56 protein-coding genes, 2 pseudogenes and 1 riboswitch (2 of these 59 only partly in view) are annotated in these 56,566 nt (G+C 53.1%); of the genes and pseudogenes, 27 read left to right on the top strand and 31 right to left on the bottom strand.

Annotated features, from left to right (window positions below):
• Together ACLW56_RS03410 and ACLW56_RS03415 are read left to right on the top strand one after the other, a co-directional pair.
• Window positions 1-589, top strand: the 3' portion of a protein-coding gene (locus ACLW56_RS03410) for an ADP-ribosylglycohydrolase family protein (RefSeq protein ID WP_330982420.1). Its footprint begins 419 nt before the window's first position; only the last 589 of its 1,008 coding nucleotides appear in the window; its start codon lies beyond the left edge, outside the window; its stop codon occupies window positions 587-589.
• Entirely contained in the window at window positions 583-1,521 is a 939-nt protein-coding gene (locus tag ACLW56_RS03415; protein WP_330982421.1) for a PfkB family carbohydrate kinase, read from the top strand. The genes ACLW56_RS03410 and ACLW56_RS03415 overlap by 7 nt, the downstream gene beginning before the upstream one ends.
• Here ACLW56_RS03415 and ACLW56_RS03420 read toward each other — a convergent pair.
• The 5 genes from ACLW56_RS03420 to ACLW56_RS03440 all read right to left on the bottom strand — a co-directional run bounded on the left by ACLW56_RS03420 (window position 1,495) and on the right by ACLW56_RS03440 (window position 5,771).
• The gene (locus ACLW56_RS03420; protein ID WP_330982422.1) at window positions 1,495-2,241 is read right to left on the bottom strand and encodes a GntR family transcriptional regulator; all 747 of its coding nucleotides are present in this window, start codon (window positions 2,239-2,241) and stop codon (window positions 1,495-1,497) included. The two genes, ACLW56_RS03415 and ACLW56_RS03420, sit on opposite strands and share 27 nt — an antisense overlap.
• A 36-nt stretch (window positions 2,242-2,277) precedes the next feature.
• Entirely contained in the window at window positions 2,278-3,078 is an 801-nt protein-coding gene (gene thiD / locus ACLW56_RS03425) for a bifunctional hydroxymethylpyrimidine kinase/phosphomethylpyrimidine kinase (protein WP_330982423.1), read from the bottom strand.
• A complete protein-coding gene (gene thiM / locus ACLW56_RS03430) occupies window positions 3,075-3,854 on the bottom strand; it encodes a hydroxyethylthiazole kinase (protein WP_330982424.1) in 780 nt (259 codons plus the stop codon). Before thiM ends, thiD begins: the two co-directional genes overlap by 4 nt.
• Window positions 3,855-3,890: 36 nt before the next feature.
• Window positions 3,891-3,987, bottom strand: a riboswitch (TPP riboswitch).
• Between the two features lie 159 nt (window positions 3,988-4,146).
• Window positions 4,147-5,241: a DUF2786 domain-containing protein gene (locus ACLW56_RS03435; protein WP_330982425.1), complete on the bottom strand. Its 1,095-nt coding sequence runs from the start codon at window positions 5,239-5,241 to the stop codon at window positions 4,147-4,149.
• Between the two features lie 83 nt (window positions 5,242-5,324).
• Window positions 5,325-5,771: a hypothetical protein gene (locus tag ACLW56_RS03440; RefSeq protein WP_330982426.1), complete on the bottom strand. Its 447-nt coding sequence runs from the start codon at window positions 5,769-5,771 to the stop codon at window positions 5,325-5,327.
• A 239-nt stretch (window positions 5,772-6,010) separates the two neighbouring features.
• Between ACLW56_RS03440 and ACLW56_RS03445 the strand changes: the two are divergent.
• Window positions 6,011-6,112, top strand: a pseudogene (locus tag ACLW56_RS03445) (transposase); the annotation flags it as partial.
• Between the two features lie 9 nt (window positions 6,113-6,121).
• Here ACLW56_RS03445 and ACLW56_RS03450 read toward each other — a convergent pair.
• Window positions 6,122-6,469, bottom strand: a pseudogene (locus ACLW56_RS03450) (LysR family transcriptional regulator); the annotation flags it as partial.
• Window positions 6,470-6,684: 215 nt separating this feature from the next.
• Here ACLW56_RS03450 and ACLW56_RS03455 point away from each other — a divergent pair.
• The 3 genes from ACLW56_RS03455 to ACLW56_RS03465 all read left to right on the top strand — a co-directional run bounded on the left by ACLW56_RS03455 (window position 6,685) and on the right by ACLW56_RS03465 (window position 8,086).
• Window positions 6,685-7,014 (top strand): RcnB family protein, encoded by a 330-nt coding sequence (locus ACLW56_RS03455; protein WP_330982427.1) that lies wholly within the window; start codon window positions 6,685-6,687, stop codon window positions 7,012-7,014.
• A 57-nt stretch (window positions 7,015-7,071) separates the two neighbouring features.
• Complete coding sequence (locus ACLW56_RS03460) at window positions 7,072-7,497, top strand: GNAT family N-acetyltransferase (RefSeq protein WP_330982428.1); 426 nt, start codon at window positions 7,072-7,074, stop codon at window positions 7,495-7,497.
• Between the two features lie 139 nt (window positions 7,498-7,636).
• Window positions 7,637-8,086 (top strand): hypothetical protein, encoded by a 450-nt coding sequence (locus ACLW56_RS03465; protein ID WP_330982429.1) that lies wholly within the window; start codon window positions 7,637-7,639, stop codon window positions 8,084-8,086.
• 212 nt (window positions 8,087-8,298) lie between these two features.
• On the opposite strand, the gene apbC is transcribed toward ACLW56_RS03465, so the two are convergent.
• Window positions 8,299-9,408, bottom strand: a complete 1,110-nt coding sequence (gene apbC / locus ACLW56_RS03470; protein ID WP_330982430.1) for an iron-sulfur cluster carrier protein ApbC — start codon at window positions 9,406-9,408, stop codon at window positions 8,299-8,301.
• Window positions 9,409-9,571: 163 nt separating this feature from the next.
• On the opposite strand from apbC, the gene metG reads away from it, so the two are divergent.
• A complete protein-coding gene (metG, locus tag ACLW56_RS03475; RefSeq protein ID WP_330982553.1) occupies window positions 9,572-11,608 on the top strand; it encodes a methionine--tRNA ligase in 2,037 nt (678 codons plus the stop codon).
• Between the two features lie 54 nt (window positions 11,609-11,662).
• Here metG and ACLW56_RS03480 read toward each other — a convergent pair whose 3' ends face one another.
• Genes ACLW56_RS03480 through ACLW56_RS03490 form a run of 3 tightly spaced genes read right to left on the bottom strand, consistent with a single transcriptional unit; the run spans window position 11,663 to window position 14,582 of the window.
• A complete protein-coding gene (locus tag ACLW56_RS03480; protein WP_330982431.1) occupies window positions 11,663-12,133 on the bottom strand; it encodes a DUF1456 family protein in 471 nt (156 codons plus the stop codon).
• 47 nt (window positions 12,134-12,180) lie between these two features.
• On the bottom strand, window positions 12,181-12,900 hold the full coding sequence (gene btsR, locus ACLW56_RS03485) for a two-component system response regulator BtsR (protein WP_330982432.1): 720 nt from the start codon (window positions 12,898-12,900) through the stop codon (window positions 12,181-12,183).
• Entirely contained in the window at window positions 12,894-14,582 is a 1,689-nt protein-coding gene (locus tag ACLW56_RS03490; RefSeq protein ID WP_330982433.1) for a sensor histidine kinase, read from the bottom strand. The genes btsR and ACLW56_RS03490 overlap by 7 nt, the downstream gene beginning before the upstream one ends.
• A 211-nt stretch (window positions 14,583-14,793) precedes the next feature.
• Between ACLW56_RS03490 and mlrA the strand changes: the two genes are divergently transcribed.
• Window positions 14,794-15,525 carry an HTH-type transcriptional regulator MlrA gene (gene mlrA, locus ACLW56_RS03495; RefSeq protein WP_330982434.1) on the top strand — a complete coding sequence of 244 codons (732 nt, stop codon included), beginning with the start codon at window positions 14,794-14,796 and terminating at the stop codon, window positions 15,523-15,525.
• Between the two features lie 59 nt (window positions 15,526-15,584).
• Window positions 15,585-15,698 carry a protein YohO gene (locus ACLW56_RS03500; RefSeq protein ID WP_330982435.1) on the top strand — a complete coding sequence of 38 codons (114 nt, stop codon included), beginning with the start codon at window positions 15,585-15,587 and terminating at the stop codon, window positions 15,696-15,698.
• Here ACLW56_RS03500 and ACLW56_RS03505 read toward each other — a convergent pair.
• The 5 genes from ACLW56_RS03505 to bglX all read right to left on the bottom strand — a co-directional run bounded on the left by ACLW56_RS03505 (window position 15,673) and on the right by bglX (window position 21,919).
• On the bottom strand, window positions 15,673-16,410 hold the full coding sequence (locus ACLW56_RS03505; protein ID WP_330982436.1) for an ABC transporter permease: 738 nt from the start codon (window positions 16,408-16,410) through the stop codon (window positions 15,673-15,675). The two genes, ACLW56_RS03500 and ACLW56_RS03505, sit on opposite strands and share 26 nt — an antisense overlap.
• Window positions 16,394-17,341: an ABC transporter ATP-binding protein gene (locus tag ACLW56_RS03510; RefSeq protein WP_330982437.1), complete on the bottom strand. Its 948-nt coding sequence runs from the start codon at window positions 17,339-17,341 to the stop codon at window positions 16,394-16,396. Before ACLW56_RS03510 ends, ACLW56_RS03505 begins: the two co-directional genes overlap by 17 nt.
• The gene (locus ACLW56_RS03515) at window positions 17,334-18,491 is read right to left on the bottom strand and encodes an ABC transporter permease (RefSeq protein WP_330982438.1); all 1,158 of its coding nucleotides are present in this window, start codon (window positions 18,489-18,491) and stop codon (window positions 17,334-17,336) included. Before ACLW56_RS03515 ends, ACLW56_RS03510 begins: the two co-directional genes overlap by 8 nt.
• Window positions 18,492-18,495: 4 nt before the next feature.
• A complete protein-coding gene (locus ACLW56_RS03520; RefSeq protein WP_330982439.1) occupies window positions 18,496-19,404 on the bottom strand; it encodes an ABC transporter substrate-binding protein in 909 nt (302 codons plus the stop codon).
• 217 nt (window positions 19,405-19,621) lie between these two features.
• Window positions 19,622-21,919, bottom strand: a complete 2,298-nt coding sequence (bglX, locus tag ACLW56_RS03525; protein ID WP_330982440.1) for a beta-glucosidase BglX — start codon at window positions 21,917-21,919, stop codon at window positions 19,622-19,624.
• A 198-nt stretch (window positions 21,920-22,117) separates the two neighbouring features.
• Between bglX and dld the strand changes: the two genes are divergently transcribed.
• Together dld and ACLW56_RS03535 are read left to right on the top strand one after the other, a co-directional pair.
• The gene (gene dld, locus ACLW56_RS03530) at window positions 22,118-23,881 is read left to right on the top strand and encodes a D-lactate dehydrogenase (protein ID WP_330982441.1); all 1,764 of its coding nucleotides are present in this window, start codon (window positions 22,118-22,120) and stop codon (window positions 23,879-23,881) included.
• Window positions 23,882-23,977: 96 nt separating this feature from the next.
• Complete coding sequence (locus ACLW56_RS03535; RefSeq protein ID WP_330982442.1) at window positions 23,978-24,532, top strand: N-acetyltransferase family protein; 555 nt, start codon at window positions 23,978-23,980, stop codon at window positions 24,530-24,532.
• Window positions 24,533-24,616: 84 nt separating this feature from the next.
• On the opposite strand, the gene pbpG is transcribed toward ACLW56_RS03535, so the two are convergent.
• The gene (gene pbpG / locus ACLW56_RS03540; RefSeq protein WP_330982443.1) at window positions 24,617-25,561 is read right to left on the bottom strand and encodes a D-alanyl-D-alanine endopeptidase; all 945 of its coding nucleotides are present in this window, start codon (window positions 25,559-25,561) and stop codon (window positions 24,617-24,619) included.
• A 166-nt stretch (window positions 25,562-25,727) separates the two neighbouring features.
• Window positions 25,728-26,315: a Yip1 family protein gene (locus ACLW56_RS03545; RefSeq protein ID WP_330982444.1), complete on the bottom strand. Its 588-nt coding sequence runs from the start codon at window positions 26,313-26,315 to the stop codon at window positions 25,728-25,730.
• A 172-nt stretch (window positions 26,316-26,487) separates the two neighbouring features.
• Between ACLW56_RS03545 and ACLW56_RS03550 the strand changes: the two genes are divergently transcribed.
• Window positions 26,488-27,054: a DedA family protein gene (locus tag ACLW56_RS03550; RefSeq protein ID WP_330982445.1), complete on the top strand. Its 567-nt coding sequence runs from the start codon at window positions 26,488-26,490 to the stop codon at window positions 27,052-27,054.
• A 20-nt stretch (window positions 27,055-27,074) separates the two neighbouring features.
• Here ACLW56_RS03550 and mdtQ read toward each other — a convergent pair whose 3' ends face one another.
• Together mdtQ and dusC are read right to left on the bottom strand one after the other, a co-directional pair.
• Window positions 27,075-28,514: a multidrug resistance outer membrane protein MdtQ gene (mdtQ, locus tag ACLW56_RS03555; protein ID WP_330982446.1), complete on the bottom strand. Its 1,440-nt coding sequence runs from the start codon at window positions 28,512-28,514 to the stop codon at window positions 27,075-27,077.
• A gap of 216 nt (window positions 28,515-28,730) precedes the next feature.
• Window positions 28,731-29,687 (bottom strand): tRNA dihydrouridine(16) synthase DusC, encoded by a 957-nt coding sequence (dusC, locus tag ACLW56_RS03560; RefSeq protein WP_330982447.1) that lies wholly within the window; start codon window positions 29,685-29,687, stop codon window positions 28,731-28,733.
• A gap of 375 nt (window positions 29,688-30,062) precedes the next feature.
• Between dusC and ACLW56_RS03565 the strand changes: the two genes are divergently transcribed.
• The 6 genes from ACLW56_RS03565 (at window position 30,063) to ACLW56_RS03590 (ending at window position 34,942) form a co-directional block, all read left to right on the top strand.
• Entirely contained in the window at window positions 30,063-30,461 is a 399-nt protein-coding gene (locus ACLW56_RS03565) for a CidA/LrgA family protein (protein WP_330982448.1), read from the top strand.
• Window positions 30,458-31,153, top strand: coding sequence for a CidB/LrgB family autolysis modulator (locus ACLW56_RS03570; RefSeq protein WP_330982449.1), 696 nt, complete (start codon window positions 30,458-30,460; stop codon window positions 31,151-31,153). Before ACLW56_RS03565 ends, ACLW56_RS03570 begins: the two co-directional genes overlap by 4 nt.
• Window positions 31,154-31,276: 123 nt before the next feature.
• Window positions 31,277-32,161, top strand: a complete 885-nt coding sequence (cdd, locus tag ACLW56_RS03575; protein WP_330982450.1) for a cytidine deaminase — start codon at window positions 31,277-31,279, stop codon at window positions 32,159-32,161.
• A gap of 122 nt (window positions 32,162-32,283) precedes the next feature.
• Window positions 32,284-32,991, top strand: coding sequence for an outer membrane permeability protein SanA (gene sanA / locus ACLW56_RS03580; RefSeq protein WP_330982451.1), 708 nt, complete (start codon window positions 32,284-32,286; stop codon window positions 32,989-32,991).
• A 140-nt stretch (window positions 32,992-33,131) separates the two neighbouring features.
• A complete protein-coding gene (locus ACLW56_RS03585) occupies window positions 33,132-34,481 on the top strand; it encodes a type II toxin-antitoxin system HipA family toxin (protein ID WP_330982452.1) in 1,350 nt (449 codons plus the stop codon).
• Window positions 34,478-34,942 carry a helix-turn-helix transcriptional regulator gene (locus ACLW56_RS03590; RefSeq protein ID WP_330982453.1) on the top strand — a complete coding sequence of 155 codons (465 nt, stop codon included), beginning with the start codon at window positions 34,478-34,480 and terminating at the stop codon, window positions 34,940-34,942. The genes ACLW56_RS03585 and ACLW56_RS03590 overlap by 4 nt, the downstream gene beginning before the upstream one ends.
• 47 nt (window positions 34,943-34,989) lie before the next feature.
• Here ACLW56_RS03590 and mglC read toward each other — a convergent pair whose 3' ends face one another.
• The 7 genes from mglC to ACLW56_RS03625 form a co-directional block, all read right to left on the bottom strand.
• The gene (gene mglC, locus ACLW56_RS03595; RefSeq protein WP_330982454.1) at window positions 34,990-36,000 is read right to left on the bottom strand and encodes a galactose/methyl galactoside ABC transporter permease MglC; all 1,011 of its coding nucleotides are present in this window, start codon (window positions 35,998-36,000) and stop codon (window positions 34,990-34,992) included.
• 15 nt (window positions 36,001-36,015) lie between these two features.
• The gene (gene mglA, locus ACLW56_RS03600; RefSeq protein ID WP_330982455.1) at window positions 36,016-37,536 is read right to left on the bottom strand and encodes a galactose/methyl galactoside ABC transporter ATP-binding protein MglA; all 1,521 of its coding nucleotides are present in this window, start codon (window positions 37,534-37,536) and stop codon (window positions 36,016-36,018) included.
• 80 nt (window positions 37,537-37,616) lie between these two features.
• The gene (gene mglB / locus ACLW56_RS03605) at window positions 37,617-38,615 is read right to left on the bottom strand and encodes a galactose/glucose ABC transporter substrate-binding protein MglB (RefSeq protein WP_330982456.1); all 999 of its coding nucleotides are present in this window, start codon (window positions 38,613-38,615) and stop codon (window positions 37,617-37,619) included.
• A gap of 287 nt (window positions 38,616-38,902) precedes the next feature.
• The gene (gene galS / locus ACLW56_RS03610) at window positions 38,903-39,925 is read right to left on the bottom strand and encodes an HTH-type transcriptional regulator GalS (protein WP_330982457.1); all 1,023 of its coding nucleotides are present in this window, start codon (window positions 39,923-39,925) and stop codon (window positions 38,903-38,905) included.
• 155 nt (window positions 39,926-40,080) lie between these two features.
• Window positions 40,081-41,238 (bottom strand): DUF418 domain-containing protein YeiB, encoded by a 1,158-nt coding sequence (gene yeiB, locus ACLW56_RS03615; RefSeq protein WP_330982458.1) that lies wholly within the window; start codon window positions 41,236-41,238, stop codon window positions 40,081-40,083.
• Between the two features lie 20 nt (window positions 41,239-41,258).
• The gene (folE, locus tag ACLW56_RS03620; protein WP_330982459.1) at window positions 41,259-41,924 is read right to left on the bottom strand and encodes a GTP cyclohydrolase I FolE; all 666 of its coding nucleotides are present in this window, start codon (window positions 41,922-41,924) and stop codon (window positions 41,259-41,261) included.
• A 103-nt stretch (window positions 41,925-42,027) separates the two neighbouring features.
• Entirely contained in the window at window positions 42,028-42,627 is a 600-nt protein-coding gene (locus ACLW56_RS03625; RefSeq protein WP_330982460.1) for a YbfB/YjiJ family MFS transporter, read from the bottom strand.
• Window positions 42,628-42,765: 138 nt separating this feature from the next.
• On the opposite strand from ACLW56_RS03625, the gene fghA reads away from it, so the two are divergent.
• Window positions 42,766-43,602, top strand: coding sequence for an S-formylglutathione hydrolase (fghA, locus tag ACLW56_RS03630; RefSeq protein WP_330982461.1), 837 nt, complete (start codon window positions 42,766-42,768; stop codon window positions 43,600-43,602).
• A gap of 74 nt (window positions 43,603-43,676) precedes the next feature.
• Here fghA and cirA read toward each other — a convergent pair whose 3' ends face one another.
• Complete coding sequence (cirA, locus tag ACLW56_RS03635; protein WP_330982462.1) at window positions 43,677-45,641, bottom strand: catecholate siderophore receptor CirA; 1,965 nt, start codon at window positions 45,639-45,641, stop codon at window positions 43,677-43,679.
• A 290-nt stretch (window positions 45,642-45,931) separates the two neighbouring features.
• Complete coding sequence (lysP, locus tag ACLW56_RS03640) at window positions 45,932-47,401, bottom strand: lysine-specific permease (RefSeq protein ID WP_330982463.1); 1,470 nt, start codon at window positions 47,399-47,401, stop codon at window positions 45,932-45,934.
• A 199-nt stretch (window positions 47,402-47,600) separates the two neighbouring features.
• Here lysP and ACLW56_RS03645 point away from each other — a divergent pair, with 199 nt between their 5' ends.
• Entirely contained in the window at window positions 47,601-48,071 is a 471-nt protein-coding gene (locus ACLW56_RS03645) for a hypothetical protein (RefSeq protein WP_330982464.1), read from the top strand.
• A complete protein-coding gene (locus ACLW56_RS03650) occupies window positions 48,068-48,559 on the top strand; it encodes a hypothetical protein (protein ID WP_330982465.1) in 492 nt (163 codons plus the stop codon). The genes ACLW56_RS03645 and ACLW56_RS03650 overlap by 4 nt, the downstream gene beginning before the upstream one ends.
• On the opposite strand, the gene yieE is transcribed toward ACLW56_RS03650, so the two are convergent.
• Window positions 48,556-49,428, bottom strand: coding sequence for a DNA-binding transcriptional regulator YeiE (gene yieE, locus ACLW56_RS03655; protein ID WP_330982466.1), 873 nt, complete (start codon window positions 49,426-49,428; stop codon window positions 48,556-48,558). The genes ACLW56_RS03650 and yieE overlap by 4 nt on opposite strands.
• 163 nt (window positions 49,429-49,591) lie before the next feature.
• On the opposite strand from yieE, the gene ACLW56_RS03660 reads away from it, so the two are divergent.
• The 6 genes from ACLW56_RS03660 (at window position 49,592) to nfo (ending at window position 54,035) form a co-directional block, all read left to right on the top strand.
• Window positions 49,592-50,641 (top strand): YeiH family protein, encoded by a 1,050-nt coding sequence (locus tag ACLW56_RS03660; protein ID WP_330982467.1) that lies wholly within the window; start codon window positions 49,592-49,594, stop codon window positions 50,639-50,641.
• 142 nt (window positions 50,642-50,783) lie between these two features.
• Window positions 50,784-51,263 (top strand): Hcp family type VI secretion system effector, encoded by a 480-nt coding sequence (locus tag ACLW56_RS03665; protein WP_330982468.1) that lies wholly within the window; start codon window positions 50,784-50,786, stop codon window positions 51,261-51,263.
• 172 nt (window positions 51,264-51,435) lie between these two features.
• Complete coding sequence (locus tag ACLW56_RS03670) at window positions 51,436-52,161, top strand: hypothetical protein (protein ID WP_330982469.1); 726 nt, start codon at window positions 51,436-51,438, stop codon at window positions 52,159-52,161.
• Window positions 52,162-52,420: 259 nt separating this feature from the next.
• A complete protein-coding gene (locus ACLW56_RS03675) occupies window positions 52,421-52,612 on the top strand; it encodes a hypothetical protein (protein WP_330982470.1) in 192 nt (63 codons plus the stop codon).
• Between the two features lie 286 nt (window positions 52,613-52,898).
• Entirely contained in the window at window positions 52,899-53,102 is a 204-nt protein-coding gene (locus ACLW56_RS03680; protein ID WP_330982471.1) for a hypothetical protein, read from the top strand.
• 75 nt (window positions 53,103-53,177) lie between these two features.
• Window positions 53,178-54,035, top strand: a complete 858-nt coding sequence (gene nfo / locus ACLW56_RS03685; RefSeq protein ID WP_330982472.1) for a deoxyribonuclease IV — start codon at window positions 53,178-53,180, stop codon at window positions 54,033-54,035.
• Window positions 54,036-54,243: 208 nt separating this feature from the next.
• Here the strand turns inward: nfo and fruA are convergent, their stop codons facing one another.
• Both fruA and fruK read right to left on the bottom strand, forming a co-directional pair.
• Window positions 54,244-55,929: a PTS fructose transporter subunit IIBC gene (gene fruA / locus ACLW56_RS03690; protein ID WP_330982473.1), complete on the bottom strand. Its 1,686-nt coding sequence runs from the start codon at window positions 55,927-55,929 to the stop codon at window positions 54,244-54,246.
• A gap of 16 nt (window positions 55,930-55,945) precedes the next feature.
• On the bottom strand, window positions 55,946-56,566 hold the 3' portion of the coding sequence (fruK, locus tag ACLW56_RS03695) for a 1-phosphofructokinase (RefSeq protein WP_330982474.1). It continues 318 nt past the right edge of the window; only the last 621 of its 939 coding nucleotides appear in the window; its start codon lies off the right edge, out of view; the stop codon is at window positions 55,946-55,948.

Below are 56,566 nucleotides of genomic sequence, written 5' to 3' on the forward strand. Positions count from 1 at the left end.
GGGCTGCGTGCTGCCGACAGCCGATCTCGATGCGTTTATCGAAGCCGTTGCGCTGGCCTCCAGCCCAACGCACAAATCCGACCTGGCGATTGCCGGTGCCGTGGTGATTGGCTGGGCGGTCTCCCGGGCGATTGACGGGGATAGCTGGCAGACTATCGCTGCCGCGCTCCCTTCCGTTGCTCGCCATGCTCAGGAAAAACGCATCACCACCTTTAATGCCTCGCTGGCGCTGCGTATTGAACTGGCCCTGAAAACGGTGCGTGAAGCGAACGGTGTGGAATCCGCCAGCGAGCAGCTTTATCAACTGGTGGGCGCGGGAACCAGCACGATTGAATCCGTGGCCTGCGCCGTCGCGATGGTGGAACTGGCACAAACTGATCCTAATCGCTGCGCCATTTTATGCGCCAATCTCGGCGGCGACACCGACACCATCGGCGCGATGGCCACGGCCATCTGTGGCGCGCTGCACGGTATTGAAGGCATTGATCCGGCGCTAAAAGCTGAACTCGACGACGTAAATCAGCTCGACTTTGGCCGCTACGCCAGTGCCCTGCTGCGTTACCGCCAGCAACGGGAGGAAAAATGCTGAACGAGAAACAAAAACGCCCGGTGACGGTGATTGGCTCGGCGGTGATCGACGTTATCGCCGATGCCTATGCTCTGCCCTGGCGCGGCTGCGATATCGAACTGCAACAGCAAAGCGTCAATATTGGCGGCTGCGCGCTGAACGTCGCGGTGGCGCTCAAACGCCTGGGTATCGAAGCCTGTAACGCCCTGCCGCTCGGCCAGGGCGTCTGGGCCGATATTGTGCGCAACAACCTCGCACGCCAGGGCATTGAAAGCATTATCGACACCGACAAAGGAGATAACGGCTGGTGCCTGGCGCTGGTCGAGCCCGATGGCGAGCGCACCTTTATGTCGTTCACCGGGGTAGAAAATGCCTGGAACGACGAGTGGCTGGCTCGTCTGCCGCATCAGCCCAACGGCCTGGCTTATTTATCCGGCTATCAGCTCACCGCGTCGTGCGCAGAACTGCTGGTCAGTTGGCTGGAGGCCTCGCCAGAGGTAACAGCGTTAATAGATTTCGGACCGAGAATTGCCGACATCACGCCTGAACTGTTCGCGCGCATTATGGCCTGCAAGCCAATCATTACACTGAATCGGCAGGAAGCGGAGATCATCGCCGAACGCGAGCAGCTCCCCGCGGAAGTGTCTGCACTGGGCAAAGCCTGGCTGGAACGCTGGAACGCACCGTTAATTGTGCGCCAGGATAAAGACGGCGCGTGGTATTTCAGTGCCGAGGCGTCCGGCCATGCGGCTGCGTTTCCGGCAAAGGTGGTGGATACCATCGGCGCGGGCGATAGCCACGCAGGGGGAGTGCTGGCGGGGTTAGCCGTTGGAAAACCGCTGGCAGAGGCAGTCATTCTGGGGAATGCGGTGGCGAGCTGGGTGGTCAGCCACCGGGGCGGCGACTGCGCCCCGACAGCGGAAGAACTACTCCTCGCACACAAAAACGTATAAATCACTGCGGCAGTAGCTGATGCTGTACTCAATCGGCCGCTGCTGCTGGTCCAGCGCCACCTGCTTAATGACCAACACCGGGATTTTGTCATCCATTTTAATGTGCGACTGAAACTCAGCGTCCGGCATCCGGGCGCTGACGCGTGAGCGAGTACGCTGCGGGAAAATGTGCTGGCTGCGGAAATAGTCATACAACGAAATACCGATGGCGTCCGCGTCCGCAATCAGGTGCGCGGGCACCCAGGACTCCTCAATCGACACCGCCTCTTCATCCACATAACGAATACGTTTCAGCAGAAATACGTCACTTTTCGGCGTGAGCGACAGCTGCTCAGCCACATCCTGAGGACACTCCACCACACGTTTGTTGACCCAAAGCGTGTCGGGCTTTTTGCCGCGTAATACCACCTGCTGGGAAAAACCGCGCGCTTCTTTCAGCGAATACTCAAAGATGTTGTTGATCTGCGTGCCGTAGCCGCGCGCGCGAGTCACCACGCCTTCGTCTTCCAGCGTCTGCATCGCCTTACGCACCGTAATGCGAGACACGCCGGTCAGTTTGCTGAGATCGCGCTCGCCGGGCAAAATATTGCCATGCTCCAGCCAGCCGCTGCGAACCGCATTTTTGACCGTTTCGGCAAATTTCAGGTACAGCGGCGTGTTATCCGTGGCGGCAATGCGCTCGGTCAGTTGAGCAATAAGCCGGGTATGCGCTTGTTCCATCTCGGGTAATCCTTGCTGACAGTGTCAGCCAGTATACTACCACCACGCGTGGAAATGATGCACCGGCCCAATCCCCTTTCCGACTTCCAGTGAATCTGCTTGCGCCAGCGCAGCCGACAACCACCGTTTCGCCTCTGGCACGGTTTCGAGCCAACTGCCACAACGCGGTTTGAGCGCTGCCAACGCCGCCGAAAGCGTACAGCCGGTGCCGTGGGTGTTTTTAGTCTGTACGCGCGGGGCGGTGAAGCGATACTCACCTTCAGCCGTAAACAGCCAGTCCGGGCTTTCTGCCTCTGTCAGATGACCGCCTTTCATCAACACCGCCTCACAACCCAACGCCACTAAAGCGCGACCTTGTTCCAGCATTTCCTGTTCATTACGCGCATGGGGCGCATCGAGCAGCGCCGCCGCTTCAGGCAGATTAGGGGTGATTAAAGAAACCTGTGGCAACAGGCGCTTACGCAACGTATCAACAGCGGAAACGGAGAGCAGCGGATCGCCACTTTTTGCCAGCATTACGGTATCAAGCACGACGTTTTTAATCTGATAGCGAGCCAGACGTTCCGCCACGGCTTCAACAATATCCGTTTCTGCGAGCATGCCGATTTTGGTCGAATCGATGCGCACATCGCTAAACACCGAATCAAGCTGAGCGGCCACAAAGTCAGGCTCAATGCGATAGACCGATTGTACGCCCTGCGTGTTCTGCGCCACCAGCGCGGTGATCACCGAACAACCATACGCCCCAAGCGCCGAGAACGTTTTAAGATCGGCCTGAATCCCGGCGCCGCCGCTTGGATCTGTGCCCGCAATGGTGAGTGCATTAATACGTTTCATACGTTGCCCTCCGCCCACAGCGCATCCAGAAAAGCCGCCACAAAACTGCCTGGGCCTTTACTGTTCTCCGCCGCCACTTTCCCCGCTTGCTTCATCATTCCACAGACCGCCGCGACGTTATCCAGACGATCGCCTGGCAACGCACAACTGGCAGCAACTGCCGCAGAGAGCGCGCATCCGGTTCCGACAACTTTGGTCATGATGATATCGCCGCCCGTGACCATCACGGTTCGGCGTCCGTCGGTCACGTAATCAACTTCCCCGGTCACAACAACCAGAGTGGATATCTGACGCGCCAGCGCCTGTGCAGCAGGCAAAGCGGCACTGGCCGTGTCGGTGGTATCCATACCGCGACCGCCCTGGCTCATACCCGCCAGCGCGTTGATTTCAGAGGCATTCCCGCGAATCACCGCAGGCCGGAGCGGCAGCAGTTGCTGGCAGAATTCCGTGCGTAGCGCGATAGCGCCAACGCCCACCGGGTCCAACACCCAGGGCTTATTCTCCGCATTGGCGCTTTCGACAGCGGCCCGCATCGCGACGGCACGTTCCTGAGTGTGCGTCCCGACGTTAATCAGCAACGCGTCAGCAATGGCAGCAAATTGCGGCGCTTCAGCTTTATCGATAACCATGGCTGGAGAAGCCCCCAGCGCCAGCAATACATTGGCGGAAAAAGTTTGCACCACGTCATTGGTCATGCAGTGAACGAGCGGCGAAAAACGCCGAAATAGAAGAGAAGTGTGCGCGATTTGCGCCGAAGATAGCAGGTCAGGTTGCATAGTGCGCTCCTGCCAGACGGTGAAGAAGCGATACCCTGCGTGGGTCTCTGACTTCCCTACGCTGGCATTATCCAGATCAGGTGGTACGGGTATTTCTCAGCCCATCAGCGATGGGGCACCCCGAGTCATTTGATGAAGAATAAATCATCGTCTCATAGACTAAAGAAAGAAGCTTGTTAACACAAGAACGTCTGATCGTAATGAAATTCCAATTTTCTTCACCTTAACGTACTTGTTTCATATTAAGATGAAAACTCCGGATACTTACTTTACTCTACGATAATAGATAAAATTAGTTGAGCTTCACCACTGGATTACCCCTAAAACTATTTATGACATTATTCATGTTATTATTTGAAGTATATAAAGGCACGCCGCCTATTTTAATGTATTTATTACTATTTTGTTTGGTGTAAACCATGTTACCGCTGTCGGAATCCATAGTTGAATAGATATAAGTTTTAAACTCACCATAACCATTAATATCCACATAAATAAGCTTATCCTGAAATGCATACATTTGTACAAATTCACCATTGGCATAGGTAAGGTAGCTATCCCCTCCTTTTCTGGTTACATTGGCAATGTCGCGGGCATTAGCCTCCTTAAATTCTTCAGCTATCTCGGTCAGATTTGTCGATGCAGAATCATCAGTAAATGTGTCACTGCCATTGAGAATAATATGGTGAGCATTAATCTCTTCGAACCGCAAAGAGTTTCCATTTACATTTTTATAAAGATCATCAGAAACATGCTGCAATTTCCCATAAACACTATCAGTGATTGCTCCATCACTCATCACGATGATATCGCGCTTAACACTTTTCCCGGTGGCATTACTGATCATACCATATTTAAATGAGAATCTCCGGACAACTGTAGGAATTTCAGACTTCATATTTGGGGTGGTATTATTATTATCGGGAATGGGAATTCCCGCATTGGTAGATTCGGTACTGATGGTTGTTGGTGGAGCATAAGTACTGGCAACCACGGAATCACTCTGTCTGTCTTTACCGATGACTACTACCGTCACCATACCAGCAATGAAAGCCGACACGCAATATCCGATAATATTTTTATCTTTCCTTATTGAATTTTTCTCTTGCATCTCAAGAATAATTTTTACGTTTTCCCTATTACTGGTTTCTAAGTGAGAATTTTCTTCACGTAGTTTTTTTGCCGTGAGCAGCTCATTATATTTTAGTACCAATTCTTGTTCTCTCTGTTTGTTATCACTAAGAGAATTACCAAATACTTGTTCGATTTTAACCTTCCCATGCTGCATAAGCGTATATGCTTGCCGGAAAGCGGTCGTTGCTTCTTCTTTATTTCTGTTATTAAAGGCCAGCATCAGTATTTTTCGAATTTTATCAATATTAACCATTGCTATTATCCTTAATACATCATCACATCATTATCGCGTAATCTTCCATTTAATCGTAAATAGTTAAAAATAAAAACTAAAATCTATTTTAATTCTGAAGGTGATATAAAGATACTCGTAATTAATTTTCGATCCAAGCTATAGTAATTATAAACCAAAGAAATATTGTTTTTAATGTAAGTATTAGCATGTGTCGAATTTTTTATTTTCATGACGGCCTCGCTTTTTATTTTTTCTGCATCTGAAAAAGTCGGTGCGACATCATTATAATTAACCGCCACATCATAATTAAAAATAAAGGCATTTTTATCTATATCATAATCACAGCTATTAACACTGGTGACCCCATCAATTTTTGTATCTATTTTTCCACCGCAGTTCTTTTGCATAGCACTTTTTATATTTTCTTTTGCACTGTGCTCCTGATAGCTGGATGTAACATTTTTGGCGTCTACCACCAAAGATTTAACAAAAATGACAACAATTATGCACAATAAAGCAATTGCACCCTTTTTAATTTTTGTTAACATTTTCAGACTCTCTAGAATAAAAATAACACGACCCTACACTATTCATCGCGAGAGTCAATACAGTGAAAAATTCATAATAGATAAAACATTCGGTAAGTAACTAAATCGTTATACTTTTTGCCTGACCACGTTTCCCTCCAGGAAAGGGGCTGACGGCTTCCATAAAATGGTGGATTTTTTTCTGAATCGCCACGGGTTTAACAGATACCTCAGAGCCATTTAAGATGGCTTAAAGAGAGGTGCCCATGAGCGGTAAGCGTTATCCCGAAGAGTTTAAAATTAAAGCGGTAAAACAGGTTGTTGATCGTGACCATTCTATTTCCAGCGTGGCAACACGTCTCGTGTGTTAGTCGCCTGAAATCCTGAAACACGGACAGTAAAAGGTTGCGCCCTAAATCTGAAGGCACCGCAATCTGCAATGTCCCACGCACTTCATCTTCCGGTGCCTGAATTTTTTGCAGACCGGCCTGCAATGTTTCCAGCATTTGCGTGGCGTAAGGGAGCCAGGTTTCACCTTCCGGCGTTAAGCGCAGGCTTCGCGTCGAACGCGCGAATAGCCTGATGTTGAGCTGAGTTTCAAGGCGCTTGATCGCTGCGCTCACCTGAGCTGGCGCAAAACCGGCTTCTCGTGCCGCCACGCTGAAGCTGCCCAGTGCCGCTGCACGCACAAACACTGTCAGACCTTCCAGTCTGAGCATTTTCTTCTCCCGTCGTTAACACCTGATAGTGTAAACCGGATTCATCGGAATCGTCTCAAAAAGCCCCTTCAGCGCCGTAAAGATGAGCGTATTTCGGGGTTTGCTTACACTTTTTTGCTTGCAAGACACTTGCCAGCAGGCCGCTGCATCAGGAATGATACGGGGCGGCGAATTTTAGTCCAGGCTATCGATTGAAAGACTGTGTGGAGAAGGTAATGCGTAAAACAAAAATAATGCTTCTGGGCGTACTGCTGGCGACAGCAGGTGCGGTATCGGCTGCACCCGCAACGGTGTCAACTTCCGGGATTCAGGAATATGAACTGAAAGACTTTATTGCGGATTTCACCCATTTCAACATCGGTGATGCCGTCCCGGAAATGTACCGTACTGAAGAGTACAATATTAAACAGTGGCAGTTACGTAACCTGCCAGCCCCTGACGCGGGCACCCACTGGACATACATGGGCGGCAACTACGTGCTGATCACCGACGCTGACGGCAAAATCGTCAAAGTCTACGATGGCGAGATTTTCTATCATCGCTAATCGTGCTCGCTGTGAGCATCCCCGGTGCTCACAGTCACTTCACGCCGGAGAAAGAGGATGGTCATCCGCCCCGGACAAGAATCTGATCGCCCTTTCCTGCGCACCTTGTTTCTTCGCGTCCGTAAAATCAGCTGGCCCTGGATGAACTCGTCAGAGTGGCAGCTTGAGGATTTCGACGCCGCCACGCTCAACGAACAGGTCTGGGTAGCAGACATTGACGGACATCGTGTCGGGTTTGCTTCCATGTGGGAAAGCGACAACTTTCTGCATAATTTATTCGTCGATCCCGACTGGCAAGGGAAAGGTGTGGGCCATGCATTGCTGGAGCAGGTGCAGTCCACGTTCACCAGTACCGGGGCCTTGAAATGCCTGGTGCAAAATGAACATGCCCTGCAGTTTTATCTGCGTCACGGATGGAAGCAGGAAGCCCAGGGGATTTCGCCTGACGGGGATGACTGGCTGATGCATTACCCCCTGGCCTGATGTCTCTGCCCACTGCATACATTCATTTTCATTCCGTTTTGAGATCCTGGTTGCGCTATTCCTCGTTGCTGTCTCTTCATCATCGCTTACAATACCTGTATATAAAAACAGTATTTACGCCATAATGGAGGCGATCGCAATGGAAGCACCAGCAGTCTGGACCCACCCTCTTATGTACGTTGAAGTGGAACCTGAAAGCGATTTTATCGAGACAGTAAAACACTGCGAAAATCTCGCCGCCACGGCGCTGGATGAAGAGAATATGCTGACGCAACAAGCGCTTTATCAGCGTCTGCACCAGTGTCTGAGCCAGCTTCATCCCACGCTTAACGATCCCATCCCTGAAGCGCTGGTTGAACAGTTCACCGTCAGCGTTCGACCCACAACCTCACCGGCAATGGACACGGAAAGTGACCTGCTGTGTGAATACTGCATCGCACTGAGCGAATTGCTCTCCGGCAGCCCGCGCACCCTTCGCATTGATGAAACGCTGCAAGGGTTGCTGTACGATCTGACCAGTTTTTTATCAGACACCATGCAAGCCCCGCGCTGGCTGAAAACACCGAAAGGGTTGCACCCTTTAGGATAAAAAAAGCCACCTGAGAAGGTGGCTTCAGATTGCTGACAAAGAAGGAAAAAGCGTGGTTTTTCCTTCTTTGTGGTGAGCAGCCGGAAATCAATAAATTGATTTTCCTTGTTTTTTTATTCGGTACCCTATGACAAATCTCATTCGTTAGAGGTTTGTCATCAGTCTCAAGCCACCTGAGAAGGTGGCTTGTTGTGAGGCTTTACGCGACGAAATCAGACAGCACGGAACGCGATATCGCCCGGGATGACTTCCCCTTGCCAGTACAGCTGGGCAACAACACGCCCGGCCAACTGGCGATACAGGCTGGTGAATTCACTGTCAGGGCGAGCCACAACGGTTGGCGTGCCGCGGTCGAGATCTTCACGCAGGCTGATGTGCAGCGGCATTTGCCCCAGCAGTTGGGTGTGATACTGCTGCGCCAGGCGTTCTGCACCGCCAGTACCGAAAATCGGTTCGTGGTGGCCGCAGTTGCTGCAAATGTGCATGCTCATGTTTTCAACAATGCCGAGTACCGGGACTTCGACTTTCTCAAACATCACGATGCCTTTTTTGGCATCGATAAGCGCGATGTCCTGCGGTGTGGTGACCACCAGTGCGCCGGTAACAGGAATGTTTTGCGCCAGCGTCAGCTGAATATCACCGGTGCCCGGTGGCATATCCAGCACCAGATAATCCAGATCCGGCCACAGCGTCTCTTGCAGCATCTGCATCAACGCTTTGCTCGCCATCGGACCCCGCCACACCATGGCGTTGTCGTCAGTCACCAGATAACCAATGGAGTTAGTGGCCAGGCCAAATTTCATGATTGGCGCCATGTGGGTGCCGTCTGGCGATGTAGGACGCTGATCTTCTGCGCCCAGCATCATCGGAATGGACGGGCCGTAGATATCTGCATCCAGAATGCCCACCTTCGCCCCTTCGGCGGCCAGCGCCAGCGCGAGGTTCACCGCCGTGGACGATTTGCCCACGCCACCTTTGCCAGAACTCACGGCAATGATGTTTTTCACGCCGTTAATACCCGGCTGGTTTTTCACGCGTTTCAGCGTGGCGATAGCATGCGACAGCTTCCAGTCGATAGCCTTCGCGCCGGTGATGCGCAGCAGCTCAGCGCTGCACTGCTCTTTGAGCTCGTCGAAAGCGCTGTGCCAGGCAAAGGGCATCTGGATTTCGATATGCACCGTGTCATCGAGCCACGCCACGTGATGCAGTGCTTTGAGCGCGGTGAGATTGTGCTTCAGGGTTGGGTGCTGAAAATTGGCCAACGTGCCTGCAACCATCGCACGCAAACGCTCCGGGGATTTGGCCTGGGATTGTGAACTCATCCCGACTCCTTTTTAGGTGTTCTGAAAGGTCTAATTGTAACTGCGAGAGCCGCTGGCAGGTAATAATTATTCAACTCTGGATTAATGCCCTGCTTGCATAGCGCAATAAAGGCCAGTTTGCTAAACTCGATACCCCTTTCAAAAGCAGGAAGTAATGTTCACTATGACTCAAGTCGCGAAAAAAATTCTGGTAACGTGCGCTCTGCCGTACGCCAACGGCTCCATCCACCTCGGTCATATGCTGGAGCATATCCAGGCTGATGTCTGGGTCCGTTACCAGCGAATGCGCGGCCATCAGGTCAATTTCATCTGCGCCGACGACGCCCACGGTACACCAATCATGCTGAAAGCTCAGCAGCTTGGTATCACCCCGGAGCAGATGATTGCCGAAATGAGTCAGGAGCATCAAAACGACTTTGCGGGCTTTAACATCAGCTATGACAACTACCACTCGACGCACAGCGACGAGAACCGTGAGCTGTCTGAGCTTATCTATGGCCGCCTGAAAGAGAACGGTTTTATCAAGAACCGCACCATCTCTCAGCTTTACGATCCGGAAAAAGGCATGTTCCTGCCGGACCGTTTCGTTAAAGGCACCTGCCCGAAATGTAAATCCCCGGATCAGTACGGCGATAACTGCGAAGTGTGCGGCGCAACCTACAGCCCAACCGAGCTTATCGAGCCGAAATCCGTGGTGTCCGGTGCGACGCCAGTGATGCGTGAATCTGAACACTTCTTCTTTGACCTGCCATCATTTAGCGAAATGCTGCAAGCCTGGACCCGCAGCGGCGCGCTGCAGGAACAGGTGGCGAACAAGATGCAGGAGTGGTTTGAACACGGCCTGCAGCAGTGGGATATCTCCCGCGATGCTCCGTACTTCGGCTTCGAAATCCCAGGTGCGCCGGGCAAGTATTTCTACGTCTGGCTGGACGCGCCAATTGGCTACATGGGTTCTTTCAAAAATCTGTGCGACAAACGCGGCGACACTACAAGCTTCGACGAATACTGGAAGAAAGACTCCGATGCTGAGCTGTATCACTTCATCGGTAAAGACATCGTCTACTTCCACAGCCTGTTCTGGCCAGCCATGCTGGAAGGCAGCGGTTTCCGCAAGCCCACCAACCTGTTCGTCCACGGCTATGTGACGGTGAACGGCGCGAAGATGTCAAAATCTCGCGGCACCTTCATCAAAGCCAGCACCTGGCTGAACCACTTCGATGCTGACAGCCTGCGTTATTACTACACCGCGAAGCTCTCTTCCCGCATCGACGATATCGACCTCAACCTGGAAGATTTCGTCCAGCGCGTGAACGCCGACATCGTCAACAAAGTGGTCAACCTGGCGTCCCGTAACGCAGGCTTTATCGCCAAGCGTTTCGACGGCGTGCTGGCGGCTGAACTGGCTGACCCGGTGCTGTACAAAACCTTTACCGATGCCGCACAGACTATCGGTGAAGCCTGGGAAAGCCGTGAGTTCGGCAAAGCCATCCGCGAAATCATGGCGCTGGCTGACCTGGCTAACCGTTATGTCGATGAGCAGGCGCCTTGGGTGGTGGCAAAACAGGAAGGCCGCGATGCTGACCTGCAATCCATCTGCTCAATGGGCATTAACCTGTTCCGCGTGCTGATGACTTACCTCAAGCCGGTTCTGCCACTGCTGGCAGAGCGTTCAGAAGCCTTCCTCAACAGCGAACTGAGCTGGGATGCTATTGCACAGCCACTGCTCGGCCACAAGGTGAATACCTTTAAAGCGCTCTACAACCGCATCGACATGAAACAGGTTGAAGCGCTGGTTGAAGCCTCTAAGGAAGAAGTGAAAGCCCTGAACAGCACCCCGATTACCGGCCCGCTGGCGGACTCCCCGATTCAGGAAACCATCACCTTTGATGATTTCGCGAAAGTTGACATGCGTATCGCGCTGATTGAAAACGCCCAGTTCGTGGAAGGCTCTGACAAGTTACTGCAACTGACGCTGGACCTGGGCGGTGAGAAACGCAATGTCTTCTCCGGCATTCGTTCCGCGTATCCAGACCCACAGGCACTGATTGGTCGCCTGACGGTGATGGTCGCTAATCTGGCCCCACGCAAAATGCGCTTCGGCATGTCCGAAGGCATGGTGATGGCCGCAGGCCCTGGCGGAAAAGATATCTTCCTGTTAAGCCCGGACAGCGGTGCTCAGCCTGGTCAACAGGTTAAATAAACAGAAAAGCCGGAGCTATCTCCGGCTTTTTTTTGCCCTTTCGCTGGCAAAATATTAAGGCTTCGCGGCGTGGACCCGATTGGTCAGCCCGCGCAGGAAATAACGCATAAACTGGTCGCCACATTCACGGTAGTTTTTATGATCCGGGGCACGCATCATCGCGGTGATTTCCGGCATTGAAACACGGAATTTTTGCTCGGTCATGATAGCCAGAATGTCGTCGGTTTTCAGAGAAAACGCGATGCGCAGCTTTTTCAGTACCACGTTGTTGTTGATACGACGCTCAAGCGCCAGCTCTGGCGCAGACTCATCTTTCCCGCGTTTGTCGTAGATAAGACCGTTCAAAAAGCCAGACAGGATAATGTCCGGGCAGCGAACAAACCCCTCTTCATCTTCTTTGGTCATCCAGGTGTCGAAACCTGCCGACGTGGATTCCATTCCGGCCAGCGCCAGAATGCGTACCAGATCGTTGTTGTTGCATTTCAGTGTGTAGCGCAAGCTGCGCAAAATATCATTACTTACCATAGAGCCTTCAGCTATCGATGATGCGATTAGCGCGAAGTGTACCAGTTTTACAGCCCTATCGCCTCTTTCAGGCTGCGAAGATAGCGACGACTGACCGGCACGGTTTGCCCGGCCTTGAGCAACAGCTCAGCCTGGCCGTTCTCTTCCAGACGGATTTCTTTCAGATGCGACATGTTCACCAGATGCTGGCGATGGCAGCGCAGCAGCGGCGTGCGGCTTTCCAGGGTGCGCAGCGTCAGTTCGGTAAAACCTTCCTTCCCTTCACGATCGGTGACATAGACGCCGCTCATTCGGCTACTGACGAACGCCACGTCTTCCATCTGCAATAACCAGATACGGCTGTGCCCGGTGCAAGGGATGAATTTCAGCGCCTGCTGGCTTTCGCCCAGCAGCGACATATCCTGCTGTGTTCGGGTCTGCCGCAACCGGGCCAGCGTTTTATCCAGCCGCGGTTTTTCAATCGGTTTCAGCAAATAATCAAAAGCATGCTCTTCAAACGCCTTGACCGCATATTCATCAAAGGCGGTCAAAAAAACCACCCACGGGCGATGTTCCGGGTCGAGCATGCCGACCATTTCCAGCCCGCTGATCCGCGGCATCTGGATATCCAGAAACAGCACGTCCGGGCGCAAACGGTGCACCGCCCCAATGGCCTCAACCGCGTTATCGCACTCACCGACTATCTCCAGATCTGCCTGTGCTTCAAGCAGGATGCGCAAATTTTCGCGTGCCAGAGGCTCATCATCGACAATTAACACTTTCAGCATGCGTTGTCCTCCAGAGGCAGTCGCAGAGTAATACGGGTGAATTTTTCCGGCTCGCAGGCGACGGTTATTCCACATTCATCGCCAAATCGAGTCCGTAAACGCCTGTCGACCAGGTTCATGCCCAGCCCGCTGGATTGCGGATTCGGCTGATACAGCCCGGCGTTATCTTCAATGTCCAGCTGTAGCCAGCGTTCATCGAGGCTGGCTCGTATCGTAATTTCGCCCACGCCCAGCAACTGAGACGTGCCGTGTTTAATGGCGTTCTCCACTATCGGCTGTAAGGTGAAGGCCGGAAGCTGATGATGTGTCAGCGCTGACGGAACGCTGAGCTGTACCTGCAACCGCGCCTGGAAGCGGGCTTTTTCGATTTGCAGATAGGCGTTCACGTGCTCAATTTCATCCGCCAGGGTCACAATCTCCGACGGGCGCTTGAGATTTTTACGGAAGAAGGTCGACAGATACTGCACCAGTTGGCCAGCCTGTTCGCTGTCTCGTCTTATTACCGCCATCAGCGTATTCAGGGCGTTGAACAGGAAATGAGGATTGACCTGCGCGTGGAGCAGTTTGATTTCTGACTGTGTGAGCAGCGCCTTTTGCCGTTCATATTGCCCGGCCAAAATCTGCGCCGAGAGCAGCTGGGCAATACCTTCGCCCAGCGTACGGTTGATTGAGCTGAACAACCGATTCTTCGCTTCATACAGTTTGATGGTGCCTATCACGCGTTGGTTTTCTCCGCACAGTGGGATAACCAGCGTCGAACCCAGCTTGCAATGAGGGTGAATAGAGCAGCGATACGGCACTTCGTTGCCATCGGCATACACCACTTCGCCGGTGTCGATGGCTTTTTGCGTGTAGCGCGAAGAAATGGGTTTGCCGGGCAGATGGTGATCGTCGCCAATGCCGGTAAAGGCCAGCAGCTTATCTCTGTCTGTGATCGCCACCGCGCCGATATCCAGCGCCTGAATCAGCACCTGTGCCACGCGCATACTGTTTTCTTCGTTGAATCCCTGGCGCAAAATCCCTTCGGTGGACGCCGCCACTTTGAGGGCCGTCGCGGAAAACGCAGACGTGTATTTTTCAAACATCGCCCGCTTGTCGAGCAGGATGCGCATGAACAACGCGGCACCGACGGTATTGGTGACCATCATCGGGGCAGCAATGCTTTGCACCAGATGCAGCGCGTCATTGAACGGACGAGCGATGAGCAAAATGATCGCCATTTGCACCACCTCAGCCACAAAGGTAATCGCCCCGGCCGTGAGGGGATTAAACACTTTATCGCTACGACCGCGACGGATCAGAATGCTGTGCACCAGGCCACCGAGTAAGCCTTCGACAATGGTCGACACCATACAGCTCAGCGCTGTCATGCCGCCCATCGAGTAACGGTGCAAACCGCCCGTTAAACCAACCAAACCGCCCACTACTGGCCCACCCAACAAGCCACCCATGACCGCGCCTATCGCACGCGTGTTGGCGATAGAATCTTCAATGTGCAGACCAAACCAGGTGCCCATAATGCAGAAAATGGAAAAAACAACGTAACAGAGGAATTTGTGAGGCAAGCGCACGGTGACCTGCATCAGCGGGATGAACAGGCGCGTTTTGCTCATCAACCACGCGATGACCAAAAAGACACACATCTGCTGAAGCAGCAGCAACACCAGATTAAACTCGTACATACCCACAGACCACACGCTATATGAAAGCGCGTACCCTACACTAACGAGCGAAACGTTTCTTTGACCGCCAGGGCAAAAGCAGCATTTCCAGAAGAGGATCACACTTTTTTGCGATCTTTCGGTGCAGGAATGAACAAAAATCGACCACATCTTCCTGGTTCGACGAAAGCCGTCTACAGTTATGATGGGGATGCGCGAGCTGAGGTGAGACATGGCGCTTTACACAATCGGTGAAGTGGCTCTGCTTTGTGATGTAAATCCGGTAACCCTGCGTGCCTGGCAGCGGCGTTATGGACTGTTAAAACCCCAACGAACCGACGGCGGACATCGGTTATTTAACGACGGAGATATCGACAGGATCCGCGAAATTAAACGCTGGATTGAGACCGGCGTTCAGGTCAGTAAAGTGAAAACGCTGCTGACCGAAGCGTCAGCAGAGCAGCAGAGCGGCTGGCGTGAACATCAGGAAACCCTGCTGCGTTTTTTGCAGGACGGCAATCTCAATCGGCTGAGGCTGTGGATCAAAGAGCGTGGTCGTGACTACCCTGCTCAAACGCTGGTTAGCCATCTTTTTATTCCTTTACGTCTGCGTTTGCAAAGTTCTCAACCCACCCTTCAGGCGCTGCTTAGCGTGCTGGATGGCGTGCTGATTAACTACATTTCCTTGTGTATGGCCTCTGCTCGTAAACGTCAGGGACGCGATGCGCTGGTGGTGGGCTGGAACATTACCGATACCACCCGATTATGGCTGGAAGGCTGGATAGCCTGCGAGCAAGGCTGGCGTGTGGACGTTCTGGCGCACTCGCTGCATCATCTGCGCCCGGAACTGTTCGATGGGCAAACCCTGCTGGTGTGGTGTGGCGATGCCTCCCCTTCCGGCCAGATTGAACAACTTCAGCTCTGGCGTGACCAGGGGCTAAACGTGCTGCGCCTGGGAAATTAAGGGTTCATTAACAAGCGTGCTTCACCGTATAATCGTCAGATTAACAAAAGGAGCACATCATGAAACCTGCCAAACTGGCTGTGATCACCCTCTTCGTTCTGATGGCCATCGGCGGTGTCAGCGGTGTTATGCTCGCAGGCTACTCGTTTATCGTGCGCGGTGGTGTCGGCTGAGCCTCTGGGCCAGACGCTCGAAGGCGCGGTCAACAATAATGGCCGCCATCGCCACCAGTATCGCCCCCTGAATCACATACGCCGTATTAAAGCCGCTCAGACCGATAATGATCGGCGTGCCCAGGGTATTCGCGCCGACCGTTGACGCTATGGTCGCCGTACCAATGTTGACGATAGCCGAGGTGCGAATACCGGCCATCATCACCGGGGCCGCCAGCGGCAGTTCCACTTTCAGCAGACGCTGCCAGCCGTTCATTCCCATGCCTTGCGCAACGCTCAACACACCCGCGGGTACTGAAGCCAGCCCGGCGAGCGTGCCCTGCAACACCGGCAACACGCCATACAAAATCAACGCGATAATGGCTGGTTCACGGCCAAATCCCATCACCGGCACGGCGATGGCCAGCACCGCCACGGGCGGAAAAGTCTGTCCCATAGCGGCGATAGTTTCCACCAGCGTTCGAAACTCCCTTCCTGCCGGGCGCGTCACCGCAATACCTGCTCCCACGCCAATCAGCGTTGCTACCAGGCTGGAAATACCCACCAGCGAAAAATGCGCCAGGGTCAACGACCAGAAGCTTTGCTGCTGATAAAGCGGGCGTGGCAATTCCGGGAAAAGCGCGCTAAAGAACGGCGCGCTGTAGGGCATCACCGTCAGCAATACCACAAACACCACCAGCAGCCAGAGCAGCGGATCACGCAGGGCTTTCACTTTTCGCCTCTCCTTTCAGCAAGTCGGCAAAATGCAAAGCACCGAAGGGCTTACCGTTTTCGTCAACCACCGGCAAGACTTCGCTGCGTCTGGCGACAAACAGCGATAACGCTTCGCGCAACGACATCGACGCTTGCAGCGGTTCACCTGCAACTTGTTCATTCGGACGCACAAAGTCGGCTACGCCGCGCAGGGAGAGCAACCGCACTCCGAGTTCACTGCGACCGAAAAACTCACGCACAAAATCATTTTCCGGCGACGTCAGCATCGACAGCGGCGTGCCCTGCTGCACCACTTCGCCGTTGTCCATCAGCACCAGATGATCGGCAAGGCGCAGCGCTTCATCGATGTCATGCGTCACCAGCACAATCGTGCGCCCAAGCAACTGGTGTATGCGGCGCATCTCTTGTTGCAGCGAGTTGCGGGTCACCGGGTCGAGTGCGCCAAAGGGCTCGTCCATCAGCAACACTTCAGGATTGGCCGCCAGCGCACGAGCCACACCGACGCGCTGTTGTTGTCCGCCGGAAAGCTGGTGTGGCAGGCGGTCGCGCATTGACGGTTCAAGGCCCAGCAGCGCCATTAACTCATCCACACGTTCATTGATTCGTGCTTTGCTCCATTTCTGCAGCTGCGGCACCGTGGCAATGTTCTGCGCCACCGTCCAGTGGGGAAACAGGCCAATCGACTGGATGGCATAGCCCATACGCCGACGCAGCGCTAACACGGGCTGCTGGCGAATGTCTTCTCCGGCAAAGCGAATGGTGCCGCTGTCGTGCTCTTCCAGACGGTTAATCATCTTCAGCGTGGTGGATTTTCCGGAGCCGGAGGTGCCAATCAGCACGGAAAACGCCCCTTCTTTGAGCTCCAGATTCAGCTCTTTGACCGCCGGTTTGCCGTCGAATAATTTTGTCACCTGCTGAAATTCAATCATGGGCGTCGCCCTCCAGTAAGGCTATCCACAGACTGAACAGCGCATCCACTACAACTGCCAGAGCGATCACCGGGATCACCCCAAGCAACACCAGATCCAGCGCGCTGCTGAGCAGGCCCTGGAAGACCAGCGAACCAAAGCCGCCTGCGCCAATCAGCGCCGCGACAACCGCCATTCCGACGGTTTGCACTGTGACCACCCGTAAGCTGCGCAAAAGCACAGGCAAGGCCAGCGGCAATTGTACTTTCCAGAAGCGCTGCGTACGGCTCATGCCCATCGCCGCCGCGCTTTCCATCACATCCGCAGCGACCTGCTGCATACCCGCCACCACACCGCGCACCAGTGGCAACAGTGCATACAGCACCAGGGCGATTAAAGCAGGCGTCAGCCCTGTTCCGCCAATCCCCCAACTGGAAAGTGACGGAAAGTGTTTTACCAACCCGGCAAGCGGCGCAATCAGCAAGCCAAACAGTGCCACGGAAGGAATGGTTTGAATGACATTCAGCACGGTGAAGACACGGATTTGCCTGCCTTGATAGCGCCAGCACCACAGGCCAAGCGGCACACCAATCAGCAAACCTGGCAGCAGCGTGCCAAACAGCAAAATCAAATGCTGCTGGAGCGCGCTGTCAAAGACGTCCTGGCGATTGAAATACTCTTTCATCAACGAAAGGGAATCCAGTTCGCCAGACCACAGCAGCGCCACAGGTAAGATCCAGATTTGTGCATTCAGCAGCCAACGCCAGAGAGAACCCGCAGCTAACCGGCGAATCGCATCGCTGCAAATCAGCAGCGTCACCGCCAGCCACAGCCATAATCCGCTACCGGGCGAGGTTCGCGCCAGCGGGCTTCCACTTTGCGCAAGCCAGGTCGCAGCCTTGCCGCTGCTCCAGAAGAGCGCAACAAACAGCAGTTGAGCGACGAGCAAGGTGAACGCTAACGCAAGACGGCCCGGGATCAGGCTCAGCCCGGCCAGCAGCAGCGGCGCAATCAGTAAAAGCGCAGGAGGAAATGGCCAGATTTGCCAGAGCTGGCGGCTTTCGCCTGAAACCAGCCTGTTGGGCGCATAGTTAACAAACGGCAGAACGGCTGCGGCCAGTGCAATCAGCACTAACAGCAGCACCACACGGTTATGACAGGATATTCGCACGAAGTTACTTCACCAGCCCCTGTTGTTTCAGCCAGTCAGCAGCCACTTTCTTCGCTTCCAGCCCTTCAACGGCAATGCTGGCATTCAGCGTTTGCAACGTTTTTTCATCCAGCTTTTCGAAGACCGGTTTCAGCCAGTCGCCAATCTGCGGATACTCTTTTTGCACGGCTTCACGCACCACCGGAGTGGGCGCATAGATTGGCTGCACGCCTTTAGGGTCAGTCAGCGTTTGCAGCCCCAGCGCAGCCACCGGGCCGTCGGTTCCGTAGGCCATCGCCGCATTCACGCCTGACGTTTGCTGAGCCGCGGCTTTGATAGTCACCGCCGTGTCACCGCCTGCCAGCGAAAGCAATTGGCTCTGGTCGAGTTTGAAGTTGTAGGCCTTTTCAAAGGCCGGTAACGCATCCGGGCGCTCGATAAACTCCGCCGAAGCGGCCAGCTTGAAGGTGCCACCTTTTTTCAGGTAAGCGCTTAAATCATCAAGCGAGGTGAGTTTGTTTTTCTCCGCCAGGTCCTTGCGCAGCGCGATGGTCCAGGTGTTATTCGCCGGAGCAGGCGTCAGCCAGATAAGCTTGTTTTGTTCCGCATCCAGCTTCTTCACTTTTTCGTAGCCCTGAGCCGCGTTTTTCCAGGCCGGATCGTTTTCATCTTTGAAGAAGAAAGCGCCATTGCCGGTGTATTCCGGATAGATATCCAGTTCACCTGAAGTGATTGCGCCGCGTACAACTGGCGTGGTGCCAAGCTGTACTTTGTTGACGGTTTTCACGCCGTGGCTGTCCAGCACCTGCAAAATGATGTTGCCCAGCAGAGCCCCTTCGGTATCAATCTTTGACCCCACTTTGACCGGCTCCGCCGCCTGCGCGGTAGCCGCAAGCAGCAGCGCCCCGGCAATACCCCATGTTTTCACTGTCATGCTTATTCCTCTTCTGCTGTGTATTTTCAGGGCGTTAGATTAAAAAGATAGCCCAGGATCGGCCGTTACGAAATCTCAAATGTTGAAATAGAAAGCAGGTTTTAAGCGAAGCGGCAAAATTTGGGCTGAATTGCCGGGCGGCACGTTGTTTGCCCGGCCTACAGAAAATGCGGGTGTTGTTGGCCGGGCAAGACGAAGTCGCCGCCCGGCATTGGGTTTACTGCAGTTCGAACTCGCCCTGTTTCACGCGGGCAGAATCGACGCCGATAAAGACGTTAAATTTGCCTGGCTCAGCCGCGTATTTCATCTGCTGATTCCAGAACTTCAGCGCACTCTCGTCAATCGGGAAGCTGACGGTTTTGGTTTCACCCGGCTTGAGGTTCACTTTCTCAAAGCCGCGCAGCTGTTTCACCGGGCGGCTCATTGAAGCCGTCACGTCCTGCACGTACATCTGCATGACGGTTGCGCCTTCGCGCTTGCCGGTGTTCGTCACGTCTACGCTTGCCGTTACGCTGCCATCACGCTTCAGGGTTGGCGAAGAAAGCTTCACATCAGACACGCTAAAGGTGGTGTAGCTCAGGCCGTAACCGAACGGATACAGCGGACCATTCGCTTCATCAAAGTAGCGGGAGGTGTACTTGTTCGGCTTATCGGCGTTATACGGGCGGCCGGTATTCAGGTGGCTGTAATACGTTGGGATCTGACCCACAGAGCGCGGGAAGGACATCGGCAGTTTGCCTGATGGGTTGTAATCCCCGAACAGCACGTCGGCGATGGCATTGCCGCCTTCCGTGCCCGCGAACCAGGTTTCCAGAATCGCATCGGCCTGCTGATCTTCCTGCACCAGCGTTAACGGACGGCCGTTCATCAGCACCAGCACCAGCGGTTTCCCGGTCGCTTTCAGCGCGGCAATCAAGTCTTTCTGGCTTTGTGGAATGCTGATATCGGTACGGCTGGAGGCTTCGTGCGCCATGCCCTGCGCTTCGCCGACCACAGCCACAACCACATCTGACTGTTTGGCGGCAGCAACCGCTTCATCAATCATCGCTTTCGGTGTGCGTGGGTCAACCTTCACCGCCTCTTCGTACAGGTTGAGGAAGTTAACGATATCTTTGTCATTGGTGATGTTCGCGCCTTTGGCGTAAATCACTTTCGCGTTATCGCCGACCGCATTTTTAATGCCGTCCAGTACCGGAACTGATTGGTCGGCAACGCCTGCCGCAGACCAGCTTCCCATCACGTCACGCTTGCTGTCAGCCAGAGGGCCAACCACGGCGATCGTGCCGGATTTTTTCAATGGCAGCGTTTCAAGGCGGTTTTTCAGCAGCACCAGACTTTCACGCGCAACTTCACGTGCGTCCTGACGATGCAGACGGCTTTCGGCGTTGGTGTCCTGTGGATCAGAGTCTTTTGGCCCCAGATGGCTGTACGGATCGTTGAACAGCCCCATGTCATATTTGACGTTCAGCACATGGCGTGCCGCGTCGTCTACCTGCGCCATCGTCACCTTGCCGCTTTTGATCAAATCCGGCAGGTATTTGCTGTAATACTCATCGCTCATGCTCATGTCGATGCCAGCGTTGATGGCTACGCGAACCGCGTCCGCCGGGTCAGCAGCGGTGCCGTGCTTGATGAGTTCTTTGATAGCGCCATGGTCAGAAATGGTGATGCCTTTGAAGCCCCACTGGTCGCGCAGCACGTCTTTGAGCAACCACGAATCTGAGGTAGCTGGCGTGCCGTTCAGCGAATTGAGACCAACCATCACGCCGCCGCTGCCCGCGTCCAGCCCCGCTTTATACGGAGGCATGTAGTCGTTGAACAGACGCTGTGGGCTCATGTCGACGGTGTTGTACTCTTTGCCGCCTTCTACCGCGCCGTAAGCGGCGTAGTGCTTGACGCTGGTCATCACGGAGTAGCGTTCTGCCGGGCTTTTGCCCTGCATCGCTTCGACCATGGTTTTACCCATCATCGACGTTAAATAAGTATCTTCACCAAAACCTTCGGAAGCACGGCCCCAGCGCGGATCGCGCGAGACATCAACCATCGGTGCCCAGGTCATGTTCAGCCCGTCGTCTGCGGCTTCATAAGCTGAAACGCGCCCCACGGTACGCACCGCATCGAGGTTAAAGGAGGAGGCCAAACCGAGGCTAATCGGGAAGACGGTACGCTGACCGTGAACCACGTCGTAAGCGAAGAACAGAGGAATTTTCAGGCGGCTGAGTTGCATCACCTGATCCTGCATCGCGCGGATATCCTGACGCGTGACAGTGTTGAAAATGGCGCCGACTTGCCCGTCTTTGATCATCTCGCGGATGGCTTCTTTCGGGTTATCTGGCCCGACGCTAATCAGACGAAGCTGACCGATTTTTTCATCCACGGTCATTTTTTTCAGCAGATCGGTGACAAACGCATCCCGCGCCTGCGGGGTTAATGGGTGATTACCGAACATCTCGTCTGCCATCGCCGGGTGCAGCGCAAGGCTAACGGCAACCCCTACAGAACATAGCCATTTCATCTTCTATTCACTCTCTCAACGGGCCGGGTATCTCGGCAAAAGCGTGCCAAAAACAGCAGTTTGCCATAAGCCAGAAGCGGTAGCGAACACAAAGGAGGGGTAACGCTCCGATTTTTCGCTGCATTCTTGCTCCAAATTGTCATACAAAGCGCTATCCTTGAGGCACGCACTAATTGCTACACCACAAGGAGTGGGATGATGTCCTCCACAACAAGAACTGATAACACCGCTTTCATCGCAGAACTGACACGCCTTGTCGGCCATTCACACCTGCTGACCGACCCGGCCAAAACCGCCCGCTATCGCAAGGGCTTTCGTTCCGGACAAGGCGATGCACTCGCCGTTGTCTTTCCCGGCAGTTTGCTTGAGCTTTGGCGCGTCCTGAGCGCCTGCGTCGACGCCGACAAAATTATTCTGATGCAGGCTGCCAACACTGGCCTGACCGAAGGGTCAACCCCGAACGGCAACGATTACGACAGGCAGATTGTCATTATCAGCACCCTGCGCCTCGACAAGCTGCATCTGCTGGATAAAGGCCAGCAGGTTCTGGCTTACCCGGGCACCACGCTGTATTCGCTTGAAAAAGCGCTCAAACCGCTGGGCCGTGAGCCTCACTCCGTGATTGGCTCTTCCTGTATCGGCGCTTCGGTGATCGGCGGGATCTGCAATAACTCCGGCGGATCGCTGGTTCAGCGCGGCCCGGCGTACACCGAAATGTCGCTCTTCGCACGTATCAACGAAGAGGGGAAATTGCTGCTGGTGAACCATCTGGGTATTGATTTGGGCGAAACGCCAGAGCAAATCCTTAGCAAGCTTGACGACGACCGCATTAAGGACAGCGACGTAAGGCATGATGGCCGTCATGCGCATGATCATGATTACGTGACCCGCGTGCGCGACGTCGATGCCGATACTCCGGCGCGTTACAACGCCGATCCGGAGCGCCTGTTTGAATCCTCTGGCTGTGCCGGAAAACTGGCTGTTTTCGCTGCACGACTGGACACCTTTGAAGCGGAAAAACGCCAGAAGGTGTTTTACATCGGCACCAATCAGCCAGAAGTGCTGACGGAAATCCGTCGTCATATGCTCGCGAATTTCGCCAATCTGCCAGTGGCGGGCGAGTACATGCACCGCGACATCTATGACATCGCCGAACAGTATGGCAAAGACACCTTCCTGATGATCGACAAGCTCGGCACCGACAAAATGCCGTTCTTCTTCACCCTGAAAGGCCGCACCGACGCGATGCTGGAGAAAGTGCCACTGTTCAAACCGCACTTCACCGATCGCTTTATGCAGAAGTTAGGGCATGCCTTCCCGGCGCATTTGCCAGAGCGAATGAAAAGCTACCGTAACCAGTACGAGCATCATTTAATGCTGAAGATGGCAGGCGACGGTATCGATGAAGCGCAGACCTGGTTAGCGGAGTATTTCCAATCCGCTGAAGGCGCATTTTTCGCCTGTACGCCAGAAGAAGGCAGCAAAGCGTTCCTTCACCGCTTCGCAGCAGCAGGCGCAGCCATTCGCTATCAGGCCGTGCATGCCGATGAAGTGGAAGACATCCTGGCGTTAGATATCGCCCTGCGTCGTAATGACACCGAATGGTTTGAACAGTTGCCGCCGGAAATCGACAACCAGATTGTCTACAAGCTCTATTACGGTCACTTTATGTGTCACGTGTTCCATCAGGATTACATTGTGAAGAAAGGCGTGGATGCTCACGCGCTGAAAGAGCAAATGCTCACCCTGCTCCGTGAGCGCGGCGCACAATATCCTGCGGAACATAACGTCGGCCATCTTTATGAAGCCGCCGACAGTTTAAAACAGTTTTATCGTGAAAATGACCCGACCAACAGCATGAACCCCGGCATTGGTAAGACCAGTAAGCAGAAATACTGGGGAGAAGCTCGCCCGTCGGAACAAGCCGATAACGTAACTGAAGCAACACCCCCCCTGAATTAAGGGGGAGGAGTTTAATGCGGCTTAACTCCGTATTACAGTAGGCCTGAACGGTCAGAGAAACGTTTCTCTGACCAGCCAGACTGAGGAGTTAACATCATGTCAGCAGTAGATGTTTTATATGCCGCTGAAGTGGAAATCCGTGAAGCAAAGCCTGACGATGCCGATGCGATCGCCTCACTTTACGCCTGGCATGTGTTAAACGGCCGCGCCTCCTTCGAAGAAGTGCCCCCTTCCGTTGACGAAATGCGTGAGCGCATGGCTCTCGTCAGCCAGCAAGGTTTGCCGTGGCTGGTGGCGTTGTATCGCGGCATTATTGTCGGCTACTGCTACGCCAGTCAGTATCGCCCTCGCCCTGCCTATCGCTACACCCTCGAAGAATCGATTTACGTCGATGCCAGCATGACAGGCCGCGGTGTCGGCAGTGCCCTGCTGACCAGGCTGGTTGAGCTGTGCGAGCAAGGCCAATGGCGACAGATGGTTGCCGTGATCGGCGACGGCAATAACAATGCCGGCTCATTACGATTGCATAAAAATCACGGTTTTGAAGTGGCAGGTCAACTGAGAAGCGTGGGGTATAAAATGGGTGACTGGCGAGATACGTTGATTGTTCAGCGGCCGCTCAATGACGGCGACTGGACGCTGCCTGAATAAATTTTTGCTGGGAGGGGAATTGCCCGGTGGCGGCTACGCCTTACCGGGCCTACGAAACCTGTAGACCCGGTGCGTCAGCGAATCTTAATCCGCCTGCGTGGCGGGCTGCTCATTCAGAATGGCATTCGCCATCTGCGCTTCCTTCTGCTTCTTATAGCTCAATGCCGCTGGCGGAACCGGCATCACTTTCCCGGTTTCAATCCAGGTGCGCAGACGGCTGGCGTCGGCAAAGTGTGTGTACTTGCCGAAGGCATCCATCACCACCATCGCCACCGGGCGATTGTTCATCACGGTACGCATCACAAGGCAGTGGCCAGCGGCGTTGGTGAAACCGGTTTTGGTCAGCTGAATATTCCAGTTTTCGCGATACACCAGATGGTTGGTGTTACGGAATGGCAGCGTGTAGTTCGGGTTGCTGAAGGTCGCCATATCTTCTTTGGTGGTGCTCAACTGACCAATCAGCGGGTACTGTTTGGTGGCAATCAGCAGTTTGGTGAGGTCACGTGCAGTCGAAACGTTATGGATAGACAGCCCGGTCGGCTCTGTGTATTTGGTGTGCGTCATGCCCAGCGATTTGGCTTTTGCATTCATTGCGCGAATGAATGCGTCATAGCCGCCGGGATAGTGGTGCGCCAGACTTGCCGCAGCACGGTTTTCTGAAGACATCAACGCCAGCAGCAGCATATTTTTACGGCTGATATGGCTGTTCAGGCGTACGCGTGAATAAATCCCTTTCATTTCAGGCGTCTGGCTGATATCCACGCTCAGCATTTCATCCAGCGGCAGATGCGCATCCAGCACCACCATGGCGGTCATCAGTTTGGTTATCGACGCAATCGGACGCACCAGATCCGGTTCGCTGGCGTAAATCACTTTGTTGGTGTTGAGGTCGACGATCATCGCGCTGCCAGAAGCAATGTCTGGTTGGGATGCACTCGCCGTGGCGGCAGGTTTAGCAAGCGCTTGAGGCGCAAAAGGCACAGCCAGCATCAGCGCCAGGCTGAGCAAGGAAACTCGAAATTTTAGCATGATGAGAAGTCTGGTAATTATGCACGTTAGGGAAGTCAGGCCGTTGTCCGCAAGACAAACGCAAGGCCGCATCATACCGTGCCAGAGCTTTCTCATACCAGAAGTTAATCGTGAATAAATGATGCATAGCTGGCGCTAATATAATCAGCGCCAACTATGATTGAGATCAGAACAGGCGGTAGCCATAGCCCCAGAGGATCACCGTCAGCGCCAGCAGCACTTCCAGTACCAGCACCCCGATGGCAAGTGTCGAACTGGCAAAGCTCAGGCCTTCTTCACGATTGATGCCCAGGAAGGTCGGAATTCCGATGTAGAGCAGATAGCCAGTGTAGCACAGCGCGATAGTGCCCACCAGCGCACAAAGCCAGACCAGCGGATAGAGCGCCACAATCCCGCTGAGAAAAATCGGGGTCGCGACATACCCGGCAAACACCATGCAGCGTTTCAGCGACGGGCGTTGAGGATAGTTACGCGCCATCCACCAGATGACTCGGCCCATCACCGCCACCCCGGCCAGCATCAGCGCGTAAAACAGCACCGCCAGCGCGAAACCGGTAAACAGCGAGAGTTTGACTATCGTGCCATCGCCGAAATTCCAGCCAATTTGCGTGGTACCGATAAAGGCACAGACCACTGGCACGGCCGCCACCGCCAGAACATGATGAGTGTAGTGGTGCGAAACAGTTTCGTTTTCGCTCTGAATAACATGCATTTCACGATCAGGATGGGAGAACAGTCCCCAGACATGGTTCATAAAGCCCCCTTTCACGGCTTCGTACAGCACACCGTAAGTATAATGCAGGCTGGCGATTATAGTTTGAGCAGTTCAAAAAAGTGCCAATAAGGATCCAGCCCGTTGCCTGGTGATTGTGATTCAGAGGTGTATGCTTAAAAGAACTGAAGTTTCAGGGAGCCTGTAAACCTGTATGGATATCAATAGTCTGATTAGCCATTACGGCTATGCCGCGCTGGTGGTTGGGTCGATGGCTGAGGGAGAAACCGTCACGCTGCTTGGCGGTGTGGCAGCCCATCAGGGGTTGCTAAAATTCTGGCTTGTGGTCGTTTCGGTCGCCCTCGGGGGCATGATTGGCGACCAGGTGCTTTACCTGCTGGGCCGTCATTTCGGCGGCCGCTTGTTGAAGCGCTTTTCCCGCCATCAGAAGAAAATTCAAAAGGCGCAGAGCCTCATCCAGAATCACCCTTACCTGTTTGTGATTGGCACCCGTTTTATGTACGGCTTCCGGGTGATTGGCCCAGTATTGATTGGCGCCAGCCGCTTGCCACCCAAAGTGTTCTTACCGCTGAATATCTTCGGCGCGATAGTGTGGGCGCTACTGTTCACCACGCTTGGCTATCTGGGCGGGGAAGTGATTGGGCCATGGCTTCACAATCTCGACCAGCACATCAGGCACTGGGCGTGGCTCATTATCGTGGTCGCGGCTGTTATCGCGGTGCGCGTGTGGTTCTGGCGTAAAGACAAAAAGGCGCAGTGATTTGCGCCTGAGATTGATCATTATTTGCCGGTGTAGTGGTAACCGCCACCGAGCGCGGAGGTCAACTGAATGCTGGCATCCACCCATTGGCCTTGCAGACGCAGCGCCCCCATCTGCTCTTGCAGAGACGGCAGTTTCGCGAGACTGAGTTGAGAGCCGGACAAGATCCCCACCGCAAGACGTGCCTGCGCCTGCTGCACGACCCGATCCGCGTCTTTGATGACCTGCTGCTGTTGCTGGTTTTTCTCCATCAACGTTTCAACCTGACTTGCCGTTTTCGCCACCTGATTCACGGCGTCTACCACCGCTTTGTTGTAATTCGCCACCGAGAGGTCACGTTGCGCATCGGCAATATCAAGATTGGCGTTCAGTCGCCCGCTGTCGAAAATCGGCAACGTTAAGCCTGCTGTCACGCCCATCTGATTTGCGGAATGGCGGAACAAATCACTCAAGTGCAGCGCGTCCTGCTGCAGGAAAGCCATCAGGTTGATATCCGGATAGAACGCGGCTTTCGCGGCATCCACTTCGCTCATCGAAGCCTGAATGTACCAATGCGCTTCTTGCAGGTCTGGGCGACGAGCCAGCAGTTCGTAGCCCAACGTGGCTGGCATCTGGGTTTTCACCGCAGGCAGCGTAACCGGATGCAGCGACAATTTGCTGCTCTGGCTGTTGGTGAGCGCCATCAGACGGGCTTCAATTTCTTTCATATTGCCCGCAACTTCCGTCAGCTGTTGATCGGTTTTGCTGACGTTGATGTCGTTTTCTGCCCCTTCAACGGAAGAAGTAATCCCGCGCTGATACAACGCTTTGTCGACGGAAATGATGTTGTTCTGCTCGTTTTTAACCTGTTCAAGCACCTGTTTTATTGCCGCTTCCGTCTGCCATTGCCAGTACAGACGCGCGACGCTGCTTGCCAGCACCTGCTGGGTTTGCGCCAGCTCGGCGGCACGGGCTTTGACTTCACCGATGCGAGACTGCACCAGTGCGCGGTTTTTACCCCACAGGTCAAGATCCCAGTTCGCGGTTAACCCGAAAGTTCCGTTGGTGTACCACGGGCCGGTGTTGCCCCCTTCGTCGGTGGCAAACGGTCCCATCAGGCCTTCGGCGGACATTTTCTGGCGTTCAACATTTGCGCCAAAGTCCACTTCCGGGCCAAGCTGAGACTGTGCCATCTGTGCCTGCGCTTCCGCCAGTTTGATACGTTGTTTTGCCACCTGCATATCAGGGGCATTGCTCAACGCGCTGCTGATCAGAGTATTCAACTGCGGATCGTGATAATCCTGCCACCAGCTGCTTTGCGGCCAGCCATTTTGCAGGGCCGCAGGCAGTGAGTGATCAACATGCGTTGCCGGTAATTGCTGTTGTAAAGGTGCGCCTGTTTCATGAGACGGCGCACAACCGGACAAGGCTACAGCCAGCGGCAGGCCGATCATTGCGGCATAGAGAGCAGTACGTTTCATAGAATTTTCTGTCTTCGGAAAGGACGCGCATCTTAGTCTAAAAATGCAGGTGAGCGTTTAGGAAAGCGTGGCACTGAACAAAAAGCAATAGCCTGACATATCCCGACATGCTTCTCCTGAGTATTGGCATAATCCATTAATTAGTCGAATGTATTCATAATTCACATCATTACGAGTGAAAGTCCGTACACTTCCCCGGCCAGTGAAGGCAAACGTTCAGGAGGACCTATGGCCCAAAATATTTTCGCGTTCTATGGCTGCGGCAATGGACGCGGAATCCTGCAGGGTGCGGATGGTGGTGAACAGTTCGGTGGCCTCGGCATACTCTTTACGCAGATAGCCCAGCCACTGCTTGATGCGCGCGACATGATACAGGCCAGTATCGCCCTGCTTTTCCAGGCGGCTGTATTTTCGCAGCAACTGCATCACACCGTTCCACGGCATACGCGGCTCGTTGTATTTCACCACCCGGCTGAGGTTGGGGATATTCAGCGCGCCGCGACCAATCATCACCGAATCGCAACCGGTAGCGGCCATGCAGTCCTGTGCGCTTTGCCAGTCCCAGATTTCACCATTAGCAATCACCGGAATCGTCAGCCGACGGCGGATCTCACCGATCGCCTGCCAGTTAATACGTTCAGCTTTGTAACCATCGTCTTTGGTACGGCCGTGAACCACCAGTTCCGTGGCGCCGGCCTGTTGCACCGCATCGGCAATCTCAAACTGCCGGTCGCTGCTGTCCCAGCCGAGACGCACTTTCACCGTGACGGGCATATGAGCGGGAACGGCTTCGCGCATGGCTTTAGCCCCGCGGTAGATCAAATCAGGATCTTTAAGCAGCGTTGCCCCGCCGCCGCTGCCATTGACCACTTTCGACGGGCAACCGCAGTTAAGATCAACGCCCCACGAACCCAGTTCTACTGCACGCGCTGCGTTTTCCGCCAGCCATTCAGGATATTGACCCAATAACTGAACGCGAACCAGCGTGCCGGAAGCCGTACGGCTTTGATTGAGCAGTTCCGGGCACAAGCGATGGAAGGATTTTACCGGCAGCAGTTGGTCCACCACACGCAGGAACTCGGTGATGCACAAATCGTAGTCATTAACTTCAGTCAGCAGGCCGCGAACCAGTGAGTCGAGCACGCCTTCCATCGGCGCCAACAGAACACGCATATCAGTATCCGGAGGAAAAAGAGGCGCTATGGTAGCGTGAGACACATCACAATGCCTAGTGCCATTGCTGAAGAAGGGAGCGGCAAATAAAAATAAGGAAAATCAATTCATTGATTTTCGACGAGTCATCACAAAGAAGGAAAAACCACGCTTTTTCCTTCTTTGTCAGTAATTTGGCGCTATGGTAGCGTTGTTGTCGTAAGGTTTGAAGCCCCTTCTGTACTACACTGAAAGCTGTTGATTTCTCTTTTATTCAGGTGATTTGTGACGTGTGGCGAAAAGGAATAGTGAGTATGCTCAGAATTCATGATGTGATCGGTAGCACATAACCGGCTTTAATTGTATGATGAATGCGTTCCATCAAGGGCGACGACCATGAGCAAATCATTGAACATCATCTGGCAATACCTGCGTGCGTTTGTGCTGATTTACGCCTGTCTGTACGCTGGCATCTTTCTCGCTTCGCTGTTACCTATCCCCCTTCCCGGTAGCATTATCGGGATGCTTATCCTGTTTGTGCTGCTGGCTTTGCAAATCCTTCCCGCGAAATGGGTGAACCCCGGTTGCTACGTGCTTATCCGCTATATGGCGCTGCTGTTTGTGCCGATTGGCGTGGGCGTGATGCAGTATTACGACGTGCTGCGTGCCCAGTTTGGCCCGGTGGTGGTGTCTTGTGCTGTCAGCACGCTGGTGGTGTTTCTGGTGGTGAGCTGGAGCTCGCATATCGTGCACGGTGAACGCAAAGTGCCAGGTCAGAAAGGAGCCGACAAATGATGCACGACATCTGGTGGTCTCTCCCGCTCACATTGGTGGTGTTCTTCGCTGCACGTAAACTCGCTGCTCGTTTCAAAATGCCGCTGCTGAACCCTTTGCTGGTCGCCATGGTGGTAATTATTCCTTTCCTGCTGCTGACTGGCATTCCCTACGATCACTATTTCCAGGGCAGTAAAATCCTCAATGATCTGCTGCAACCGGCTGTCGTGGCGCTGGCTTTTCCACTGTACGAACAGCTGCATCAGATTCGCGCTCGCTGGAAATCCATTATTACTATCTGTTTTGTCGGTAGCATGGTGGCGATGGTGACGGGCACAACAGTTGCGCTTCTGATGGGCGCAACCCCTGAAATCGCCGCATCCGTTCTACCGAAATCCGTGACAACCCCCATTGCGATGGCGGTAGGCGGCAGCATCGGGGGCATTCCGGCTATCAGCGCGGTGTGCGTGATTTTCGTCGGGATCCTTGGTGCGGTATTTGGCCACACATTATTGAATCTGATGCGCATTCATACCAAAGCAGCGCGCGGCCTGGCGATGGGAACAGCCTCTCACGCACTCGGCACTGCACGTTGTGCGGAACTGGATTATCAGGAAGGCGCGTTCAGCTCCCTGGCGTTGGTTATCTGCGGGATAATCACTTCGCTGCTGGCCCCGTTCCTGTTTCCGCTGATCCTGGCCGTGGTGGGATAACGCGACATCACACAAATTTTATTTAAATTTCATAAGTTGCATAAATAGTGAGACATAAATCACACATTATCCGGTAACAGGTCCGTACACTACGATCCCTTAAACCTGTAATGAGGCAACGCCATGCACCCACGTTTTCACTCTGCTTTCCCGCAGCTTAGCGCAGAATTGCAGTCAGCCCTGGCCCCGATGCTGGCTGATACGCACTTCCCTGCCCTGTTGAGCGCCGGGCAGGTCTCCACGCTGAAATCAGCCACGGGACTGGATGAAGACGCGCTGGCTTTCGCGCTGCTGCCGCTGGCGGCCGCCTGTGCCCGTGCTGATTTATCGCATTTCAACGTGGGCGCTATCGCCCGTGGCGTCAGCGGTAACTGGTATTTTGGCGGCAATATGGAATTTATCGGTGCCACCATGCAGCAAACCGTACACGCCGAACAAAGCGCCATCAGCCATGCCTGGCTGCGCGGTGAAAAAGCGCTGAAAGCCATCACCGTGAACTACACGCCGTGCGGCCACTGCCGTCAGTTTATGAATGAACTGAACAGCGGCCTTGAGCTGCAAATCAACCTGCCGGGCCGCGAGCCACATTCACTGAAAGACTATCTGCCGGACGCCTTTGGCCCGAAAGATCTGGACATCAAAACGCTGCTGATGGATGCGCAGGACCACGGTTATCCGCTGGAAGGTGATGAGTTAACTCAGGCCGCAATCAAAGCGGCGAATAACTGCCATGCGCCTTACAGCAACTCCCCGTCCGGCGTGGCGCTTGAACTGAAAGACGGCACTATTTTCAGCGGCAGCTATGCCGAAAACGCGGCCTTCAACCCAACGCTGCCACCCCTTCAGGGCGCCCTGAACCTGCTTAGCCTGAACGGTTATGACTATTCAGATATCCAGCGAGCCATGCTTGCCGAACGCGCAGATGCACCGCTTATCCAGTGGGATGCCACGGCAGCAACGCTGAAAGCACTGGGCTGTCAGAACATCGACCGCGCGCTGCTGGCCTAATCTCAATGCGGGTCGTTTGGCCCGCGTTGATGAAAATCCCCCCAATTAAACGGCTGTTTCTTGCTCTTGCCCGGCGGGTAAAGTAGCCTGAGTGAATATTCTTCCACCACTGAGTCAAGTCCATGTTAAAGCGCGTTTTATACAGCCTGTTAGTCCTCTTCGGCCTGCTGCTGTTGACTGCACTTGGGCTTGACCGCTGGATCAGCTGGAAAACCGCCCCGTATACCTACGACGAACTGCAGGACTTGCCCTACCGTCAGGTCGGCGTCGTTCTCGGTACCGCGAAGTATTACCGCACCGGCGTTATCAATCAGTATTACCGTTATCGCATTCAGGGCGCACTCAATGCCTATAACAGCGGAAAGGTGAACTACCTGCTACTGAGCGGCGATAACGCCCTGCAAAGCTACAACGAGCCGATGACCATGCGTAAGGATTTGATTGCTGCTGGCGTCGATCCGGCAGATATCGTGCTGGATTACGCAGGCTTCCGTACGCTCGATTCCATCGTGCGCACGCGTAAAGTCTTCGACACCAACGATTTCATCATCATCACCCAACGCTTCCACTGCGAACGCGCGCTGTTTATCGCCCTGCACATGGGCATTCAGGCGCAGTGCTACGCAGTGCCCTCGCCTAAAAATATGTGGAATGTTCGTGTGCGTGAATTTGGCGCCCGCTTTGGTGCGCTGGCCGATCTCTATCTCTTCAAACGCGAACCCCGCTTCCTGGGCCCGTTAGTCCCGATCCCAGCCCAACAAGAAGTGCCTGAAGATGCGCAGGGTTATCCGGCGGTCACTCCCGATCAGCTGCTTGAATTGCAGAAGTAATCTCTCTTCATTTGAAAAATTAATGTAACTTATAAGTTACACAAATCTTCAAACATCCCATTAATGTGCGATAAAAGTGTCATTAATGGATAAGCCTTCATTTAAGGTGTAATATTTCACTCATTATACCAGGAGGCATTATGGAGCAACTTACCGTACAGGCTTATCTGAATGAGCAGTGGGAAGATATTGCAACCCTGACTTTTCCTGCCTCCGACAGAAATGATTGGCAAACGACAGAGATTCATTATCTGACTGATTATGCTATTGAATATCTTGAAATGGATGATTGCCATGCTGTTTCCATAAATCATCCTGTCTCGCTTTACTTCGGTAACGACGGTAAACCTGGCTGGATGAAATGGTTGGACGACATTATTCCAAGTGGCTCCAGCCGGCGCTATTGGATCAACTACCTCGATCTGGAAGGATTAAGCGCGGCTCAGCAAAACTTCGTTTTACTGAAATACGGTACTATCGCCCCTTGTGGCAATCTGCGAATTAAGGAATCTTTACCTGAAGCCACCCCATTTGCAGAAACAATCACCTTTTCCTTTGATGACGTAAAAAATCGTGCCGCTGATTTTTTAGATTACGCCCAACAAAGAGGAGCTTCTGCAGGAGGCGCTACTGGGGCCGGAGGCGAGGCACCGAAGCTATTGCTTCGCTGCCGTGAAGATCAGCGTCTCTGGATTGATAGCTGGCAGGATAATCGTGACTGCAAAGATGACTGGTATCTGGTGAAATATCCGCGTGGCTCACGTAGCGAAGTGGACTGTAATATCCTGCGAGCTGAGTTTCACTACTACCAGGAACTCACGGCAATGGGCTTTAGCACTATTCCTGTCGACAAAATGCGCCTCGAAGAGGGGATGTTTTACCCTTCTTTATGGCTTCCTCGATTTGATATTTCTGTCGACGATCAGGGTTGCATTAAGCGTTATGCGATGGAGTCAGTGTATTCAATGTTGTCCAAAGGTCCGGGCGTTGCGCTCGATCATGAGACAACCCTTCGAACATTGATAGAGAAAATAACATACAGCCACACTGTGGCAGAGTCTGGCGTGGTTTTTGATATTCCTGATTTTGTCATTGAATGGGTTCGCCGTGATCTGCTCAATATCATTTTCGGTAACAGTGATAACCATGGGCGTAATACGGCTTTTATGCGCGGCATCAACACCATTGAACTCGCCCCCATTTACGATTTTGCGCCTATGAAAGCCGACCCCGAAGGCATTCCACGTAGTATGAAATGGTCACAGCCCCTGGAGTTTGGCGGTGAATATCATTTCCCGGCGATTGCCGAGCAGCTTGACGATCTGGTTCCAGCTCAGACGTTACTCAAGGCGCTGAAATTAACTGCGGAACAACTTCTCACGCTTCCCGACCGCCTGCGAGCCAGAGGTGTTCCTCAACAAATTATGAATATGCCAGCAATTGGATTTAAGTACATTCCTGAAAAACTGTCTCGCTGGGGATTATTATGAGCCGTCCTGATAAACAACAAGAGATACGCCAAACGATTGAGCAGTTACGCCAACAGAATCTCTCCAGTGAGCAATCTGAGCGACTTATACCAGAAGGTGTAGAGCTCAAGAAAAACGAAAACCGCCAGCGTGCGACCTCTGAAGTTCCTCACATTAACGCGATTGAGAGAACGGAGTTAATTCGTTCTATAACTTTTCAAGTTATCACCGGACAAGTTAGTCAGGGGGAAGCCTTACGGAAACTTAGAATCGAGATCCTTAGCTTGAAACAGGAAAAGTATGCTGAACTCGTTTCCGTCTCGCGCAAGACCATTTCGGATATCGAAAACAATAAGGGTAACTACTCCCTTGAAGTGATGAATCGGGTCTTTAAACCTTTTGGTTTGAAAATGGGGCTTATACCTGTTTCAGCATCGCTGCTGGAAACACTACTGACAAAAAACCCCGCCGAGACTCAATAAAAAAACCCGCCGTTCTCCGGCGGGTTTTGTCGCTGCTACGCGGTAGATTACTTCTTACGGGCATACTTCAGAGAATCAAGTGCGACAGCGAAGATGATGATTGCGCCCTTGATAATATATTGCCAGTACGGGTTCACGCCGATGTAGGTCAGGCCGTAGTTGATAACGGTGAAGATGATAACACCGGTCACTACGCCGATAACGGTCCCGACACCGCCGCTGAACGACACGCCACCCACCACACAGGCCGCAATCGCATCCAGTTCGTACATAAAGCCGAGGTTGTTGGTTGCCGAGCCGATACGCCCCGCTTCCAGCATCCCGCCGAAGGCATAGAACACACCAGACAGCGCATAAATCATCAGCAGGTTCAGGGCGACGTTAACGCCTGAAACACGCGCCGCTTCCGGGTTACCGCCGATAGCGAAGATGTTTTTACCGAAGCGCGTTTTGTTCCACAGGACCCAGACAAAGACCGTCGCAATCAACGCGTAGAAGGTGATGTAGGACAAGCGGAAACTGCCCAGCGCGATAAATCCTTGCGTGAACGTCGAGAAGTGGGAATCAAAACCCGACACCGGGGAAGCGCCCACGAAGTCGTAATACAGGGAGTTGATACCGTAAACGATGATCATCGTACCCAAGGTGGTGATAAACGGTGTCACGTTCAGGTAAGCGATGATGATGCCGTTGACCAGGCCAATGACCGCGCCGATAGCACAGACGATCAGCAGGACCAGTGGGATAGGCAGGGTGGCCAGATCCGGGAACACCTTGTTGGCGTTATCCACGGATTGCAGCAGCGTTGCGGCGATAACCGCCGCCAGACCAACCTGACGCCCGGCGGACAGGTCTGTCCCTTGCGTCACGATAAGCCCCGCAACACCCAGTGCGATAATGATACGAACGGAAGACTGAGTCAGGATGTTACTCAAGTTCAGCAGACTTAAGAACGTGGGGTCCTGGAAAATAATAATGGCCAGTAACACTAAAAGAACGACGTAAATTCCGCCTTCTTTCAGATAAGTGAGAAAACTTTTCTTATTTAACGCACTCATGAGGAGCCCCTGATCTTAAAGGTGCAAAGACGCAAGACGTAAAATTTCGTTCTGCGTGGTCGTTTTAGTATCAACAATGCCAGCAACCTGACCATTACTCATAACCAGAATACGGTCAGTAATACCCAGCAGTTCAGGCATCTCGGAGGAGATGATGATGATCCCTTTCTCTCTTTTCGCCAGTTCTGCTATCAACTGATAAATTTCAAACTTGGCACCTACGTCAATCCCACGCGTCGGTTCATCCAGCATTAATATTTCAGGTTGGGTTAACAACCAACGGCCGATAATAACCTTTTGCTGGTTACCGCCCGACAGTGATCCAATCTGAGTACGATGGCCAGGCGTTTTTACACGCATTGAGTCAATAACCCATTGGGTATCACTCTTCATGCGGGAATTATCCAGCAGCCCGGTTTTACCTTTATATTTCTTAATATTGGAGATAAGCGAGTTAAAGCCGATATCCAGATAAGCGTAAATGCCGGTGGAACGACGCTCTTCCGTAACCAGGGCAAAACCATGGTTAATCGCTTCGTTAGCACTGTGGTTATTAATTTTTTTACCGTGCAGCATAATGGTGCCGCTGGATTTTTCACGGATGCCGAACAGCGTTTCCACGATATCTGTACGCTTCGCCCCGACCAGCCCGGCAATACCGAGGATCTCGCCTTTACGCAGGTCAAAGGAGACATCGCGAATAGACGGCTGGCGCAGAGAAGTCAGGTTACGCACTTCAAGAATGGTTTCACCCGGCGTGTTGTGTTTTTCCGGGAAGCGCTGGGTCAATGAACGGCCGACCATCATGGCGATGATCTTGTCCATGTCCAGACCTTCCAGCGGCTGAGTGGCAATCCACTGACCGTCACGCAGGATGGTGATTTCATCACACAGCTGGAAGATTTCTTCCATTTTGTGGGAAATATAAACAATACCGCAGCCGCGTTCTTTCAGCTTGCGAATAATTTTGAACAGATGGTTCACTTCTTTTTCCGTTAAGGAAGAAGTGGGCTCATCCATAATCACAATTTTGGCGTCATAGGAAAATGCTTTGGCAATTTCAATCATCTGCATTTGTGATACAGATAATGTGCCTACACGCGCACGCGGGTCGATATCGATATCTAATTCATCGAATATCGCCCTGGTGTCGTTATACATTTTGTCCTGGTCAACAAACACGCCTTTGGTCGGGTAACGCCCCAACCACATGTTGTCCATGACTGAACGCTGGAGAACCAGGTTAAGTTCCTGGTGCACCATAGAAATACCATTCTCAAGGGCTTCTTTCGCAGAATGGAAGTCGATCTCTTTTCCCTGAAAAATAATGCTACCGGAATCTTTTTGGTAGATCCCAAACAAACATTTTAATAATGTCGATTTGCCCGCTCCGTTCTCCCCCATTAAGGCATGGATAGAGTGAGGACGAACTTTCAAATTAACATTATCGAGCGCTTTAACGCCGGGAAATGACTTGTTGATACTGCTCATTTCCAACAAGAATTCGCCTGACGATTCTGTTTTATTGCTGACCATAGTTAACCCTGGCTGCGCGAATGTTTTCCCGTGCTGACCGTCCAGCACGGGAGATATTTCAATGACGTCGTATTAAAAAATTACTTACCGATGAACTGAGACAGGTTGTCCTGATCAACACCTACGTAAGGAACGCGAACAATTTTGTTCTCGATTTTCCAGTTGGTGCCCGCAGCGGCTTCTTTGCCGTCAGCCAGGTTTTTCGCCAGATCAAACGTTGCTTTCGCCTGGTTGTTCGCATCGTTCAGCACGGTGCCCGCCATTGCGCCAGATTTCACCAGAGCCAGAGCTTCTGGCAGCGCATCCACACCAAACACAGGAATGCTGGTTTTGTTGTGGGCTTTCAGCGCTTCTACTGCACCCATTGCCATCGCATCGTTGTTGGCGATAACCACTTCGATTTTGTTAGCGTTCGGGCCAGAGAGCCACGCGTCCATTTTGTCTTTAGCCTGAGCGGTATCCCACATCGCGGTATCCAGCTGCAGCTGCTGAGTTTTGAAGCCTTTGTCGTTCAGCTCTTTGATAACGTAGGTGGTACGAGCTTCAGCATCCGGATGGCCTGGCTCGCCTTTCAGCAGCACGAACTGAATCTGGCCGTCTTTGTTCAGATCCCAATTTGGGTTCGCTTTCCAGTGTTTCGCAATCAGGTCGCCCTGGATGATACCGGACTCTTTGGAGTCAGTACCGACGTAGAAGGCTTTGTCATAGCTGTCCAGCGCTTTGCGGGATGGCTCTTTGTTGAAGAACACCACCGGCACGTTCTGACCACGTGCTTTTTCGATGACGGTGCCTGCCGCAGCCGGGTCAACGAGGTTGATAGCCAGAGCTTTTACGCCCTTCGCCAGCAGGACGTCGATCTGGTCGTTCTGTTTGGACTGGTCGTTCTGCGAGTCATTCATCAGCAGCTGAACATCTGGGGAGGCTTTGCCGTCTTTCTCGATCGCTTTACGCACCACAGACATGAAGTTATCGTCGTATTTATAGATAGTTACGCCGATACGGGTATCTGCTGCATGAGCAGCCGCGCCAAACAACATGCAAGACATCACAGCGGACAGGGTTAACACCTTCTTATTCATGGTATCTCCGGTTATTTTTATGCAGGGTAGCTTATCGTGGCGGGCAAAACGTTAAAGAAAAGTTACTGACCGCCGAAGTTAACATTCTAAAAAAATCCTCTTCCGTGTTCGGTAACGATCCAGACGAGCGTAAAATTGATTGCTTAGCGCTTTATTGCCATATAAAAACTGATTAATCACCGTTACATAGCATTTCAGCCTTACAAACGCTGACATCATAGTCAGGCGAATGTTAATATACTGTGAATTTACTCACAAATTGAAAGCGGTTACATCACGGCACATTATCAGTTAGTGATCGACCCCACAGATTGCTTCAGCGCCACCGAATGACGGCGCACCAGCGTCGGCATAAAACAGTGAGTTGCGCTGCTATCAAGCTTCCCGGCCGCCCCCATCAACGCCAGCTCTGTAGCCAGTTTAGCCATTGAAACGATGGGATAACGTACCGTCGTGAGCTGCGGATCGGTATAACGCGCAATCGGGATATCATCAAAACCAATCAATGAGAGATGCTGCGGCACCGCAATGCCGTTGTCTTTCAGCGCCGTCAGCGCCCCGGCCGCCATGTTGTCGTTGTAGGCAAACACCGCCGTAAGCCCCTGATTTCGCCCGAGCAACTCCACCATCGCCGCTTCGCCACCCTGCAAATCTGGCGAGCCTGTGCCCACCCATGCTTCGGGCGCAGCAATGCCCTGCTCGCTCAACGCACGCAGCCATCCTTCCTGACGCATTTGGTTGTCTTCGATTCCGTGACTGGAGCCAAGATAGCCGACACGCGTATGCCCCTGATTGAGCAACATGCGCGTCGCCATCATCGCGCCGCTGACGTTATCCAGCCCGACACAGCGGTATTCATAACCCGGCACAATGCGGTTGATTAACACCATCCCCGGGATCTGGTCGAGAAACTCCGCAAGCTCGGCATCGCTTAATGCTTTGGAATGCACGATTAACGCATTACAGCGCTGGCGAATCAGCACCTCAATCGCGTTTCGCTCCTTCTCTGCCTCGTGGTAGCTGTTGCCAATCAGTACGTTTTTCTGAAACTGCTGAGCAACGGTATCGACCGCTTTGACCAGGGCGCCGAAAAAGGCGTCCGAGACATCCATCACCACCACGCCGATGGTGTCGCTGACCTGAGTGGCAAGCGCCTGGGCGTTGGCGTTGGGCCGATAACCCAGCTCCGAAACGGCTTTCATCACCCGTTCACGAGTTTCAGGACTGACAAGCGGGCTGTTATTCAGCACGCGGGAAATGGTCGCGACGGAAACACCCGCATGGCGGGCCACATCACGAATGGTGATCATAACCACCGTCCTGTTGAAAATGGCAGCAACTCACAGTCACCCCCTGTGTTGAGCAAGGAGGCTATTCTGGCAGCGAGTCGGGAAGGACTACGTGAAGAAGCTCACAAGGATGGAAACGGTTACATCCGTTTTGTTAATGATTGTGATCCAGATCGTTATCTGGATGTTTTAGAAATGGATACCCCTGCAGCCCGTGCGGTTAACTGCCGCCACAGCCATTCCATTGGCCCCTGGCGGAAATAACGCAGCCAGAAGACGGAGAGCAATACATTCACCAACCAAATAGCCGGGACGAAGGCCAACAGCTGGAAGCGGTCAAATTTCATAAACAGATCAAGATGATAAAACAGCGTGGTGCAGATGAGGGTTTGCAGCAGGTAATTGGAAAGTGCCATGCGGCCCACACACGCCACGGCTCCCACCAGACGAGATGCGCAAATCTGCGGCCAGAAACCATAGGCCAGTGCAGCATAACCGATAGCCTGTAACGGTGCGCCCAACTCTCTTGGGGCCTGTAACAGGAACGCACACCAGCGATAGGACCAGTCCAGATGCCATTGAGCCACTATCGCAGGCACGTTAATCATCAGGCCAAGCGCAATCAGCAGCGCACCGGTGCGGCGATAATGTGACAAGCTGAACTGCCCTTTCAGCCAACCGCTGCGCATCAGCGCGGCCCCCATTAACATCATGCCTGCCAGTTGCCAGCCGTATTGCGCGCCTAATGCCAGCAGGCTGTCAGACAGCATATCTGCCCGGTTGCTGATAGCTTCAAAACCGCCCTTCAGCTTCCAGTACTGCTCGTATTGCAGGTTCGCTGCATCCGGCACCCACGAACGGTTTGGTGCATCGCCAGAAATCAGTCCAAGAAAAACCAGCACCGCGATGCCAATCAGATACAGCACAACGCCGGTGTTAAACATCGATTTTGCACTGTGCGCTTCACGCACCATTCGCCAGCACACCAGCCCAACGAGCGAGTACGCCAGCAGGATGTCGCCATCCCAAAACAACAAGCCATGGCAAAAACCGAGCAGCGCCAGAAGAGACAACCGAGATTGTATCCAGCGCTTGCCGCGCGGCAGTAACAGCTGTAAACCGGCACCAAACAACAGCGCAAAGAGGGTCAGAAATTTTACCTGAGCGAACAGGTCGAGGATTGCCCATGTCCAGGCATCGCGTTCGGTGATTGCGCCATACCAGGCCGGGTTAAGATAGGCTGCCTTCGGCAAACCAAAGGCGGAGATATTGAGAAGCAGGATCCCCAGAATGGCAACGCCGCGAACAAAATCCAGCGTGACGTTTCGCTCCATAAGGTTCCTGCTTTAGCTAATCAGTTGTGATGACGAACCGCGCGCAGAAACTCCTGGCGGGTATTCTGGCTTGATTTGAACAGGCCACCGAGCGAGGTGGTGGTGGTCGCACTGGTCGCATCACGAATGCCGCGCGCTTTGACGCAGTAATGCACCGCATCAATGGAAACAGCCACATTGTTGGTGTCCAGCAGCGTTTGCAGCGCCACGAGGATTTGCTGAGTCAAACGCTCTTGCACCTGTGGGCGCTGAGCGAAGAACTGCACGATACGGTTGATTTTCGACAGGCCAATAACGGTGTCTTTCGGGATATACGCGACGGTCGCTTTACCATCGATAGTCACGAAATGGTGCTCACAGGTGCTGGTCATCGAGATATCACGCACGGTCACCATCTCATCTACCTTCATTTTGTTTTCAATGACGGTGATTTTCGGGAAGTTGGCGTAATCCAGGCCGGAGAAGATTTCATCCACATACATTTTTGCGATGCGATGTGGCGTTTCAGTCAGGCTGTCATCGCTGAGGTCAAGATTCAGGAGCTGCATAATTTCGGTCATATGACCGGCAATCAGGTGCTTACGAGTTTCTTTGTCCATATCAACGGGAGGACGCAGCGGTGTTTCCAGACCACGCGCCAACAGCGCTTCATGAACCAGGGCGGCTTCTTTACTCAATGATGGCATTTAGGGTATCTCCTGCAGGTGTGGCAACCTTCGCTCTCTGAGGGCAAAGTGAGCACTCATTGTGCGTGAGGCCGCGCACAGAATCCAGTATTCACGGCGATAATTATTGAAATTGGCTTAACCTTTCATGCTGAGAACGCCAGACCAGCGCGCCGCCAATGAATAGCGCGATAGCCGCTACGCCCAGCGCCGGTTCCAAACGTTGCGTTAGCCAGGTTGATAGCGCCGAAGTCACCGGCCCGACAAGCTGACCGATGGCGTATCCCGTGGTCAATAACCCCGCCATGTAACGAGTATGCTGCGGTGCCAGTTCGCGCCCATACAGCAGTGAAAGCTGTACCGCACACAGAAAACCGCCGCCCACCAGCAACGCGCCAATCACCAGGCCGCTCATGCAGCCAATCACGAATCGCAACAAGCCGTGGAGCCAGGCGTTATCGGCCCAGGCAGAAAGCAGCGTTACTATGACGGCTCCGGCAATGCCTGCGAACAAACGCCCTTCCACCCGACGGCTGGCACGCATGGCGTCCCAGGCTCCTACCAGATAGCCCAGGTAATTCATGGCCGCCACCAGCCCGGCGGTGGTCAGCGTCAGTTGGCCTTCAGCCATCATCAGCGGCACCTGAGGCGTAAAGGCAAAGCGCCCTATCCCCATCGCCACCACCAGCATGACAAAACCACTCAGCGCGGTGCGTAGCGCCATATTCGCCTCAAGTGTTAATGTAAGGTTGTGTTTATGATGCAGTATGTAAACACAATGCGGAAGTGAAAGTTACTCATCGCCGCCGATGATCTGTATGATGAAACAGGTCATTTTCAATCATTTATCAGGGAGCCATGCATGGAACTGCTCGAAGAGCACCGTTGTTTTGAAGGCTGGCAGCAACGCTGGCGGCACGACTCCAGCACGCTGAACTGCGCCATGACGTTCAGCATCTTTCTGCCACCGCCACGGGAAAACACCCCGCCGCCGGTGCTGTACTGGCTGTCAGGCTTAACCTGCACCGACGAAAACTTTGCGACCAAAGCCGGAGCACAGCGCGTTGCCGCCGAACTCGGTATTGTGCTGGTGATGCCAGATACCAGCCCACGTGGTGAGAATGTGGCTGATGATGAAGCCTATGATTTGGGCAAAGGCGCAGGTTTCTACCTGAACGCGATACAAGCGCCGTGGGCCGCACATTACCGCATGTATGATTACCTAACCGACGAACTGCCAAAGCTGATTCAGCAACAGTTCAGCGTGGCTGATCGCTGTGCGATTTCAGGCCATTCCATGGGTGGACACGGGGCGTTAGTGCTGGCGCTGAAAAATCCAGGCCGCTATACCAGCGTGTCTGCATTTGCGCCGATTGTGAACCCATGTCGTGTTCCGTGGGGGCAAAAAGCGTTTACGGCTTATCTGGGTGAAGATCAAAAAACCTGGCAAGCGTGGGACAGCTGCGCCCTGATGCTGAACAGCGATGTGGATAATGCGATCCCTACGCTGATTGATCAGGGGGATAGCGATCAGTTCCTGGCGGATCAATTACAGCCCGCCGTGCTGGCCGAAGCCGCCCGCCAGAAAAACTGGCCGCTGACGCTGCGCATTCAGTCCGGATTTGATCACAGCTATTGGTTTATTGCGTCCTTTATCGAAGATCATCTGCGCTTCCATGCGCAGCATTTGATGAAGTAATGCTTTCGTGCGGCCTGATGCCCTCTCCCCCAACCCCTCTCCCACGGGGCGAGGGGAGTAAACCCCAGGCTCTATCAGAACTTATAATCAACAGCCATAAAGTAACGGCGCCCATCTTCGTTGTAGCTGTAGTCGTCGCGGCTCAGATCTTTATCCGTCAGGTTCATCACCCCGGCGCGCAGTTTGACGTTTTTCGTCGCCTGCCAGCCACCGCCCGCATTCCAGATAACGTAACCGCCCGGCGTTGCACCCCCGGTGGCAATGGCGCGTTTCTCACCAGAATAATTGGCCTGCACATAGAACGACCAGTCTTGCGTCGCCTGCCAGTCCACGACGCCATTCGCGGTATGGAACGGCAGTTCGGACAGCGGTTTATTGCCGCCGTTACTCAGGTCACGCCCGTCGTTGTAGGTGTAATTCAGCGTCACTTTCCAGTCTTCCGCCAGCGGCACTTTCAGCTCGGTTTCAACCCCGCGAATGCGTGCTTTATTGACGTTGTAATAACGGAAAATCGGCTCGCCATCGGCGTTTAGACCAACATAGTTCGGGTAGTCTTTCACCTGATTAACATTGGCGGTACGGCTGATGCTGATACGATCGTCAACGTTGTTCTGGAAAGTCGTAATACTGCCCTGCACGCCTTCCAGCCAGCCTTCTTCACCCGCGTAATAGAGCCCCAGCTCATAGCTTTCGCTGGTTTCCGGTTTCAGATCCGGGCTACCGACGATTTCACAAGCGCCGCGACAGGAACCTGTTGTCCAGTCCGGGCTAAGCTGCAATAAGGACGGGGCTTTAAAAGCGTTTGCCCAGCCACCTTTGACCGTGACGGTATCGGTCGCGTTATAGACCAGATAGGCACGCGGGCTCCAGTGGTCACCGTAGGTTTCATGGTCATCCATACGTACGCCGGTGGTCAGCGCCAGCGGCTCAAAAATCCGCCATTCGTCTTCAATAAACAGCGCGTACTGGCTGGCTGAGGTGTTACCGCTGCCTTTTAAATTCACCGGATCTTCAAGCTTGTCGTGACGCCATTCACCGCCCAGCGTCAGCAGCTGATTGATGGGGCTCAACGGCAGAACATATTTACCGTCGATGGAGTTGCTTTCAGAAGTGATCACCCCGGCCTGCTCCGGGTTTTTGTTATCCACTTTTTCGCCGTAGAACTTCAGCTCACTGTTGCCGACATCCCAGCGCCCATTGTGGCTGAGCGAGTAGTTCTGGCGCTCAAGACGGTTTTTGTCGAGCGAGTCGGAATCCCTGTCCTGCCTGTCGAAGCCATAGCCCGCGGTGAAGTCGTGATTGTCGTTTGGCGTCCAGGCAAATTCGACGTTCGCATCGCGGCTGGTAAACCCTTCGATACGTGGAGATTCGCCGGTGGCAGACGTGGAGGAAGCTTGCTGTTCGTCTTTTTCGCGCTTAGACAAATTGCCATAAGCTTTCATGCCCAGCACGCCATCAACCAGTGGACCACTGGTGAAGAACTGGCCGTTATAGGTGTCGCCACGATCGCGGTGTTCCTGAAGGGTGGTATCTGCCGTGACGGAACCATGCCATTTCTGGCCAATCTTTTTGGTGATGATGTTCACCACGCCACCGAGCGCATCAGAGCCGTAAAGCGAGGACATCGGGCCGCGCACCACTTCAATTCGCTCGATGGCATCCACCGGGATCCAGTTCAGGTCAAAGTCGTTATGACGGAAAACGGCATTGCGGGAATTGACGCGTTTGCCATCCACCAGAATCAGGGTGTAGCTGCTGTCCAGACCGCGCAGACTCACGCCTTTGCGGTTATCGCCTTCGTTGGTGAGTTGCACACCAGGCACATCCTGGAGGACATCTTTCAGATTCTGTACCGGGCGACGCTGCAGATCCTGCTGGGTAATCACGCTGATACTGGCTGGCGCGTCCTTCACGCTTTGCTCCGTGGCCGCTGCGGTAACCACCAGCGTTTCACTGTCATTAGCGGCAAGGACTGGCGTCGCCAGTGTGAATACGGACGCGCACAACCCGCCCCGAACGATGGGATTCAACCTGAACATTTCCATTCTCCATGAGGTAAAAACTACAAAAAAAGCTCACCGTCTCTCGCCCGCCTGATGCGACGCGCGTCAACGTATCTGAGTCAAAAGAGATGTGGCTGGTCACCCTGGTCCGGAGCGTCCTCGGACAAGATGCGGGGGAGTGGCTTCATCCTGAAAGTATGAGGATGATAAAGAGAATGATAACAATTATCAATTTAATTGTGACCATGTGTGTCAGCAGAAACAACGGATCACACAAAGAAAAAACCCTCCACGATGGGAGGGTTTGGGCAGAAAACTTCTGATGATTACTTCTTGAAGCGTTCCGGGAAGCGCATTTCGCTGTAACGCACGAAATGGGTGCCCTTCGCAATTTTGTAGCCAAACCAGATGGCGAGGAACAGCGGAATACCAATATAGGTTGCCGCTACGCCGCCCCAGTCGATGGTGTCTTTCAGGAAGGCTTCATAGTTCTGACCGAGCGTGATAATCAGGCACAGCACGAACGCGAAGATTGGCCCTAACGGGAAGAAACCAGAGCGGTATGGCAAATCGTTAATGTCGTGCCCTTGCATCACGTAACCACGACGGAAACGATAATGACTGATGGCAATGCCCAGCCAGGCGATAAAGCCCGTCATACCGGACGTGTTAAGCAGCCACAGGTAAACGGTCTGGTTGCCAAACATGGAGGTCAGGAAGCACAGCCCGGCGATAACCGTGGTGGCATACAGCGCGTTACGTGGCACGCCGCCTTTCGACAGTTTGGAGAAAATACGTGGCGCTTTGCCGTCACAGGCCAGGGTGTACAGCATACGTGTGGACGCATACATCCCGGAGTTACCCGCAGACAGAACCGCAGTCAGGATTACGGCGTTCATCACCGCTGCCGCAGACAGCAGACCGGCGTGCTGGAAGACCAGCGTGAACGGGCTGACGGAGATATCTTTCACGTCATTACGCAGCAGGCTCGGATCGGTGTAAGGAATGATCAGGCTGATAATCAGGATAGCGAACACATAGAACAGCAGGATACGCCAGAACACCTGACGCACCGCGCGAGGAATGTTCTTCTCTGGATCTTCAGATTCACCCGCAGCGATACCGATAAGTTCAGTGCCCTGGAAGGAGAAGCCGACAATCATCGCCACGCCAATCATCGCCGCAAAGCCCCCGGCAAACGGCGCATCGCCGGTTGTCCAGTTGCTCCAGCCCACTGGCTGTGCGCCTTTGAAGATACCGAAAATCATCATCACGCCGACGATGATAAAGATAATGACGGTGGTCACTTTGATCAGCGAGAACCAGTATTCCGCTTCGCCGAAGCCTTTAACGGAGATCCAGTTCAGCAGGAACATGATGCCGAGGAACAGTGCGCTCCAGATCCAGCCTGGGGTGTCCGGGAACCAGTAGTTCATGACCAACTGTGCAGCAACGAGGTCAACCGCGATGGTCACAGCCCAGTTGTACCAGTAGTTCCAGCCGAGCGCGAAACCAAAGCCTTCTTCGACATAGTTCTGACCGTAGGTCGCAAATGAACCGGATACCGGCATATAAGCCGCCAGTTCGCCGAGGCTTGTCATCAGGAAGTAAACCATCAGACCGATAAGCATATAAGAAAGCAGAGCGCCGCCAGGGCCCGCCTGTGAAATGGTTGCCCCGGAGGCAACAAATAACCCTGTACCGATTGAGCCGCCAATGGCGATCATCGTCAGGTGACGCGCCTTGAGTTCGCGACGCAGCGCGGGCGCTTCTGTGGTTTTAGTTTCGGAAACCATATAAAAATGCTGTCCATCCAAAAAATGAGGCGCAATTCTAGCAGACGATCACCGTTCCATCCGGTGGAAATGCGCAGTTATAAGAGAGCTTCATGATGGCTCGCGGATTATAAGTAAAGCTGGGTACGCACAAAATGTAGCGCAGATTTTCGTTTCGAAGGCAGAAAATAGCGCACACGGAAATTTGAGGGTGGACTCAGTGAAGAGAAAACGTAAACCAGGTATGCTCACCCGGCTGGCTGTCGTGGCCAGCTTTGGTGTTCCTGTCTTCGTCGGGGGGCTTCATCAAAGTATCGATATCGTCGAAAGCTGGCTCTATAAGCCAGATTACATTACCGATGATATGGGCGGCATTCTTGCCGGTGGATTGTTCTTAGGCCCATTGCTGATACTTATCATGGTGCTGAGTGAGCTGAACAGTAATTATTCCAGCCTCATTCTTAACATTATGCTTGTCAGCTGTTTGGTTCTCACTCCAGTCTGGTCAATTTCAGCCTGCATCCTGCAATCAGTGACCCTACACTTTTATGCCAAAAATCCAGATTTCGGCGTTTGCGTCCAGCGTGGTCGCGGTGTCACCACAATGTATGTCAAAGACAGCGACTGGTGTCGACATTTCGACCGGGAAATTACCCGTCCCTCTCCGGACAAACGTGGAAGCCAGCGATGAGGAAAAAATTACCTGCGGCCAAACCCAGCTTTTGGCAATCCGAACGAGGTGAAAAGTTGACGCACTTTTTCCTGATGCTGATTTATTTATCCACCTGCCTCTGTTCATTCTGGTTTCTGGCTGACTACGCTCCTCTGCTCCACCTTAACGCGGCCCCCGATTTCTGGGTGGAAAATATACTGAAGGCTAATTTCGTTTGCTTCGGACCCGCGCTGATTGCGGTAATATGGCTATGGAATAAGCAGATGTATTTTCGGCAAAAAAACTTCCGCTACGAAAACAGTGTTCTGGGATTTCTCACCTCAACAACGTTGGTGATGCTAGTGGTGGCTAACACTTCCCTTTTCTATCTTCATTTCACGACGTTCAGCCCGGACAGATACGTTCGCTGTTGGGAACCCTTTCCTTTAAGCGGCACCTATTTCGCCAAATCTCCCGAGATCTGCGTTCAACATGGCCTGGCGCCTGTCCATTTCCTTTCACGCTAAGATTCACTGTTGCAATAGCGCAGAAAACGCTGCAACGCATTTGAGAGGTGTTTCTGCCGATGGTGGATCCGCCAGAGCATGCGCGTCAGGCGTGGGAGCGGGACTTGCACTTCAACCAGCGTGCCGCTGTCGAGCTGCTCGGCAATCACTCTGCGTGAAAGACAGCTAATGCCAAGCCCATGACGAACGGCATGTTTAATGGCTTCGGAATTGCCTAATTCCATACCGAGACGAAATTCAGGGAGATGGGAAAGCAGCAGATAATCGACCAGCTCGCGGGTACCGGAACCTTTCTCTCGCAAGATCCACTGCGCCGCGGCGAGACGTGCTAGCGTCACCTCCCCTTCTAATAAAGAGGAACCCGGTGCGGCAAACACCACCAGCTCATCTTCCAGCCACGGCTCGGCGATGATGTCCGCCGAATGACACGGGCCTTCAATCAGCCCGATATCGACCCGGAAATCGCTGACGGCGTTAATCACATCCTGACTATTGCCTACGCTCAGTTCGAGTGGCAAAGCAGGGAAATCCCGGCGGTAGCGGGCGATCACTTCCGGCAGGATGTAATTGCCAATAGTGCTGCTGGCAAACACACGGATAGCGCCGTTGTCTTCGCGGAACAACTGCTCGATTTCCGTGGCCTGCTCCAGCGTCGCCAACGCGCGCGGGTACAGCAGCCGCCCATGCTCGTTAACCACCAGCCGTTTACCGACGCGATCAAACAGCTGAACGCCCAACTGCCCTTCAAGATCGGTGAGCGCCGCGCTGACCGCCGACTGCGAAAGCGCCAGCATCTGCGAGGCCTGGGTGGTCGAGCCACTCTTCAGGACTTCGGCGAACACTTCCAGTTGCCGTAGGGTGATATGCATGGGACTCCTCATTGATACCCTGGATAAATCGAGCGACAGACCAAAGCCCTGCGGCCCGAAGTATGACGGATATACCACTTATTCAGATTAATTATAAATATATAATCTATTTTATCTTTAAACCAGCCCGGCGTAACCTTTAGCCCAGATAAAGGAGAAGGTTATGACAGCACTCACTCTCACGACGCATCGCCACTCGCTGTGGCACTTCATTCCCGGTCTGGCGCTGAGCGCGTTGATCACCGGTATCGCGTTATGGGCTGGCAGTTTTCCGGCGATTTCTGGTGCGGGCTTTAGCGCCCTGACGCTGGCAATCCTGTTGGGGATGGTTATCGGCAACACGGTTTACCCCAAAATCTGGCAGCGCTGCGACGGCGGTGTGCTGTTTGCCAAACAGCATTTGCTGCGACTGGGTATCATTCTTTATGGCTTTCGTCTGACGTTTTCGCAAATTGCGGACGTGGGGATCAGCGGCATCGCCATTGATGTGCTGACGCTCACCAGCACCTTTATGCTGGCGACCTTGCTGGGGCAAAAAGTGTTTGGTCTGGATAAACACACCAGTTGGCTGATTGGCGCGGGCAGCAGTATCTGCGGGGCCGCAGCAGTGTTAGCAACGGAGCCGGTAGTAAAAGCGGAATCCAGCAAAGTGACGGTTGCGGTTGCCACGGTGGTGATTTTCGGCACCCTTGCGATTTTCCTCTACCCAGCCATGTACCCTCTGCTGGCGCACTGGTTCAGCCCTGAAACGTACGGCATTTATATGGGGTCAACCATGCATGAAGTGGCGCAGGTTGTGGCTGCGGGACATGCCGTTAGCCCGGATGCTGAGAATGCCGCGGTTATCGCCAAAATGCTGCGCGTGATGATGCTGGCTCCGTTCCTGCTGATTCTGGCGGCTCGGGTTAAGCAACTGGCTCCAGCCGGAAACGGTGAGAAAAGCAAAATCACCATCCCGTGGTTTGCCATCCTGTTTATCATGGTCGCCATTTTCAACTCGTTCCACCTGTTACCAAAAGCAGTCGTCGATATGCTGGTCACACTGGATACCGTTCTGCTGGCGATGGCAATGGCTGCTCTGGGCTTGACTACGCACGTCAGCGCGCTGAAAAAAGCAGGCGCAAAACCTCTGCTGATGGCGCTGGTATTATTCGTGTGGCTTATTATTGGCGGTGGGGCCATCAACCTGCTGGTGCACACCGTCTTTGCCTGAGTAATTCAGCAGATGAATATTTATAAATTCTGAATTGTCGCTGTTTGATTTTCCGCTCACATTGCTCTGCTGATAATCATGTTGAACTGCCCGCTTTCACTTGAAGGCGGGCAGTTTTTTATCACGACGGTAAGGGATTATTATGGCGAATCTTGTTTATCTGACGCTGAACGGAGAGCAGCAAGGACTGCTCTCTGCCGGATGTTCTTCTCTGGATTCTATCGGTAATAAAGCGCAACTGGCTCATGCAGACCAGATAATGGTGATGAGCCTTTCTCATGGCATCACGCGTCAACAAAATGTCAATCATCAGTCGCTCACGTTGGTAAAACCCTTAGATAAATCATCCCCTTTACTCGGAAAATCCATTTCGGAAAACGAGAGCCTCAACTGTGAATTTAGCTTCTGGCGCACCAACCGGTCCGGTTTGAACGAATGCTACTACAAAATCAAACTCCCCCATGCGCATATAGCCGGGATCCATCTTCACATCCCTCACGCCATTGATGACAGCGACGGGCAAGCGGAAGAGTCGATTGAGCTAACCTATGAGTCAATCAGTTGGGAACATTGCACCGCCGGAACCAGCGCATACAGTTTATGGAGCGATCGTATATTTTAAGGTTTAAGGAAAAACAATGAACAGATTATATAATCAGACGCCCGGCTGGGAAGATTATCTTGGCGATACGTTACGTGGCAACGTGCCCGTTAACCAGCTAATTCCTTAGCATCCGTATTTGCTGGATACGCTACGACTTGAAGAATTTCTGCATAAAAATACAGAGCATATTATGCTGCTGACCACGAATGAGGCCTATGCTGTGGTGAATGAGCTTTACGACAAAGGCACGACGTATGCTGGCACGATTAAAGACATGGCATCCGGTGTCAGTAATATATTTAAGCTGGTCAGTTACCGGGAGGTTGATAAGCTGATATTTAGATTTAAAGGCATGGGTATTAAAGCACAACCTTATATGCATAAGGGAGTGGCCTACATAAAAATAACTGGGTATCCTTCCGTGCGCAGGATCCTGAATGGCACCCGCTATGCCGTCAATCATCCTAAAATTCTCGAACTTGGGATCGGAAAAACGGGCCTCAACATGGCGATCCTGAGCGGCGCTCGGTGGTGTGTTTATTTCTCAGCCGCTCAGCGCGTTGCGGAGTTTATCTTTTCATCCGAACACGATGTGGCGACGTTTATCGGCAATATTAGCATGGATGTAGCGAAAGTGATCGTCTCGATCTTTGTGACGAAAATAGCATTTACAGTAACATCTTTGGTTCTTGGTGCAACCAGTGTTGTTTTACCTATTTCAGCCACAATCATTCTCGTTGTTTTTATAGGGTTCATAATTACACGAACATTGTATTACATAGATAAAAGATTTCATTTATCCGACCAATTAATTGAGAGCATTAAAGAGGGAATGCTACAGCAACAAAAAGTCATGGAGTGGAACATTAAGAACGACAACTCCTTTATTTTCAACCCGAACAATGGACTCTATTAACATTATGAACTGGATAATGATTAGAGGGTATATTTGTGCTCTTATTTTGATGATAGCTCTGACAGGTGCAATAATTTTTTCTTATGAAACAGGTATGGCAAGTGTTAAAGAGATTATTAATAGAGATGATTATATCCTTTACGACCCTAAATCTATCCCTTTGCTGTTAGCCATCCCTGCAGGAATTTTTGTGGAGATTTGTTTGCTTTTTGTATTTCTCCCCTACAAAAAAAGAACATTCGCGTTTATGGGGAAATTGATGATTCCCGTCATCGTCTATGCCTGGGCTGCATTAATCATCGGTATTCTGCTTTCAATCGTCATCTCCTTCTACCCCCTCGGCACCGACTACTACAAATGCGATTCCACCAGCGTCGTCTCATCCGGCAGTCACTATGCCAAAACCAAAGAGATGTGCAAAGAGAAAGCCTGGAAGCCGTCTGAGAATTGATAATCATGTCGGCTGTTATTGAAAATATAGGGATATCGTGTGTATGAAAAAAACAGAAAAAGTCAAAGGATATATTTACACTATAATCGGTATTGTGTCTTTGGCGGCGATTATTATAGATACTGCTACGGACGTCACCACCATTGAGAAAATTATAAACAGGGAAGACTATTTTTTTTACGATCCTAAAATAATTCCTATACTGCTAGAATTCCCGTCAATGATCTTTGCTGAGCTATGTCTGTTTTGTGTACTTCTGCCATTCAGAAAAAAAACATTCGCATTTATGAATAAATTGATGATTCCCGTCATCGTCTATGCCTGGGCTGCATTAATCATCGGTATTCTGCTTTCAATCGTCATCTCCTTCTACCCCCTCGGCACCGACTACTACAAATGCGATTCCACCAGCGTCGTCTCATCCGGCAGTCACTATGCCAAAACCAAAGAGGTGTGCAAAGAGAAAGCCTGGAAGCCGTCGGATGACTAAGGACGCCATATCGGGGGGCGTAAAAATTCCGTTAACGCGTTATCATTATCATTTTGGGTTAACAGGAGTCCCTTTATGAAATACATCGGAGCCCATGTCAGCGCTTCCGGCGGCGTGGCAAATGCTGCTATCCGTGCAGCGGAAATCGGTGCCACCGCGTTTGCCCTGTTCACCAGGAACCAGCGCCAGTGGCGCGCCGCCCCGCTCACCAGCGACGTGATTGACGACTTCAAAGCGGCTTGTGAAAAATACCACTTCAGCTCGGCGCAAATTCTGCCCCACGATAGCTACCTGATTAACCTGGGTCACCCTGTCGCCGACGCGCTGGAAAAATCCCGCGAGGCGTTTCTGGATGAGATGCAGCGTTGCGAACAGCTTGGGCTGTCGCTGCTGAACTTCCACCCGGGTAGCCACCTGATGCAAATCCCAATTGATGAATGCCTGGCGCGTATTGCGGAGTCAATCAACATCGCACTTTCGCAGACAGAAGGCGTGGTTGCCGTTATCGAAAACACGGCAGGTCAGGGAAGTAATCTGGGCTTCGAATTTGAACATCTGGCGGCCATTATCGACGGCGTGGAAGACAAATCTCGCGTCGGTGTCTGCATCGATACCTGCCACGCTTTTGCGGCGGGTTACGACTTACGCACCGCCGAAGCTTGTGAAAAAACCTTTGCCGATTTCGAACGTATCGTGGGCTTTGATTACCTGCGCGGCATGCACCTGAACGATGCCAAAAGTACCTTTGGCAGCCGTGTCGACCGTCACCACAGTCTGGGAGAAGGCAACATCGGACATGATGCTTTCCGCTGGATAATGCAGGACAACCGCTTCGACGGCATCCCGCTGATTCTGGAAACCATCAATCCGGATATCTGGGCGGAAGAAATTGCCTGGCTGAAGGCGCAGCAAACAGAAGTTGCCGCTGCATAAAAAGAAAAAGGGCCGACTATTCGGCCCTTCTGATTGCTGACAAAGAAGGAAAAAGCGTGGTTTTTCCTTCTTTGTGGCTATCAGCCGAAAATCAATAAATTGATTTTCCCTATTTCTTGTTCAATCACTAATGACAAAACTGCATTCGTTAGAGGTTTGTCATCAGTCTCAAGGGCCGAATAGTCGGCCCTTTTTTATCGCGTCTGAATTAAGCCGCTTTCGCAACAACCTCTGCTTCAGGGCGTTTCAGCACCGCATAAGAGAGACCCGCTACCAGCGTACCGGCGATAATCGCCATCAGGTAACCCAGTACTGGCGTGATAGCGCCAGGGATCAGCAGAACGAACAGACCACCGTGTGGAGCCATCAGTTTTGCGCCGATCGCCATGGAGATAGCACCGGTAACAGCGCCACCGACGATACAGCAAGGCAGAACACGCATTGGATCACGGGCTGCGAAAGGAATCGCCCCTTCGGTGATGAAGCACAGCCCCAGCACCAGCGCCGCTTTGCCGCCTTCACGCTGCGCTTTATCAAACTTATTACGTGCAACAATCGTTGCCAGACCCAGCGCCAGCGGTGGCACCATTCCGGCCGCCATAATTGCCGCCATCGGTGCATAAGTTTGTGTGCTCAGCAGACCCACGCCGAAGGCATACGCCGCCTTGTTCACCGGCCCGCCCATATCGGTACACATCATCCCGCCAAGGATTGCCCCCAACAGAACCGCGTTCGCCGTGCCCATGGTTTGCAGCCAGTGAGTCAGACCCGCCAGAATGCCCGCAACAGGTTTACCGATCAGGTAGATCATCGCCAGGCCTACAATCAGGCTGGAAAGCAGCGGGATTATCAGGATCGGTTTCAGCGCTTCCATACTTGGCGGCAGCTTCACTTTGGTGCTGATCATTTTCGCGACATAACCCGCGAGGAAACCGGCGATGATCCCGCCGATAAAGCCAGAGCCGGTGCTCACTGCAAGCATACCGCCGATAAGACCCGGCGTCAGACCAGGACGGTCCGCGATAGAGAACGCGATATACCCTGCCAGCACTGGCACCATCAGAGCGAACGCGGAACCGCCACCGATTTGCATCAGCGCAGCCGCCAATGTGCCCTCTTCTTTAAAGGCCGTAATCCCGAACGCAAAAGACAGTGCGATACACAGACCGCCCGCCACCACCATCGGCAGCATATAAGAAACGCCGGTCAGCAGGTGGCTGTACGCCCCGCCTTTCTTACCGGTATCTTTGCTCGCCGACTGAACGTTGCCAGAAGGCTGATAAGGCTGAGCTTCAACAACGGCCTTATCCAGTTCCTGGGCGGTTTTCTTCAGCGCCAGACCAGTTGAAGTGCGATACATCGGTTTACCGGCAAATTTCGCCAGGTCCACTTCGATATCCGCCGCAACGATAACCAGATCGGCCTCAGCCACTTCTTCCGGCGTTATGGCGTTGCCTGCACCAACAGAGCCACGCGTTTCTACTTTTACCCACCAGCCGCGTTTTTTCGCTTCGGTTTCGATGGCTTCAGCCGCCATAAAGGTATGCGCCACGCCCGTTGGACAAGCGGTAACGGCAACAATGCGTTTAGCACCGCTTTTTGCTACCGGAACCAGCGCCGCTGGGGTCGCATACGGTTCGGCGTGGGATTTTGCCTCACTCAGGAACAGCTCCGGGTGTGCCACGGCGCGGTTCACGTCGCCGAGGTAAACCTGCTTGCCGTTCAGCGCGCTGTCAGCAGGCAGCGCAGAACCCAACACGATAGCCAGTTCAGCATCGTTCGGGTTGTCGATAATCTCTAAATGGGCCTTTTGGGCCGCCGCCCCCAGCAGGGTTTTCGCCATATAGGCGCGCGCCTGTCCGAGTCCGGAGTCGATAATCAGCAGCGTTTTCATTATGCCTCTCCTGCTGTTAATTGAAGGGTTGTAAGTCAACGCGCGCCATCATCGCGGCCAACTGGGTACGATCGGTAATCCCTACGTTACTCTGACTGACGGCCAGTGCAGCTACCGCGGTCGCCAGACGTAAAGTGTGTTCACTGGATTCACGCATCAACAGGCCGTAAATCAGACCGCCGACCATGGAATCACCGGCACCCACTGTGCTGACAACTTCCACTGACGGCGGCCTGGCAATCCATTCACCGGAAGCGTTGACCCACAGTGCGCCTTCAGCCCCCAGTGAAATCACCACGTGGGCGATTCCTTGCTCACGCAGAGCGTGCGCTGCTTCAATCACGTCTTTCATCTCTGGCAACTTACGGCCTGCCCAGATTTCCAGCTCGCGACGGTTTGGCTTCACCAGCCATGGCGCCGCTTTCAGACCAGCAACAAGCGCTTCACGGCTGCTGTCGAAAATGATGCAAGGGCACTGGCTACGCAGGCGAGTCATCCAGTCGGTGAACGCTTCCGGACTCACGCCTGCGGGCAAACTGCCACTCACGCAGACCATGTCGAACTGCCCTAACCAGGTGAGGGAATCGTTGACGAAACGCTCCCAGTCATTTGCCGTCACTTCAAAACCGGAGAAGTT

The sequence above is a fragment of the Pantoea sp. sgz302252 genome, assembly GCF_047713085.1.
Classification (GTDB): domain Bacteria; phylum Pseudomonadota; class Gammaproteobacteria; order Enterobacterales; family Enterobacteriaceae; genus Scandinavium.

Coding starts and splice junctions, on each gene's coding strand:
- ACLW56_RS03415 (WP_330982421.1), top strand. CDS start 583: ATGCTGAACGAGAAACAAAAACGCCCGGTGACGGTGATTGGCTCGGCG.
- ACLW56_RS03420 (WP_330982422.1), bottom strand. CDS start 2,241: ATGGAACAAGCGCATACCCGGCTTATTGCTCAACTGACCGAGCGCATT.
- thiD (WP_330982423.1), bottom strand. CDS start 3,078: ATGAAACGTATTAATGCACTCACCATTGCGGGCACAGATCCAAGCGGC.
- thiM (WP_330982424.1), bottom strand. CDS start 3,854: ATGCAACCTGACCTGCTATCTTCGGCGCAAATCGCGCACACTTCTCTT.
- ACLW56_RS03435 (WP_330982425.1), bottom strand. CDS start 5,241: ATGGTTAATATTGATAAAATTCGAAAAATACTGATGCTGGCCTTTAAT.
- ACLW56_RS03440 (WP_330982426.1), bottom strand. CDS start 5,771: ATGTTAACAAAAATTAAAAAGGGTGCAATTGCTTTATTGTGCATAATT.
- ACLW56_RS03455 (WP_330982427.1), top strand. CDS start 6,685: ATGCGTAAAACAAAAATAATGCTTCTGGGCGTACTGCTGGCGACAGCA.
- ACLW56_RS03460 (WP_330982428.1), top strand. CDS start 7,072: ATGGTCATCCGCCCCGGACAAGAATCTGATCGCCCTTTCCTGCGCACC.
- ACLW56_RS03465 (WP_330982429.1), top strand. CDS start 7,637: ATGGAAGCACCAGCAGTCTGGACCCACCCTCTTATGTACGTTGAAGTG.
- apbC (WP_330982430.1), bottom strand. CDS start 9,408: ATGAGTTCACAATCCCAGGCCAAATCCCCGGAGCGTTTGCGTGCGATG.
- metG (WP_330982553.1), top strand. CDS start 9,572: ATGACTCAAGTCGCGAAAAAAATTCTGGTAACGTGCGCTCTGCCGTAC.
- ACLW56_RS03480 (WP_330982431.1), bottom strand. CDS start 12,133: ATGGTAAGTAATGATATTTTGCGCAGCTTGCGCTACACACTGAAATGC.
- btsR (WP_330982432.1), bottom strand. CDS start 12,900: ATGCTGAAAGTGTTAATTGTCGATGATGAGCCTCTGGCACGCGAAAAT.
- ACLW56_RS03490 (WP_330982433.1), bottom strand. CDS start 14,582: ATGTACGAGTTTAATCTGGTGTTGCTGCTGCTTCAGCAGATGTGTGTC.
- mlrA (WP_330982434.1), top strand. CDS start 14,794: ATGGCGCTTTACACAATCGGTGAAGTGGCTCTGCTTTGTGATGTAAAT.
- ACLW56_RS03500 (WP_330982435.1), top strand. CDS start 15,585: ATGAAACCTGCCAAACTGGCTGTGATCACCCTCTTCGTTCTGATGGCC.
- ACLW56_RS03510 (WP_330982437.1), bottom strand. CDS start 17,341: ATGATTGAATTTCAGCAGGTGACAAAATTATTCGACGGCAAACCGGCG.
- ACLW56_RS03520 (WP_330982439.1), bottom strand. CDS start 19,404: ATGACAGTGAAAACATGGGGTATTGCCGGGGCGCTGCTGCTTGCGGCT.
- bglX (WP_330982440.1), bottom strand. CDS start 21,919: ATGAAATGGCTATGTTCTGTAGGGGTTGCCGTTAGCCTTGCGCTGCAC.
- dld (WP_330982441.1), top strand. CDS start 22,118: ATGTCCTCCACAACAAGAACTGATAACACCGCTTTCATCGCAGAACTG.
- ACLW56_RS03535 (WP_330982442.1), top strand. CDS start 23,978: ATGTCAGCAGTAGATGTTTTATATGCCGCTGAAGTGGAAATCCGTGAA.
- pbpG (WP_330982443.1), bottom strand. CDS start 25,561: ATGCTAAAATTTCGAGTTTCCTTGCTCAGCCTGGCGCTGATGCTGGCT.
- ACLW56_RS03545 (WP_330982444.1), bottom strand. CDS start 26,315: ATGAACCATGTCTGGGGACTGTTCTCCCATCCTGATCGTGAAATGCAT.
- ACLW56_RS03550 (WP_330982445.1), top strand. CDS start 26,488: ATGGATATCAATAGTCTGATTAGCCATTACGGCTATGCCGCGCTGGTG.
- mdtQ (WP_330982446.1), bottom strand. CDS start 28,514: ATGAAACGTACTGCTCTCTATGCCGCAATGATCGGCCTGCCGCTGGCT.
- dusC (WP_330982447.1), bottom strand. CDS start 29,687: ATGCGTGTTCTGTTGGCGCCGATGGAAGGCGTGCTCGACTCACTGGTT.
- ACLW56_RS03565 (WP_330982448.1), top strand. CDS start 30,063: ATGAGCAAATCATTGAACATCATCTGGCAATACCTGCGTGCGTTTGTG.
- ACLW56_RS03570 (WP_330982449.1), top strand. CDS start 30,458: ATGATGCACGACATCTGGTGGTCTCTCCCGCTCACATTGGTGGTGTTC.
- cdd (WP_330982450.1), top strand. CDS start 31,277: ATGCACCCACGTTTTCACTCTGCTTTCCCGCAGCTTAGCGCAGAATTG.
- sanA (WP_330982451.1), top strand. CDS start 32,284: ATGTTAAAGCGCGTTTTATACAGCCTGTTAGTCCTCTTCGGCCTGCTG.
- ACLW56_RS03585 (WP_330982452.1), top strand. CDS start 33,132: ATGGAGCAACTTACCGTACAGGCTTATCTGAATGAGCAGTGGGAAGAT.
- ACLW56_RS03590 (WP_330982453.1), top strand. CDS start 34,478: ATGAGCCGTCCTGATAAACAACAAGAGATACGCCAAACGATTGAGCAG.
- mglC (WP_330982454.1), bottom strand. CDS start 36,000: ATGAGTGCGTTAAATAAGAAAAGTTTTCTCACTTATCTGAAAGAAGGC.
- mglA (WP_330982455.1), bottom strand. CDS start 37,536: ATGGTCAGCAATAAAACAGAATCGTCAGGCGAATTCTTGTTGGAAATG.
- mglB (WP_330982456.1), bottom strand. CDS start 38,615: ATGAATAAGAAGGTGTTAACCCTGTCCGCTGTGATGTCTTGCATGTTG.
- galS (WP_330982457.1), bottom strand. CDS start 39,925: ATGATCACCATTCGTGATGTGGCCCGCCATGCGGGTGTTTCCGTCGCG.
- yeiB (WP_330982458.1), bottom strand. CDS start 41,238: ATGGAGCGAAACGTCACGCTGGATTTTGTTCGCGGCGTTGCCATTCTG.
- folE (WP_330982459.1), bottom strand. CDS start 41,924: ATGCCATCATTGAGTAAAGAAGCCGCCCTGGTTCATGAAGCGCTGTTG.
- ACLW56_RS03625 (WP_330982460.1), bottom strand. CDS start 42,627: ATGGCGCTACGCACCGCGCTGAGTGGTTTTGTCATGCTGGTGGTGGCG.
- fghA (WP_330982461.1), top strand. CDS start 42,766: ATGGAACTGCTCGAAGAGCACCGTTGTTTTGAAGGCTGGCAGCAACGC.
- cirA (WP_330982462.1), bottom strand. CDS start 45,641: ATGTTCAGGTTGAATCCCATCGTTCGGGGCGGGTTGTGCGCGTCCGTA.
- lysP (WP_330982463.1), bottom strand. CDS start 47,401: ATGGTTTCCGAAACTAAAACCACAGAAGCGCCCGCGCTGCGTCGCGAA.
- ACLW56_RS03650 (WP_330982465.1), top strand. CDS start 48,068: ATGAGGAAAAAATTACCTGCGGCCAAACCCAGCTTTTGGCAATCCGAA.
- yieE (WP_330982466.1), bottom strand. CDS start 49,428: ATGCATATCACCCTACGGCAACTGGAAGTGTTCGCCGAAGTCCTGAAG.
- ACLW56_RS03660 (WP_330982467.1), top strand. CDS start 49,592: ATGACAGCACTCACTCTCACGACGCATCGCCACTCGCTGTGGCACTTC.
- ACLW56_RS03665 (WP_330982468.1), top strand. CDS start 50,784: ATGGCGAATCTTGTTTATCTGACGCTGAACGGAGAGCAGCAAGGACTG.
- ACLW56_RS03670 (WP_330982469.1), top strand. CDS start 51,436: ATGCTGCTGACCACGAATGAGGCCTATGCTGTGGTGAATGAGCTTTAC.
- ACLW56_RS03675 (WP_330982470.1), top strand. CDS start 52,421: ATGATTCCCGTCATCGTCTATGCCTGGGCTGCATTAATCATCGGTATT.
- ACLW56_RS03680 (WP_330982471.1), top strand. CDS start 52,899: ATGAATAAATTGATGATTCCCGTCATCGTCTATGCCTGGGCTGCATTA.
- nfo (WP_330982472.1), top strand. CDS start 53,178: ATGAAATACATCGGAGCCCATGTCAGCGCTTCCGGCGGCGTGGCAAAT.
- fruA (WP_330982473.1), bottom strand. CDS start 55,929: ATGAAAACGCTGCTGATTATCGACTCCGGACTCGGACAGGCGCGCGCC.